The organism is Herbiconiux ginsengi (assembly GCF_900107435.1).
Classification (GTDB): domain Bacteria; phylum Actinomycetota; class Actinomycetes; order Actinomycetales; family Microbacteriaceae; genus Herbiconiux; species Herbiconiux ginsengi.
The window spans coordinates 346,030-402,106 of sequence record NZ_FNPZ01000004.1 but is presented as its reverse complement, the minus strand read 5'-3'; the positions used below and the strand labels follow the sequence as shown (position 1 = coordinate 402,106).

Annotated in this window: 55 protein-coding genes (1 of these 55 cut by a window edge); 28 read left to right on the top strand and 27 right to left on the bottom strand. The window is 68.4% G+C overall.

Features of this window, described 5'->3' with window-relative positions:
* From BLW00_RS18245 to BLW00_RS18235, 3 genes are all read left to right on the top strand, one after another.
* Positions 1 to 683, top strand: the end of a protein-coding gene (locus BLW00_RS18245; protein ID WP_139256790.1) for a hypothetical protein. Its footprint begins 1,141 nt before the window's first position; only the last 683 of its 1,824 coding nucleotides appear in the window; its start codon lies beyond the left edge, outside the window; its stop codon occupies positions 681 to 683.
* 130 nt (positions 684 to 813) lie between these two features.
* Positions 814 to 2,037, top strand: coding sequence for an LCP family protein (locus tag BLW00_RS18240; protein WP_092556850.1), 1,224 nt, complete (start codon positions 814 to 816; stop codon positions 2,035 to 2,037).
* Positions 2,038 to 2,101: 64 nt separating this feature from the next.
* Complete coding sequence (locus BLW00_RS18235) at positions 2,102 to 2,470, top strand: hypothetical protein (RefSeq protein WP_092556848.1); 369 nt, start codon at positions 2,102 to 2,104, stop codon at positions 2,468 to 2,470.
* 21 nt (positions 2,471 to 2,491) lie between these two features.
* Here the strand turns inward: BLW00_RS18235 and BLW00_RS18230 are convergent, their stop codons facing one another.
* Positions 2,492 to 2,863, bottom strand: a complete 372-nt coding sequence (locus tag BLW00_RS18230) for a fluoride efflux transporter FluC (RefSeq protein ID WP_092556846.1) — start codon at positions 2,861 to 2,863, stop codon at positions 2,492 to 2,494.
* A gap of 4 nt (positions 2,864 to 2,867) precedes the next feature.
* Complete coding sequence (locus BLW00_RS18225) at positions 2,868 to 3,371, bottom strand: fluoride efflux transporter FluC (protein WP_092556844.1); 504 nt, start codon at positions 3,369 to 3,371, stop codon at positions 2,868 to 2,870.
* A 226-nt stretch (positions 3,372 to 3,597) separates the two neighbouring features.
* Between BLW00_RS18225 and BLW00_RS18220 the strand changes: the two genes are divergently transcribed.
* The 8 genes from BLW00_RS18220 to BLW00_RS18185 all read left to right on the top strand — a co-directional run bounded on the left by BLW00_RS18220 (position 3,598) and on the right by BLW00_RS18185 (position 10,764).
* Positions 3,598 to 4,758 (top strand): helix-turn-helix domain-containing protein, encoded by a 1,161-nt coding sequence (locus tag BLW00_RS18220; protein ID WP_175494373.1) that lies wholly within the window; start codon positions 3,598 to 3,600, stop codon positions 4,756 to 4,758.
* Between the two features lie 184 nt (positions 4,759 to 4,942).
* Positions 4,943 to 5,779 carry an alpha/beta fold hydrolase gene (locus tag BLW00_RS18215; protein ID WP_092556840.1) on the top strand — a complete coding sequence of 279 codons (837 nt, stop codon included), beginning with the start codon at positions 4,943 to 4,945 and terminating at the stop codon, positions 5,777 to 5,779.
* A gap of 167 nt (positions 5,780 to 5,946) precedes the next feature.
* Positions 5,947 to 7,080, top strand: coding sequence for an FAD binding domain-containing protein (locus tag BLW00_RS18210; RefSeq protein WP_217634419.1), 1,134 nt, complete (start codon positions 5,947 to 5,949; stop codon positions 7,078 to 7,080).
* A 70-nt stretch (positions 7,081 to 7,150) separates the two neighbouring features.
* A complete protein-coding gene (locus BLW00_RS18205; RefSeq protein ID WP_092556836.1) occupies positions 7,151 to 7,744 on the top strand; it encodes a TetR/AcrR family transcriptional regulator in 594 nt (197 codons plus the stop codon).
* A gap of 76 nt (positions 7,745 to 7,820) precedes the next feature.
* Complete coding sequence (locus tag BLW00_RS18200) at positions 7,821 to 8,684, top strand: helix-turn-helix transcriptional regulator (RefSeq protein ID WP_092556834.1); 864 nt, start codon at positions 7,821 to 7,823, stop codon at positions 8,682 to 8,684.
* 58 nt (positions 8,685 to 8,742) lie between these two features.
* Complete coding sequence (locus BLW00_RS18195) at positions 8,743 to 9,408, top strand: VOC family protein (protein ID WP_245741669.1); 666 nt, start codon at positions 8,743 to 8,745, stop codon at positions 9,406 to 9,408.
* A complete protein-coding gene (locus tag BLW00_RS18190; RefSeq protein WP_092556833.1) occupies positions 9,408 to 9,704 on the top strand; it encodes an MmcQ/YjbR family DNA-binding protein in 297 nt (98 codons plus the stop codon). Before BLW00_RS18195 ends, BLW00_RS18190 begins: the two co-directional genes overlap by 1 nt.
* 100 nt (positions 9,705 to 9,804) lie before the next feature.
* Positions 9,805 to 10,764, top strand: coding sequence for an exonuclease domain-containing protein (locus tag BLW00_RS18185; protein ID WP_175494371.1), 960 nt, complete (start codon positions 9,805 to 9,807; stop codon positions 10,762 to 10,764).
* A 250-nt stretch (positions 10,765 to 11,014) separates the two neighbouring features.
* On the opposite strand, the gene BLW00_RS18180 is transcribed toward BLW00_RS18185, so the two are convergent.
* Together BLW00_RS18180 and BLW00_RS18175 are read right to left on the bottom strand one after the other, a co-directional pair.
* A complete protein-coding gene (locus BLW00_RS18180) occupies positions 11,015 to 12,553 on the bottom strand; it encodes an MDR family MFS transporter (protein WP_245741668.1) in 1,539 nt (512 codons plus the stop codon).
* Between the two features lie 160 nt (positions 12,554 to 12,713).
* A complete protein-coding gene (locus BLW00_RS18175; protein ID WP_175494367.1) occupies positions 12,714 to 13,160 on the bottom strand; it encodes an SRPBCC domain-containing protein in 447 nt (148 codons plus the stop codon).
* A gap of 112 nt (positions 13,161 to 13,272) precedes the next feature.
* On the opposite strand from BLW00_RS18175, the gene BLW00_RS18170 reads away from it, so the two are divergent.
* A complete protein-coding gene (locus BLW00_RS18170; RefSeq protein WP_092556827.1) occupies positions 13,273 to 14,124 on the top strand; it encodes an alpha/beta hydrolase in 852 nt (283 codons plus the stop codon).
* A gap of 55 nt (positions 14,125 to 14,179) precedes the next feature.
* Here the strand turns inward: BLW00_RS18170 and BLW00_RS18165 are convergent, their stop codons facing one another.
* Positions 14,180 to 14,539 (bottom strand): winged helix-turn-helix transcriptional regulator, encoded by a 360-nt coding sequence (locus tag BLW00_RS18165; protein WP_092556825.1) that lies wholly within the window; start codon positions 14,537 to 14,539, stop codon positions 14,180 to 14,182.
* 67 nt (positions 14,540 to 14,606) lie between these two features.
* Between BLW00_RS18165 and BLW00_RS18160 the strand changes: the two genes are divergently transcribed.
* On the top strand, positions 14,607 to 15,857 hold the full coding sequence (locus tag BLW00_RS18160; protein WP_092556823.1) for an MFS transporter: 1,251 nt from the start codon (positions 14,607 to 14,609) through the stop codon (positions 15,855 to 15,857).
* Positions 15,858 to 15,949: 92 nt separating this feature from the next.
* Here the strand turns inward: BLW00_RS18160 and BLW00_RS18155 are convergent, their stop codons facing one another.
* From BLW00_RS18155 to BLW00_RS18145, 3 genes are all read right to left on the bottom strand, one after another.
* Complete coding sequence (locus tag BLW00_RS18155; protein WP_175494366.1) at positions 15,950 to 16,849, bottom strand: class I SAM-dependent methyltransferase; 900 nt, start codon at positions 16,847 to 16,849, stop codon at positions 15,950 to 15,952.
* A 47-nt stretch (positions 16,850 to 16,896) separates the two neighbouring features.
* Positions 16,897 to 17,559 carry a GntR family transcriptional regulator gene (locus BLW00_RS18150; protein ID WP_092556819.1) on the bottom strand — a complete coding sequence of 221 codons (663 nt, stop codon included), beginning with the start codon at positions 17,557 to 17,559 and terminating at the stop codon, positions 16,897 to 16,899.
* 208 nt (positions 17,560 to 17,767) lie between these two features.
* Complete coding sequence (locus BLW00_RS18145; RefSeq protein WP_092556817.1) at positions 17,768 to 18,508, bottom strand: alpha/beta fold hydrolase; 741 nt, start codon at positions 18,506 to 18,508, stop codon at positions 17,768 to 17,770.
* A gap of 206 nt (positions 18,509 to 18,714) precedes the next feature.
* Here BLW00_RS18145 and BLW00_RS18140 point away from each other — a divergent pair, with 206 nt between their 5' ends.
* The 6 genes from BLW00_RS18140 to BLW00_RS18115 all read left to right on the top strand — a co-directional run bounded on the left by BLW00_RS18140 (position 18,715) and on the right by BLW00_RS18115 (position 26,957).
* Positions 18,715 to 19,722 carry a LacI family DNA-binding transcriptional regulator gene (locus BLW00_RS18140; protein ID WP_175494364.1) on the top strand — a complete coding sequence of 336 codons (1,008 nt, stop codon included), beginning with the start codon at positions 18,715 to 18,717 and terminating at the stop codon, positions 19,720 to 19,722.
* Between the two features lie 169 nt (positions 19,723 to 19,891).
* Positions 19,892 to 21,190 carry an ABC transporter substrate-binding protein gene (locus tag BLW00_RS18135; protein ID WP_245741667.1) on the top strand — a complete coding sequence of 433 codons (1,299 nt, stop codon included), beginning with the start codon at positions 19,892 to 19,894 and terminating at the stop codon, positions 21,188 to 21,190.
* 32 nt (positions 21,191 to 21,222) lie between these two features.
* On the top strand, positions 21,223 to 22,215 hold the full coding sequence (locus BLW00_RS18130; RefSeq protein ID WP_092556813.1) for a carbohydrate ABC transporter permease: 993 nt from the start codon (positions 21,223 to 21,225) through the stop codon (positions 22,213 to 22,215).
* Positions 22,212 to 23,114 carry a carbohydrate ABC transporter permease gene (locus tag BLW00_RS18125; RefSeq protein WP_407650978.1) on the top strand — a complete coding sequence of 301 codons (903 nt, stop codon included), beginning with the start codon at positions 22,212 to 22,214 and terminating at the stop codon, positions 23,112 to 23,114. Before BLW00_RS18130 ends, BLW00_RS18125 begins: the two co-directional genes overlap by 4 nt.
* 34 nt (positions 23,115 to 23,148) lie before the next feature.
* Positions 23,149 to 25,452: an alpha-xylosidase gene (gene yicI / locus BLW00_RS18120; RefSeq protein ID WP_092556811.1), complete on the top strand. Its 2,304-nt coding sequence runs from the start codon at positions 23,149 to 23,151 to the stop codon at positions 25,450 to 25,452.
* Positions 25,453 to 25,472: 20 nt separating this feature from the next.
* A complete protein-coding gene (locus tag BLW00_RS18115) occupies positions 25,473 to 26,957 on the top strand; it encodes a GH1 family beta-glucosidase (protein ID WP_092556809.1) in 1,485 nt (494 codons plus the stop codon).
* Between the two features lie 14 nt (positions 26,958 to 26,971).
* Here BLW00_RS18115 and BLW00_RS18110 read toward each other — a convergent pair whose 3' ends face one another.
* Positions 26,972 to 27,436 carry a MarR family winged helix-turn-helix transcriptional regulator gene (locus BLW00_RS18110; protein WP_092556807.1) on the bottom strand — a complete coding sequence of 155 codons (465 nt, stop codon included), beginning with the start codon at positions 27,434 to 27,436 and terminating at the stop codon, positions 26,972 to 26,974.
* A gap of 137 nt (positions 27,437 to 27,573) precedes the next feature.
* Between BLW00_RS18110 and BLW00_RS18105 the strand changes: the two genes are divergently transcribed.
* From BLW00_RS18105 to BLW00_RS18095, 3 genes are all read left to right on the top strand, one after another.
* The gene (locus tag BLW00_RS18105) at positions 27,574 to 28,131 is read left to right on the top strand and encodes a YceI family protein (protein WP_175494363.1); all 558 of its coding nucleotides are present in this window, start codon (positions 27,574 to 27,576) and stop codon (positions 28,129 to 28,131) included.
* A gap of 21 nt (positions 28,132 to 28,152) precedes the next feature.
* On the top strand, positions 28,153 to 28,902 hold the full coding sequence (locus BLW00_RS18100; protein WP_092556805.1) for an SDR family NAD(P)-dependent oxidoreductase: 750 nt from the start codon (positions 28,153 to 28,155) through the stop codon (positions 28,900 to 28,902).
* A gap of 322 nt (positions 28,903 to 29,224) precedes the next feature.
* Positions 29,225 to 29,668, top strand: a complete 444-nt coding sequence (locus tag BLW00_RS18095; RefSeq protein WP_092556803.1) for a MarR family winged helix-turn-helix transcriptional regulator — start codon at positions 29,225 to 29,227, stop codon at positions 29,666 to 29,668.
* A gap of 78 nt (positions 29,669 to 29,746) precedes the next feature.
* On the opposite strand, the gene BLW00_RS18090 is transcribed toward BLW00_RS18095, so the two are convergent.
* From BLW00_RS18090 to BLW00_RS18055, 8 genes are all read right to left on the bottom strand, one after another.
* On the bottom strand, positions 29,747 to 30,523 hold the full coding sequence (locus BLW00_RS18090) for a fumarylacetoacetate hydrolase family protein (RefSeq protein WP_092556801.1): 777 nt from the start codon (positions 30,521 to 30,523) through the stop codon (positions 29,747 to 29,749).
* Between the two features lie 10 nt (positions 30,524 to 30,533).
* A complete protein-coding gene (locus BLW00_RS18085) occupies positions 30,534 to 31,646 on the bottom strand; it encodes a branched-chain amino acid aminotransferase (protein ID WP_092556799.1) in 1,113 nt (370 codons plus the stop codon).
* A 25-nt stretch (positions 31,647 to 31,671) separates the two neighbouring features.
* A complete protein-coding gene (locus BLW00_RS18080; RefSeq protein ID WP_092556797.1) occupies positions 31,672 to 32,745 on the bottom strand; it encodes a 3-isopropylmalate dehydrogenase in 1,074 nt (357 codons plus the stop codon).
* A gap of 9 nt (positions 32,746 to 32,754) precedes the next feature.
* Positions 32,755 to 34,086 carry an RNA polymerase sigma factor gene (locus tag BLW00_RS18075; protein WP_092556795.1) on the bottom strand — a complete coding sequence of 444 codons (1,332 nt, stop codon included), beginning with the start codon at positions 34,084 to 34,086 and terminating at the stop codon, positions 32,755 to 32,757.
* Positions 34,083 to 34,448 carry a YciI family protein gene (locus tag BLW00_RS18070; protein ID WP_092556793.1) on the bottom strand — a complete coding sequence of 122 codons (366 nt, stop codon included), beginning with the start codon at positions 34,446 to 34,448 and terminating at the stop codon, positions 34,083 to 34,085. The genes BLW00_RS18075 and BLW00_RS18070 overlap by 4 nt, the downstream gene beginning before the upstream one ends.
* Positions 34,449 to 34,734: 286 nt before the next feature.
* Entirely contained in the window at positions 34,735 to 36,327 is a 1,593-nt protein-coding gene (serA, locus tag BLW00_RS18065) for a phosphoglycerate dehydrogenase (protein ID WP_092556791.1), read from the bottom strand.
* A gap of 186 nt (positions 36,328 to 36,513) precedes the next feature.
* Positions 36,514 to 36,873 (bottom strand): hypothetical protein, encoded by a 360-nt coding sequence (locus BLW00_RS23580; protein ID WP_092556789.1) that lies wholly within the window; start codon positions 36,871 to 36,873, stop codon positions 36,514 to 36,516.
* 1 nt (position 36,874) lies between these two features.
* Positions 36,875 to 37,570: a hypothetical protein gene (locus BLW00_RS18055; RefSeq protein WP_092556786.1), complete on the bottom strand. Its 696-nt coding sequence runs from the start codon at positions 37,568 to 37,570 to the stop codon at positions 36,875 to 36,877.
* A gap of 185 nt (positions 37,571 to 37,755) precedes the next feature.
* Here BLW00_RS18055 and BLW00_RS23575 point away from each other — a divergent pair, with 185 nt between their 5' ends.
* The gene (locus tag BLW00_RS23575) at positions 37,756 to 37,911 is read left to right on the top strand and encodes a hypothetical protein (RefSeq protein ID WP_175494361.1); all 156 of its coding nucleotides are present in this window, start codon (positions 37,756 to 37,758) and stop codon (positions 37,909 to 37,911) included.
* Between the two features lie 89 nt (positions 37,912 to 38,000).
* On the opposite strand, the gene BLW00_RS18050 is transcribed toward BLW00_RS23575, so the two are convergent.
* Positions 38,001 to 38,906 (bottom strand): alpha/beta fold hydrolase, encoded by a 906-nt coding sequence (locus BLW00_RS18050; protein WP_092556784.1) that lies wholly within the window; start codon positions 38,904 to 38,906, stop codon positions 38,001 to 38,003.
* A 153-nt stretch (positions 38,907 to 39,059) separates the two neighbouring features.
* Here BLW00_RS18050 and BLW00_RS18045 point away from each other — a divergent pair, with 153 nt between their 5' ends.
* Positions 39,060 to 40,493 carry a DHA2 family efflux MFS transporter permease subunit gene (locus tag BLW00_RS18045; RefSeq protein ID WP_245741666.1) on the top strand — a complete coding sequence of 478 codons (1,434 nt, stop codon included), beginning with the start codon at positions 39,060 to 39,062 and terminating at the stop codon, positions 40,491 to 40,493.
* A gap of 54 nt (positions 40,494 to 40,547) precedes the next feature.
* Here the strand turns inward: BLW00_RS18045 and ilvC are convergent, their stop codons facing one another.
* From ilvC to BLW00_RS18015, 6 genes are all read right to left on the bottom strand, one after another.
* Positions 40,548 to 41,573 carry a ketol-acid reductoisomerase gene (ilvC, locus tag BLW00_RS18040; RefSeq protein ID WP_092556781.1) on the bottom strand — a complete coding sequence of 342 codons (1,026 nt, stop codon included), beginning with the start codon at positions 41,571 to 41,573 and terminating at the stop codon, positions 40,548 to 40,550.
* A 32-nt stretch (positions 41,574 to 41,605) separates the two neighbouring features.
* On the bottom strand, positions 41,606 to 42,115 hold the full coding sequence (gene ilvN, locus BLW00_RS18035) for an acetolactate synthase small subunit (protein ID WP_092556779.1): 510 nt from the start codon (positions 42,113 to 42,115) through the stop codon (positions 41,606 to 41,608).
* 3 nt (positions 42,116 to 42,118) lie between these two features.
* A complete protein-coding gene (locus tag BLW00_RS18030) occupies positions 42,119 to 43,924 on the bottom strand; it encodes an acetolactate synthase large subunit (RefSeq protein ID WP_092556777.1) in 1,806 nt (601 codons plus the stop codon).
* Positions 43,925 to 43,964: 40 nt separating this feature from the next.
* Positions 43,965 to 45,659 carry a dihydroxy-acid dehydratase gene (ilvD, locus tag BLW00_RS18025; RefSeq protein WP_092556775.1) on the bottom strand — a complete coding sequence of 565 codons (1,695 nt, stop codon included), beginning with the start codon at positions 45,657 to 45,659 and terminating at the stop codon, positions 43,965 to 43,967.
* A 66-nt stretch (positions 45,660 to 45,725) separates the two neighbouring features.
* A complete protein-coding gene (gene otsB / locus BLW00_RS18020; protein ID WP_092556773.1) occupies positions 45,726 to 46,616 on the bottom strand; it encodes a trehalose-phosphatase in 891 nt (296 codons plus the stop codon).
* Positions 46,613 to 48,214 carry an alpha,alpha-trehalose-phosphate synthase (UDP-forming) gene (locus tag BLW00_RS18015; RefSeq protein WP_092556771.1) on the bottom strand — a complete coding sequence of 534 codons (1,602 nt, stop codon included), beginning with the start codon at positions 48,212 to 48,214 and terminating at the stop codon, positions 46,613 to 46,615. Before BLW00_RS18015 ends, otsB begins: the two co-directional genes overlap by 4 nt.
* 141 nt (positions 48,215 to 48,355) lie before the next feature.
* Here BLW00_RS18015 and BLW00_RS18010 point away from each other — a divergent pair, with 141 nt between their 5' ends.
* Entirely contained in the window at positions 48,356 to 48,550 is a 195-nt protein-coding gene (locus BLW00_RS18010; RefSeq protein ID WP_092556769.1) for a hypothetical protein, read from the top strand.
* Positions 48,551 to 48,931, top strand: a complete 381-nt coding sequence (locus tag BLW00_RS18005; protein WP_092556767.1) for a hypothetical protein — start codon at positions 48,551 to 48,553, stop codon at positions 48,929 to 48,931.
* Here the strand turns inward: BLW00_RS18005 and BLW00_RS18000 are convergent, their stop codons facing one another.
* Positions 48,932 to 50,101: a mechanosensitive ion channel family protein gene (locus BLW00_RS18000; RefSeq protein WP_092556765.1), complete on the bottom strand. Its 1,170-nt coding sequence runs from the start codon at positions 50,099 to 50,101 to the stop codon at positions 48,932 to 48,934.
* Between the two features lie 160 nt (positions 50,102 to 50,261).
* Here BLW00_RS18000 and BLW00_RS23570 point away from each other — a divergent pair, with 160 nt between their 5' ends.
* Positions 50,262 to 50,807: a hypothetical protein gene (locus BLW00_RS23570; protein WP_092556763.1), complete on the top strand. Its 546-nt coding sequence runs from the start codon at positions 50,262 to 50,264 to the stop codon at positions 50,805 to 50,807.
* Between the two features lie 51 nt (positions 50,808 to 50,858).
* On the opposite strand, the gene BLW00_RS17990 is transcribed toward BLW00_RS23570, so the two are convergent.
* Positions 50,859 to 52,235, bottom strand: coding sequence for a glucose-6-phosphate dehydrogenase (locus tag BLW00_RS17990; RefSeq protein WP_175494359.1), 1,377 nt, complete (start codon positions 52,233 to 52,235; stop codon positions 50,859 to 50,861).
* Positions 52,236 to 52,520: 285 nt separating this feature from the next.
* Complete coding sequence (locus tag BLW00_RS17985) at positions 52,521 to 55,211, bottom strand: helix-turn-helix transcriptional regulator (RefSeq protein ID WP_092556759.1); 2,691 nt, start codon at positions 55,209 to 55,211, stop codon at positions 52,521 to 52,523.
* A gap of 243 nt (positions 55,212 to 55,454) precedes the next feature.
* Here BLW00_RS17985 and BLW00_RS17980 point away from each other — a divergent pair, with 243 nt between their 5' ends.
* Complete coding sequence (locus tag BLW00_RS17980) at positions 55,455 to 56,015, top strand: TetR/AcrR family transcriptional regulator (protein ID WP_092556757.1); 561 nt, start codon at positions 55,455 to 55,457, stop codon at positions 56,013 to 56,015.
* Positions 56,016 to 56,077: the final 62 nt, after the last annotated feature.

Here is a 56,077-nt window from a genome sequence, read left to right as displayed (position 1 = left end):
CCATCGCGCGCGCGGAACAGGTGGCTGCGCCCTACGACCACCTGTCCGACGTGCCGGTCATCCCGACCCTCGAGATCATCGCCACGGTCGCAGCCGGCGACGCCGGCGCCGACGGCGACTACTCGAACGAACGCGACGTCGCTACCCTCGAGCCCTACGTCATCGCCGCGGAGGCCGCCGGGATGTCGGTGGTGCTCGACCTGCAGCCCGGCCGCACCGACTTCCTCACCCAGGCGAAGCTCTACCGGTCGTTGCTCGAGCACCCCAACGTGGGTCTGGCGCTCGACCCGGAGTGGCGGCTCGGCGCCGACCAGGTTCCGCTCGAGCAGATCGGCAGCGTGCCTGCCGCCGAGGTGAACGCGGTCGCCGACTGGCTCGCCGACCTGGTGAACGCCCGCTCCCTGCCGCCGAAGATGCTGGTGCTGCACCAGTTCCGATCCTCGATGATCGGCGACCGCGCCTCGCTCGACCTGTCGCATCCGGAGCTCGAATTCCTCCTCCACGTCGACGGCCAGGGCGCGCAGCCCGACAAGCAGAACACCTGGAACGCCCTGCACGAAGGCGCCCCGGCCGGTGTCGCCTGGGGCTGGAAGAACTTCTACGACGAAGACGCGCCGATGCTCACGCCGGAGCAGACGATGGCGACGGTCGTGCCCGTGCCCGACTTCATCTCCTATCAGTAGGCCGACGATTCTGGGAAAGACCCGAACGGGCGTGCGCGATTCGCGGGATAGTCGCTAGCCTCGACGAGACCCGGATCGGCGCATCCGGGCCACTCGGGGGCTGCGAGTGGGAACGAGCGGAGGGGGCCGGATGAACCAGATGCGACACGGGCGGCAGAAGACGCCGTCGGCGATCGGATCTGTGCTGCGGTTCCTCGGCGTGGCCCTGGCCGTCGTGGCGATCAGCTCGGTCGCCGTGGTCGCGTATGCAGTGACCAACATCACCACGACCATCAGCGACAACGCCGTCGACATCGGCGGCGCGACACCGCCCCCGCCGCCACCCTTCCTCGGCGCCTTCGACGGCGGCTTCAACATGCTGATCGTCGGCACCGACAACGACGCGAACCAGGGCGAGGACTACGGCGAGCGGGATGCGACGCTGAATGATGTCAACATCCTCCTGCACGTCTCGGCGAACCATCAGGACGCCGTTGTGGTGAGCTTCCCGCGCGACCTCGTGATCGCGCATCCGGAGTGCCACGACCCGAAGACCGACGAGTACTTCGACGCGATGAGCGCCCAGCCGCTGAACGAAGCCTTCAGCCGCGGCGGCCTCGGCTGCGTGGTCGACACGATCACCAACCTCACGACGGTGCCCATCCAGTACGCCGCCGCCACCTCGTTCAACGGCGTGATCGAGATGACGAACGCGGTCGGCGGAGTCGAGGTGTGCCTCGTCGATCCGATCTCCGACCCCGACTCCGGGCTCGACCTCCCCGCGGGCCTCAGCACGGTGGAAGGGCAGACGGCTCTCGCCTTCTTGCGCAACCGGCACGGCGTCGGCGACGGCAGCGACCTGTCGCGCATCGGCTCGCAGCAGCAGTACCTTTCTTCGCTGCTGCGCAAGATCCGCTCCGACAGCACCCTCTCCGACCCCACGAAGCTCTACGGGCTCGCCACCGCCGCGTCGCAGAACATCATCCCCTCCACGTCCCTCCAAGGCATCGACTCGATGGTGTCGCTGGCGCTCACGCTGAAAGACGTCGACCTCGGCAAGATCGTGTTCGTGCAGTATCCGGTGTCGGCCTACGTCGAAGACCCGAACAAGGTGCAGCCGGTCTACTCGCTCGCCGAGGAGCTCTTCTCGCGCGTGCTCGCCGACCAGCCGTTCACGCTGCCGGCCGACTCCACGGCGCCGGGCTCCACGATCGCGGGCGGCGACACCCCGCCCACCGAAGCCCCGCCCGCCACCGACGGGGCTCCCCCGGCGACGGATGCGCCCACCGACATCGCCGAGACCCCCGACGTCATCGAGGGCCTCAAGGGGCAGACCGCGGCCGAGCAGACCTGCTCCAGCGCCTTCTCGGGCTGACCCGTCGAGAGATCTCCCCTCGCAGACATTGCCGCGACCACCCGGATGGGTGGAAAGTGGACGCGTGACCGAGCACACGACTTCCGCCCACGAGGTGACGTCGCGCGCGGTGGAGATCCAGCGCATCATGCGCACCGGGACGATCTGGACCGCCGCGGGCTCGATCGCGCCGGCCCTCTGGCTCGGTCCGCTGCTCGCCTCGGGCTGGCGGCCGACCTCACTCCCCCTCCTCGGGGCGACGGCGTGGTGGGTCGGCGTGCTGGCGGCCGCGATCGGGCTGGCGCTGCTCGTCTGGGCGGGCTGCCCGGTCTTGGCCTTCGGGCTCGACGAGGCCTACGCGCAGAAGGTGCTGAGCATCCGGCTCGGCATCGTGCTGAACCTCAGCGGAATGGCGCTCGCCGGCCTCGCGGTGCTGCTCTCCCCCGGGGGCTGAGCAGCCGAGGGAGAGCGCGGATCACAACGAGTAGCCGAGACCGGCGGCGGCGATCGAGAGAAGACCTGTCACTCCCGCGTTCAGCGCCGCCTGCCCCCACAGTCGGCCGCGCACGAGGTCGGCGGTGTCGACGCTGGCGGTGCTGAAGGTGGTGAAACCGCCGAGGAATCCGGTGCCGACGATGGCCAGCCAGGTCGGAGCGAGCGAGGTCGCCGCGGCGCTCATGACCAGGCCGAGGAAAAACGATCCCGTCACGTTGAGGACTGCCGTTCCGATCGGGAACTTCCACCGTGACCAGTGCTGGACGGCGCCTCCGACGACCAATCGTGCGACGGCGCCCAAGCCGCCCGCGACGGCGATCGCGAACACGGTCAGACCGGTGACGGACGTCATCGGGTCACCGCGCTTCGGAGCCGGCGACGGCTCGCCGGTGTCGATCGATGTACTCCACGAGCTGCCGCCCGAGGAGCGCCGCGACGACGCCGAGCAGGATGCTTCCCGCTGCGTAGAGGGCCGCGTCGCCGACCGACCCCCGCGAGGCGGCCGCGGCGGTCGCGACAGCGAACGACCCGTAGGTCGTGAACCCGCCCATGAAGCCGGTGCCGACCAGCAATCGGATCCGGCGCTGGAACGCCGCGCTCCGTTTCCGCTCCTGCAGGGCCGTGTAGACCACAGCCAACGAGAAGGATCCGACGATGTTGATGATGAACGTCGTGGCGACGAGATGCTCGGCGGGCGTGGCGAGATCGAGGGACTCACGAGCCACGGTCCCCACCGCACCTCCGAGAAAGACCATCAGAACCGCCGACCACGACCGGTAGTCAGGCGTCGATCCGGGCCGGGCCGGCGCCATCGTGCCGACCGGAGCATTCGGGACTCGCCCCTCGGCCTTGGTCGACATGGTGGTGCATCCTTCGCTCGCTTTCGTCGTGAACAGACGCTAGTTCTGCCCCCGACCGGCCGACAGCGACGATTGACGACACCACGTCCGACGATGATCGAACACCCCGCTCACCGCCCTGTGGGGTGTTGGACGGATGTCGCAACCCCCTGCACCCTCAGGAGGTTGCGGAGGTGTGCCTGACAGGGACACGTTCGATCGGCACACCCGCTCTACCGTGGGAGATATGGACATCCAGGACATCGTCGATGAACTCGCCCTGTCTCTCGATCGATCGGTGCTCGTCAACGACCTGAATCACCGCCCCATCGCCGCCAGCGCCCAAGGTGACGTCATCGACGCCGTCCGAGCCGACAGCCTGCTGCAGCGGCGCACGACCCCCGAAGGTCGCGCGCTCGTCGAGCGCCTGCAGATCATGCACGCACGGCAGCCGGTCGCGGTCGACATGAGCGAACTCGATGCCTTGGACCGTCTGGCCATTCCGATCCGGGACCAAGCCGGACCACTGTGCATCCTGTGGTTGATCACCGGCTCCCTTCCGCCGTTGACCACCACCCACTACGCAGCGATCGACGCTGCGGTCTTCCTCCTCCGCGAGGCCGTCTCCCGACGGCTGCCGCCGGACGACAGCTCCGCACGGACGGCGGTCTTCAGCCGGCTCCTCTCGGCCGACGGGGCGGTGGCCCGCCGGGCGTTCAACGATGCCGTCACCAACCTGTGGGTGGAGCGCGGCGCCGGCACCCTCGTGCTCGCGGTCGCGCTGGACCCCACGTCCTCCCCCATCGAGCGGGTGGCGTTCGCCCGGCAACTGGATGCCCGGCGCACCCAGGGAATCTTCTACCTCGGCGAACGCGAGGCCACCGAGCTCTTCGCCGTGCGGGCCCTCGACGCGGCACCCGTGGTGGAGCAGATCCAGTCGGAAGCAGCGAGCCGTTCGCTCACCGTCCGGGCCATCGGCACCGCGCGGCACGACCGCCGCCACGACGATCTCCGCACCGCCGTCGACCAGTCGGTCGCCGCAGCCGAGACGCTGCAGCGTCTCCCCCGCTCCCAGCGCATCGCCGACATCAGCGAGTTGGGCAGCTGGCTGATGCTGTCATCCATCCCGGCGGACCGGTCGCAGATGGCGCTGTTCTCCCCGGCTGCGCACGCGCTGTGCGTCGAGGGCGACGAGCTGCAACGCACCACCGTCGAGGCCTATCTCGACGTGGGATCCCAGGTGAAAGAGGCCTGCGAGAAGCTCCACATCCATCGCACGACGCTCTACTACCGGCTCGAGAACATGCCGCCGATCGTGAGGGATTCCCTGAGCGACGGCTTCGCCCGAAGCACGCTGCATCTGTGTTTGAAGCTCATGCGGCTCTGGGAGACGAGAGGGCTGGTGTGATCGGCCGCCCGGCTTCACGACGCGTGCATCCCGACGTAGGAATGAGAGTCGGCGAATGTCGGAACCGCCGGGTGCGACCCGAATCTAGATTTGAATCACTCCTCACCTCATCGAGGAGCGCGAATACCGATCGTCGTCCGGGCGCAGATGAGGCTCGGATCGACACGAACCTGGAGGGTTGATCATGCCGTTTGTGACCACGGATGATGGCGCAGAGATCTATTACAAGGACTGGGGTAGCCCCGACGCCCAGCCGATCATGTTTCATCATGGTTGGCCGTTGTCGTCGGATGACTGGGATGCGCAGATGTTGTTCTTCCTGGGTCATGGTTACCGGGTGATCGCGAGTGACCGGCGGGGTCATGGGCGGTCGTCGCAGATCGGGACCGGTCATGACATGGACCACTACGCCAGCGACGCGTCCGCGGTGGTCGAGCACCTCGATCTGCGTAACGCCATCCATATCGGGCACTCGACCGGTGGCGGTCAGGTGGCCCGGTATGTGGCCCGGTACGGGGAGCCGCAGGGGCGGGTGGCGAAGGCGGTGCTGGTGTCGTCGGTGCCGCCGTTGATGGTGCAGACGGACGCGAACCCGGAGGGCACCCCGGTGTCGGTGTTCGACGGGTTCCGGAGTGCGTTGGCCGCGAACCGGGCGGAGTTCTTCCAGGCTGTCGCTGCGGGCCCGTTCTATGGCTTCAACCGTGAGGGAGTCACCGTGTCGGAGCCGGTGGTCGCGAATTGGTGGCGGCAGGGCATGATGGGCAGCGCGTTGGCGCATTACGAGGGCATCAAGGCGTTCTCCGAGACTGACCAGACCGAGGATCTGAAAGCGATCTCGGTTCCGGTTCTGGTGACCCAGGGTGATGACGACCAGGTCGTGCCCTACAAGGACGCGTCGCTGAAGCAGCACGAGCTGCTCAGTAACTCGACGCTGAAGATCTATGAGGGTTACCCGCACGGCATGCTGACCACCCATGCCGACGTCATCAACCCCGACCTCCTCGCCTTCATCCAGCAATAACCCCAGCAGCGAAGGCGGCAGGCGCATCCAGAATCCTCCCGGGTGCGCCTGCCGCGGGGTCGGCGGGGCCTCCGACGAGCGTCGCGCCTTGTTCCGACTTCCGTCGGACCGCCGAGTGTGGCGCGACGGCTAGCGTGTGGGCATGCAAAATGACAGGGGTCAGAGAAGTGCCTGACCGACTCGACGTCGCGGTGGTCGGCGGGTCCATCGGCGGGCTGTTCGTGGCCGGGCTGCTCGACCGGGCGGGGCACCGGGTCACGGTGTTCGAGCGCTCCGTTCACGGTCTGTCCCGCCGCGGAGCCGGTCTCGTCGCTCAGCGAGAGCTGTTCGAATTGCTCCATCTCGTGGGTCGGGATGACGCGGCAGGGGTGGGCGTCGTCGCCCACGAGCGGATCACGCTGGCGCGCGACGACCGAATCGTCCACCGCGATCCCTCACCCCAGACGCAACTGTCCTGGGACTACCTCTACGAAGTACTGCGCTCTCTTCTGCCTCCGGAAAGGTACCGGCTGTCGACTCCGATTCAGGCCGTCGTTTCGAACGAGCACGACGCCACCGTGCGATTCCCCGACGGACGCCACGAACGATTCGACCTCGTGATCGGCGCCGACGGCCTCAACTCGGTGACCCGCGTCGCCGTGAACCCCGAACAGCACACCAACTCCTACGCCGGCTACGTCACCTGGCGCGGGCTCATACCGGAAGGGCGGCTCTCGGGAGCTGCCGCCAGCACGCTGCTCGAGCGGTTCGCCTTCTTCAACGGCCCGGATGCACACATGCTCGGATACCTCGTGCCCGGCCCAGCGGGAGAGGTGCGGCCAGGCAGTCGACGCTACAACTGGGTCTGGTACCGGCCGATGACCGCCCGTCAACTCACCGCCCTGATGACACGATCGGGCCGCAGCCCGGCGAGCGCGTCGCTGGCTCCCGGACAGCTGCCCCGGGCGCTCCGCGACGATCTGGTCGCGGACGGCCTCGACGAGCTCCCGCCGTCGTTCGCTGCAGCCGTCGAGGCCGAACCGCGGCCGTTCCTGCAGGCCATCTACGACTACGTCCCCCGCCGGATGGTCAAGGGCCGAGTCGCGCTCCTCGGCGATGCCGCCGTGATGGTGCGCCCCCACACCGCGATGGGAGCCGCCAAAGCGGCAGGCGACGCGATGGCCCTGGCCGGCCTGCTGAGCGCTCTGCCGCTCTCCGAGGCGCTTGCCCGGTATGACGACGAGCGCCTTCCCGTCGGCCGGGCGATCTCGGAGTACGGCGTGCGCCTCGCAGGATCGCTGCCCTTTGCTCACGACCGGTGAGAGCGCTCGCACGCCCTCGGCCCCGTCGGCCGCAGCATCGCCGGGCTGCCGGGAGGAGTAACGTGAACTGATGCCGCGAACACGTGCGTATGACGAGGAAGCCCTACTCGATGCTGCGATCGAGTTGTTCTGGGTGCACGGATATCGCGCTGCATCGCTCACCGAGCTCACTGCGGAGACGGGCGTCACGAACGGCAGCCTCTACCAGGCCTACGGCAGCAAGTGGGTCTTGTTCCTCGCCGCCTACCGACGCTACTGCGCGCGACGGGTCGCGTTGGTCGCCGGCGTCTTCGACGCAGAACGCACCGGTGTCGAGGAGACGGTCGCCGCCTACTTCGACGCCATCGTCGATGACTGCCTCTCCCACACCGACCATCGGGGCTGCCTGATGCTCAACACCATCTCCGAGCTCGGCGCCGACGACGACATCGCGCAGATCAGCGGAGCGACCATCGACGCGATGGAAGCGGCCGTCGCGCGCGCCCTCGGGGATGTGGTCCCGGCCACGACCTCGAAGCACGACATCGACGTCTCCGCCGCACACGCCGTCGCCCTCTCCCAGGCTCTGATCCAGCTCTCGCGGATCGGGCGGGATCCCCGAGAGCTGCGACTGATCGGGCGGCAAGCCGCCGCATCGACGCAACGCACACTGCTCGACGCCTGAACGGAGACCGCCCGCCGGTTCTAGAGACATGGCTCTAGAATGTTCGGTGGGGTAATCCGAACAGAGGAGACGTGCGATGTCAGCGGAGCTGCTTGCGCTGGGAAAGTTCCTGCGTGCGCGCCGGAATGTGTGCCAGCCCGAAGACGCGGGCCTCTTTCGGGAACCCGGTCGACGTGTTCCCGGCCTTCGACGCGATGAAGTCGCACGCCTCGCGGGAATCAGCGAGCAGTACTACCTGCGTCTGGAGCAGGGTCGCAACATCCGGCCGTCCGACCAGGTGCTGAATGCTCTCGCGCGGGCACTCGGCTTCGACGCCGACACCCGTCAGTACATGTTCCGCGTGGCGAGCGGAGACCTCCCCAATCCGGCACCTCCGGCCACCGAATCGGCCGACCGCATCGCGCGCGTCCTGAGCCAATGGACACACACGCCCGCGTACGTCTCCGACAGTAACCGCGACATCGTCGCATCCAATCCGATGGCGACGAACTTCGGCCATGGCGGGCTCGCGGCCGGATCGAATGTCGTCGTCGATCTCTTCAACGATCGAATGAAGAAGACCCTGCTCGAATGGGAGCCGATGGTCCGATCCACCGTCGCCGGACTTCGCCGCGATGCCAACCCGTTCGCCCCGCGTCTGAAGGAACTCGTCGAGGAGCTGTCCGCCGACGCCGACTTCGTGCGCATCTGGAACCGCTACGACGTATCGGGGCGGGAAGACGCCCACATTCACATGGTCATCGAGAACGTCGGCACGATCGAGATCGAGGTGCAGAACTTCGCCATGCGAAGCATGCCCGGGTATCTCCTCACCGTTCTGGCCGCACCGCCGCAGAGTGTGACAGCGGTGATCTTCGCCAGCCTGGCCGCCTCTCTCACCGCACCGACGGGCGAGAACCCGACCCAGGGCGAGCGGGTGATCTCAGAGGGAGCCGCTTGAGGCGATCGCTTTCACCAGATCGATATCCCCGGGGAGGGAGAGCGTCTACCCTCGACGTATGGAGCAGTCGATGAACGACCGCATCTCGCCGCGCGAGTTCCACGCCTCCGAGGGCGTCTCCGATTGGCGGGTCGTCTTCGACGGCGCCCGGGCGCACTTCTCGTCGGGCTCGTTCGAGAAGGGCGCCGCCCTCGTCTTCGCCATCGCCGAACTGGCTGATGCGGCGGGTCACCATCCCGACGTCGAGCTGCGATACTCCTCCGTCACGGTGCGGCTGATCAGTCACGACGTCGGCGACATCAGCCGGCGCGATCTCGCACTGGCCCAGCGCATCTCCGAGGCGGCCGACGAGCTCGGCATCGCCGCCGATCCCTCGCGCGTGCAGGTGGTGCAGATCGCGGTCGACGCTCTCGACATCCCGCGTGTGCTGCCGTTCTGGGAGGCCGTGCTCGGCTACCGGCAGGACGGCGACGAGGATGTCGTCGACCCCCTCGGGCACGGCCCGAACGTCTGGTTCCAGCAGATGGACGCACCCCGCCCGCAGCGCAACCGCATCCACATCGACGTCTCGGTGCCGCGCGACGAGGCCGAGCGGCGCGTCGCCGCAGCGGTCGCGGCCGGCGGGCGCATCGTGAACGACGCCTTCGCCCCCGGGTACTGGACCCTGGCCGACCCCGAGAGCAACGAGGTCGACGTGGCCCCGTGGCGCGACGACAGCGACTGATGGATCTCGTCGACGGCGCCGCACTGGCACTCGATCTTCCCGGGGTGATCGAGGCGCCGCACTTCGACCGTCGGGCCTTCAGGGTCACGCGCATCTTCGCCACTCTCCCGCCCGACGGGCTCACGATGAACGCGGCCCTGGCTCCCGAGGAGCAGGCGATGTTCTGCCGCAACAGCGCGGCCTTCGCGCCCGTGAACGGCGGCTGGGGCCGACAGGGGTGGACCGTGATCGACCTCGCCGCCGCCTCACGCGACGAGGTCGCCGCGGCGCTCGAACTGGCGCACGCACGGGCCTGAGTCCGAGGCCTCCCGATCGTGTGCGGGCGCGTCCTCCGCCCGATGTCGGATGCTCTGGCTAGCCTCGAAGAGCAGCACACCACGACCCGAGAAGAGCACCATGCCCGGCTTCGCCACGATCGACTTCGAGACCACCGGGTTGTTCCCGGGCGGAAGCGATCGGGCCATCGAGGTGGCGGTCGTGCACTCCGACCCGGATGGCACGATCACGGGCCGATGGGACACCCTGATCAACCCGGGGCGCGACCTCGGGCGGCAGGACATCCATCGCATCACGGCCTTCGAGGCCCGCCAGGCGCCCTCCTTCGGCCAGATCGCTGCCGAACTGCTCGAGCTGCTCTCCGGTCGGGTCATCGTGGCCCACAACGCGAGCTTCGACACCCGCTTCCTGCTCGCCGAACTGGAACGGATGGGATATTCGCATCGAGACGACCTCGTCTCGCTCTGCACCATGCGGCTCGCGAAGGAGTATCTGCCGGCCGGCGCGCGCCGTTCGCTCGCGGAGTGCTGTGCAACGTTCGGCATCGAACTCGACGGCGCGCACCGCGCGTCCGTCGACGCCGAGGCCACGGCGCTGCTCCTGGCGGCCTACCTCGATCACACCGAGGACCGCTCGGGGTGGGACGAGTATCTCGCCCGTGGTCTCGAGCACGCCTTCGCTCGCATCCCGTCGCCCGGCGCGGAGTGGTTCCCTCGGGAGCGTGCCTGGGAGTCGGAGGGCTACGCGCAGCCCTCCGGCCGCCGAGCGGATGCGGCTCGACGCCGCGTGCCGGCATTCGTCGATCATCTCGCAGCCCTCGACCGCGGCCGACCGCCCCGGGGCTTCGCGCTCGGCGCCGGCGACCACATCGCTCTCACCGGGTCGATGTCGCGGCCGCGCGAGGAGTGGAACGCCATCCTCTCCGGCAGCAGACTGGTGCCGCGCAGCTACGTCACGAAGCAGGTGAAGGTGGTCGCGGCCGCCGACCCCGATTCCCTCTCCACCAAGGCGAGGCGGGCTCGGGCCTACGGCATCCCCGTGGTGAGCGAGAGCGCCCTCAGCTCGCTCCTCGGTCTCTGAGACCGCTCGTCTCGGAGACCGCACCTGGCGTGCGGAATCGGCTCAGGCGAGTAGGGTCGGCCGCATGTCGACAGATCCGCCACCCATGCTTCCGCCCGAGCCGCCCACTCCCCCTCCCGGTGCACCATCCGACCCGCCCCCAGCACCGCCGGAGCCCCCGCAGTTCTAGAGCCGATCGCCCGGACGACGAACGTCGCGTGCACCCCGGCTCTCTGGCGGGGTGCGCGCGACGTGTCGTGGTCGGAAAGGGTCAGTGCCCGATCGGCACACCCTCAGCCGCTCCGCCTGACTCCTCCTCGAGCAGGCGCTGCTGCTCGGGAGTGAGCTCACGCGGGCGCCGCACGAAGAACGCCGCCACCACGCCGAGCAGCGAGATGATCGCACCGCAGAGGAACGCGGCCTGGATGCCCGCCGCGGTCGACGAGATCACCGATTCGCCCGCGCTCTGGTGGGTGAGGGCGACGCCCGACATCACCGCGATGAACAAGGCGGTTCCCGAGGCTCCGGCCAGCTGCTGAACCGTGCCCACGATGGCCGAGCCGTGAGAATACAGCTGCGGCTTGAGCGCACCGAGCCCCGCGGTGAACAGCGGCGTGAACATGAGCGCGAGGCCGATGCTCAGCGTCACGTGCGCCACGAGCACCCACCACATCGAGGTGTTCTCGTTCACCATGGTGAGGCCCCACAGCACGCCGGAGACGATGATCGATCCGGGCACCAGCAGCACGGTGGGCCCGAACCTGTCGTAGAGCCGCCCGACGAACGGCGCCAGCACACCCATCACGAGGCCCCCGGGCAGGAGCAGGAGCCCCGTGGTCAGCGCATCCAGCTGCAGCACGTTCTGCATGAAGAACGGCAGCACGATGATCGTGCCGAACAGCGCCATCATCGACACCGCCATCAGCAGGATGGCCACGGTGAACGTGCGCGCCTTGAAGGTGCGCAGGTCGAGCAGGGCACGATCGGTGCGCTGCAGCGCGAGCTGCCGCAGCACGAAGGCCGCGAGCGCCACCAGACCCACGATCAGCGGCATCCAGCTGCCGAGGAAGGTGGCCGAGGCCCCTCCGATGTTGCTGAGCCCGTAGACCAGCCCGCCGAAGCCGAAGGCCGACAGGATGATCGAGAACACGTCGATCGGCACCACACGCGGTTCGGTCACGTTCTTCACCCGCACGGCGCCGAGGATCAGCGCTCCGACCGCGATCGGGAGCACGAGGATGAACATCCACCGCCAGCTGAGCGTGCTGAGGATGATGCCCGAGATCGTGGGGCCGATGGCCGGGGCCACCGAGATGACGATCGAGATGTTGCCCATGGTGCGACCGCGCGTCGCCGGCGGCACCAGGGTCATCACCGTGGTCATGAGCAGCGGCATCATGATGGCGGTGCCCGAGGCCTGCACGACGCGCGCCGCGAGCAGCACCTCGAAGCCGGGCGCGAGCGCGGCGATCAAGGTGCCGGCACTGAACAACGACATCGCGGCGATGAAGATCGGCCGGGTGTTGAAGCGCTGCAGCAGGAACCCGGTGATGGGGATGACCACGGCCATGGTGAGCATGAACGCGGTCGAGAGCCACTGGGCGGCGACCTCGGTGATGCCGAGGTCGACCACGAGATGCGGGATGGCCACGCCCATGATGGTCTCGTTGAGGATGACGACGAAGGTCGCCACCAGCAGAAGGTTGATGACGAGCCGGTTGCGGCGCGCGATGTGGTCGCCGGAGTCGGCCGCGGCCGAACTCGGCTGAACGGGTGCAGCCTCGGTGGCGTGCAAGGGGCTATCGGTCACGGGGTGTCCTGTCGGAAGAAGACGGGCAAGAGGATCGGCGAAGCCGGTATCACAGGAGAACGCGATTCGTACTCTGCCGTATTCCACCGACATCGGGTTTTCTCCGATGTGAACAGTGTACACATTGCGACGTCGGGCACCAGAGGCCCGAGCGGCGGATTCAGGACTCGAGCAGCTTCTTGAGGCTCTCGAGCAGGTAGCTCCACCCCGGACTGATCTCCCGGTCGAGCACGCTTCCCGGCACCACACCCGAATGCGTGAGAGTCACCTGCGTGCGCGGCGGGTCGGAGAGGTCGTCGAACGCCTCGAGCAGCCACTCCACCCGCGTTCCCTCGTGCTCGCGCACCTCCTCCGACCACACGGGATGGAAGCTCGTGGCCAGGCGGTGCGGAGGTTCGCTCACGAGCACCTCGCCCAGGGTCTCGGGCAGTCCGCGTTCGTCGAGATAGCCGATCGGGGCGCCCACCTCCCAGGTCGACTCGACCGTGTTGGCGAACCACCATTCCGTCGTGTACTCCGGCGAAGTCAGGGCCACCCAGACCACGGCGGGCTCGGCGTCGATGACGATCGTGAACTCGCGAGTGACGGTCTCTGCTCCGGATGACATGCCCCCATTCTCCACAGGCCCCCGCCAGCGGTCCACACCCGCTCGAAACCTCTTGCGCCGCCCCGTGCCCCGCCAGTAGCGTGCGAACACCGCCGACCGGAAGGAATCACCCGTGAGCACCCTCACCGCCGCAGAAACCGAGGAGATCGAGCGCGCCAACGCCTCGGGTCTCCAGCCCGTCGTCTTCATCCACGGACTCTGGCTGCTCTCCAGCAGCTGGGAGAAGTGGCGCACCCTGTTCGAGGAGAACGGCTTCTCCACCGTCGCGCCGGGCTGGCCCGACGATCCCGCGAGCGTCGAGGAGGCACGGCGAGATCCGGATGTCTTCGCCCACAAGATGGTCAAGCAGGTCACCGAGCACTACCTCGAAGCCATCGACGCGCTCACCCTCACTCCCGCGGTCGTCGGCCACTCCTTCGGCGGCCTGATCGCCCAGAAGATCGCCGGCGAAGGAGCGAGCGAGGCCACGGTGGCGATCGATCCGGCACCGTTCCAGGGCGTGCTCCCCCTACCCGTGTCGTCGCTGAAGTCGTCGGCTCCGGTGCTGGGCAATCCGCTCAACTTCGGCAAGGCGGTCTCGCTCACCCTCGAGCAGTTCACCTTCGGCTGGGCCAACAACCTCGACGCCGACGAGGCGAAGGAGCTGTGGGAGACTTATCACGTGGCCGCTTCGGGCGTTCCGCTGTTCCAGGCGGCCACCGCGAACTTCAACCCCTTCACCGAGACGAAGGTCGACACGAAGAATCCCGAGCGCGGCCCGCTGCTGATCATCTCCGGCGAGAACGACAACACCGTGCCCACCGCGATGACCGCGGCCGCCTTCCGCATCCAGCAGAAGAACCCCGGCACCACGGTGTTCATCGAGATCCCCGGGCGCGGTCACTCGCTCACCATCGACCACGGCTGGCGCACGGTCGCCGACGAGGCGCTCGCGTTCTTGACGACCCAGACGGCCAACGACTAGATCGGCACACCGGCCGACCCGACCCGACGTCGGGAGGCAGAACACGTCACGCACATCACGTGTCGGCGGAGTTGTCGGCGACACCCCACTGCGCGAGGGGGTGCAGTGCCGCCATGAGCCTGATGCCACGCGTGGTGAGGGTGTAGCGGGAGTACGCAGGGGTCGTCGGCACGATCGTGCGCTCGACGAGCCCCTGCGCCTCCAACTCCTTGAGTCTCTGCGAGAGCAACCGATCCGACAGCCCGTCGACCGCGCGGATGATCTCACTGAAGCGCCGCGCGCCCCGGGTGATGCTGAGCAAGATGGCACCCGTCCACCGACGGCCGACGAGTTCGATCGCGCTCTGGAAGCCCCGGCACTCTTCCTCGTTCAGAATCGGCGGCAGAGGGCGGGTACCGGTGGCATGAGAGGTCATGGTTACCAATTGTAAGCAGCTAACCCGACGTTTCCCCTCCCTGACAGGAGAGATCGAGCATTGTGCTATGGACAACCCCACAACCCCGCACGAACCCTCCACCGGCTCCACCCCGACCTTGACGCCGTCGACGGCATCGAACGAGGCACCGGGCGGCGACTCGCCCGCCGCCACCTCCTGGCTGGGAGTGGCCTCGCTCTCCGTGGGCGTCTTCGCCCTGGTCATGGCCGAGTTCCTCCCCGCGAGCCTGCTTTCGCGAATAGCAGCAGACCTCGGCGTCACGGAGGGCGTCGCCGGCCAATCGGTCAGCGTCACGGCCATCGTGGCCGCCGTCGCCGGTATCACCATCCCGGTGTTGCTGCCCCGTCTCGACCGCCGACACCTCATGCTGGGCCTGTCGGTGCTGTCGGTCCTTTCCTCCCTCCTGGTCGCGATCGCACCGAACTACCCGGTACTCCTGGCGGCGCGAGTGCTGCTCGGCATCGCAGCCGGCGGCTTCTGGGCGATCGGGATCTCCCTCACAGCCCGCCTCGTCCCGACGGCGCAGCTCGGGCGCGGCCTCACCGTCGTGAACGTCGGCGTCTCCCTGGCCACCGTGGCCGCGATTCCGCTCGGCACCTGGCTGGGCGAGCTCTGGGGTTGGCGCGTCGTCTTCGCGCTCGCCGCCGCCGTGGGTGTGATCGCGGTGATCATGCAGGCGATCGTGCTGCCCTCGGTGCGGTCGACGACCGCGACCGGCTTCGGTCCCCTCCTCGCGACGCTGCGCTCGCGGGCCATCCTGGTCGGCCTCCTGGCGATGGCCCTCGTGGTGGGCGGCCACTTCGCCGGCTTCACCTACATCCGTCCGGCCGCGGCCGACATCGGCGGTCTCGACCCGTCGCAGCTCGCGGTGCTGCTCGCGGTCTACGGCGTGGCGGCGTTCATCGGCAACGTGGTGGCGGGCCCCCTCACCGACAAGCGGCTGCGGCTGGCAGTGCTGCTCTTCCCGGCGGCGATCGGCGTGGCGATGATCGTCTTCGCTCTGGCCGGCACCACGACGGCCGGCGTCATCGTGGCGGTCGCGGTCTGGGGCATCGGCTTCGGGGCGGTGCCGACAGCGACGATCACCTGGATGGCGCGGGCCGAGCCCACTCGACTGGAGAGTGTGGGCGGATTGCAGGCGGCCGCGTTCCAGATTGCGATCGCGCTCGGCGCGGTCATCGGAGGCCTCTTGGTCGACGGCATCGGAGTGCAGACCGCCCTGCTCGTCGGAGGAGCCGCAGCGGTCGTCGGCGCCGCGCTCCTGGCGTCGATCAAGCCCCGCCCCGCGGTGCGCTGAGCCGGCGAAGGCTCTCTCCCCTCTCGAAGCTGCGGTCTCCACCTCCGCCACCCGCCGCCGCACGGGCCAGCGTTCCGCAGCGCCACGGTGGATCAGTGGGGCGCGACGGCGGCGAGGAGCACGGGGGCACCGGGTACCGTGTCGAAGCGTAGGATCCTTCGGAAGCCGCGTCGGGACAGGCGGTCCGCGACGGCACTCGTGGTCAGGGTGCCGCCGCCGGTGAGCGATGCGATCCACGCGTCGGCCGCCCGCAGACCCCCGCCGGCGACATCGGGACGAGTGCCGAGCACCAGGAGCCCGCCCGACGTGAGCGCTTCGGTGGCGCGGTCCAACGCCCGGTCGACGATGGCATCGGGCAGGAACGGCATGGGCATCCAGACGACGTCGTAACAGGCCTTCTCGCCGAGCTCGGTCACGTCTTGCTGACGGAACGAGATCCGGGCGGCGACCTGGGAGTGCAGTTCGTCGACGAGCGTGCGCGCGATGTCGAGCGGCCGCTCCGCGATGTCGATCCCCGTGACCTCGATGCCGGGCCGGGCTTCTGCCAACGCGGTCGCGATCGCGCCGATGCCCGTGCCGACATCGAGGATCCGCGCCGACGAATCCGCGGCCAAGACCCCGTACGCGGGGGCGACGTCCTTCAGCATGAACCGCGCCATCAGGGCCGAGGAGCGTCCTTGCGCGATCATGACCTCGTCGCCCACGTCCGACCAGGCTCTCGTCGTCCCCGCCGCGGCGGCAGCCGCTTGACTCAAGCTGCTGACGAGGTTGCTGCTCCGCGACGAGCGATCTTCCCAGAGCGCTCGCAGCGCGAGCTCCGCGTCGGGCAGAGTCCGGAGCACCGCCGCACGAGGACCGTCGATCTCGAGCGCCTCAGCGGGGGTACGCGCTCGCTCGTCGGAGAGCGCGGAGGCGAGGGCTGCGACGACCAGAGACGATGTCGTCAAGTCGCTCAGGAGCCCCGTGACCTCGATCGTTCCGGCGTCAGTCATCCGATCGTCCAATCCCTGTGTCATCCGGCACGCGGGCCGTGAGGCGACTATCCGTCCGCGTGATCCACGTGCTGGTGGAGAGTCATCCAGTTGTCGCGGCTGAGTGCGGCTGCCCCATCGACATCTCCGGCCCTCAGACGCTCGACGATCGCACGATGCTGCTCGACGGATTCGCGTCCGGCCGACGACGCGAAGCGCTGCCGTTCGGCTCGACGGATGAGCGGGGTGGCTTGTTCCAGCACGTCGGCGATCATCGTGTTGCCGCTCAGGCCGGTCAGCACAGCGTGGAAGGCGTCGTCGGAACGCAACGCCAGATCGATGTCGCCGGCCACGAGGGCGCTGGCGAAGTCGAGGTTCGCCGCTTCCATGGCCCCCAGCGCGTCGGGCGTGACCGCAGGGCCGGCGAGACGCGTCGCCAGCTCGTGCATGGAGGCGGCGATCTGCTGGGCGTCACCCACGATCTTCGGGTTGGCCGGGGCCACGATCGTCGCTCGACCGGGCTTTGCGGAGACCAATCCGGCCCGCGCCAGCCGCAGCAGAGCTTCGCGGATCGGGGTCCGGCTCACCCCTAGCCACGATTCGAGTTCTTGGTCTCGAAGCCGCTCTCCGGGCAGGAACGTGCCGTCGATGATCGCGTCGCGCAGCGAGAGATAGACGTCGTCGCGCAGGAGGGACCGGGAGTTGACGTTACTCGTCTGCGGCGTCGGCATAGTTGCAGCATATCATTCGTGCAGTATATTGCATGCCAAGTTCCCTTCGGGCGCACAAAAGGTTCTCGTACGCGCATCTCGGCGGCCAGCCCGCCCGGGTGACTGACAGTCATCGCCCGCCCCTTGCGACGGACGCCTCGTGAAGGAGGTCGGCGCCGCGTGCATCCTGCGGCGAACAACGCCTGTCATCGATTCGGCCGGCCCGCGGTCATCGACCGGTTCCGCGAACCGCCTCGAGGATGAGGTCGGCGACGTCGGCGGCCGCCGACACCGTCACGGCGTGCGAGGCGTCGATCTCCACGGCGCTCGAGTGCGCACGGTCGGCCATGAACCGCTGGGATTCGGCGGGGACGGCGAGATCCTGACGGGTGACCAGCGTCCACGACGGAATGTTCTTCCAGCCGGCCTTGGTGGCCTTGTCGTCGAGGGCCGCCGCCGCGATCGGGCGCTGGGTGGCCGCCATCAGAGCTGCGGTGTCCTCGGGCACGTCGGCCGCGAAGACGGCCCGGAACCGATCCTGCTCGATGTAGAGATCGTCGCCACTGTTGGCGCCGGCCGAGTAAGGGATCGGCCGGAGAGCCGGACCGAGCTCGCCACCGGGGAACTTGCCCGCGAGCTCTCCCGTGCTCTCGCCCGGTTCCAGGATGAAGCTGGCGATGAACACGAGTCCGCGCACGTTGTCGGCACCCTCGGTGGCCTCACTGGCCACCGACCCGCCGTACGAGTGTCCGGCCACGATGACCGGGCCGTCGATGCGGTCGATGATGCTGCGCAGGTACTCCGCATCCTGCGCCAGCCCGCGAAGGGGATTCGCGATCGCGAGAACCGCCAGATCCTGGCTCTGCAGGCGGCTGACGACGCCGTTCCAGCTCGAGGACTCGGCGAAGGCTCCATGCACGAGCACCACGGTGGGCTTGGCGGCTTCGGGCGCGAATGCGTTTGCGGTCATGATTTCTCCCTTGTTTGCTGAAGCATGTAGTACGCAATATATTGCGTACTACATGAAAAGACAAGTAGTCCGGCACATGGCATCGCGCCCCGCAGGTCGAATTCGCGATGAGGGTTGACCTGCCCGCGGATATCTGTCTATCGTGTGTCGAAGCGTTTCCGCGAAGCGCTTCGACGATTACCACGACCCGGCCGAAGGAGGAGGAGATGGCGACCATTCACGACGTCGCCCGTGCGGCCGGAGTGTCGATCTCCACAGTCTCCTACGCTCTCAGCGGCAAGCGGGCCATCGGCGCCGCGACCAGGGATCGCATCGATGCCGCCGTCGCGCAACTCGGTTACCGGCCCAACGCGGGCGCCCGGATGCTCGCCGGCAGCCGCACGAACCTGCTCGCCCTGAGTGCTCCGCTGCATGCGGACACCTACGCACCGGCACACATGACCTTCGTGCTGGCCATCGCGGAGGCGGCGCGCGAGTTCGACTACGACACCGTTCTGCTGGTGCAGGACGAGGCGGTCAACGGCCTGCGCCGCATGGTCTCCTCCAAGCTCGTCGACGGGATCGTGCTGCTCGACGTCGACCGCGACGACAGCCGGGTGCCGCTCGTGCGCGAGCTCGACATCCCCGTCACGCTGGTGGGCATCCCGGCCGACACCACGGGGCTCACCTGCGTCGACCTCGACTTCGAAGCGGCCGCACGACTCTCCGTCGAGCGGCTCGCCGCCCAGGGCCACCGGCAGATCGGCCTGATCGGTCACCCCGAGGAGCTCTACGCGCGCGGCTCGAACTTCCCCATCCGCTTCCGCGACGCTTTCGCCGCCGCCGCCGCGGAGTTCGGGGTCGGCACACATTTCGTGATGCCCGAACAGGAGCCCGTGAGTGTGCGCGTCGCTCTCGAGGAGTTGCGCCGCGAGCTCCCCGGACTGTCAGCCATCGTGCTGAACTGCAACGAACCGGTGCACACCATGGCGCTCGAGCTGCTGAGACAAGACGGCGCGAGCATCCCCCAGGACATGTCGGTGCTGTCGGCCTGCTCCAGCTTTCCGACCGACCAGCTCGACCCCCCGCTCGACGTCATCCCCCTGCCCGCCCTCATCACCGGGCGACGGGGGGTCGAGTTGACCATGAACCAGCTCGGCGGATATTCCGAACCCGTCGTCGAGCTCGTTCCGCCCGCATACATCGCAAAAGGCTCGACCGCCTCGGTCACCTGAGCCCGCCGCCGATGTCCGGCCGCGGCCGGCCCCAGCCCATCCGACCGCCGAGCGAGGAAGCGCAATATCGAAGCGCTTCGACGAACGGCCCGAGACCGCACCACCCGCACCACCACGACAAACACACACCAGAAGCACGAGCATCCTGCTCACTACAAGGAGGTAGACAGTGAAACGACGCACCCGCATACTCACCGGCATCACGGCACTCGTCGCCGCGACCGGCGTGCTGGCCGGCTGCTCCGGCAGTTCGAACGACTCGGCCGACGACAAGACCCTCACCCTCTGGCACTACGAGGGTGCCGACAGCGCCATGGGCAAAGCCTGGGACGAGGCGATCAAGGTCTTCGAAGAGGAGACGGGCGCCACGGTGAAGTTCGAGGAGAAGGGTTTCGAGCAGATCCGCTCCACGGCCAGCCAGGTGCTGAACTCCAACGAAGCCCCTGACATCCTCGAATACGCCAAGGGCAACGGCACCGCCGGGCTGCTCGCCAGCCAGGGGCTGCTCACCGACATCACGGATGCGGTGGAGCAGTACGGGTGGGACGACAAGCTCGCCCCGGCGCTGCAGACCACCGCTCGTTACGACGACGAAGGCGTGATGGGATCGGGTCCCTGGTACGGGGTGCCCAACTACGGCGAGTTCGTCACCGTGTATTACAACAAGGACGCCTTCGCCGCCCAGGGCATCGAACCGCCCACGACCTACGCCGAGTTCGAGGCCGACCTGCAGAAGTTCAAGGACGCCGGCACCACGCCGCTGGCCGAGGCCGCGCAGGAGTATCCGCTCGGGCAGCTCTGGTACCAGCTCGCGCTCAGCCAGGCCGACCGCGACTGGGTCGACGACTACCAGCTCTACACGAATCCCGTCGACTGGCAGGGCGAAGCGCTCACCTACGCCACCGACACCGTGAAGGACTACGTCGACAAGGGCTACATCTCGCAAGACGCGTCTGGCCTCAAGGCCGAAGACGCCGGCTTGCAGTTCATCAACGGTCAGGCGCCGATGTTCGTGTCGGGCAGCTGGTGGTACGGCCGCTTCACCACCGACATCACCGACTTCGACTGGGGCATCTTCGAGTTCCCCGAGTCGGAGCTGAACCTCGGCTCGGCGGGCAACATGTGGGTGGTTCCGGCCAGCGCCAAGAACCCCGATCTGGCCTACAAGTTCATCGACATCACGATGCGTCCCGAGATCCAGGCCATCCTCGGCAACAACGGCGGCCTGCCGGTGGCGGCCGACATCGCCGACATCACCGATGAGAAGAGCAAGGAGCTCATCGACCAGTTCAACACCATCAACGAGCGTGACGGCCTGGCCTTCTACCCCGACTGGCCCACGCCCACGTTCTACGACGAGCTGAACGGCGAGCTGCAGAACCTCATCAACGGCACGGAGGACACCTCCACCGTGCTCACCACGCTCGGCGACGACTACGACTCGTACGTCGACGACTTCCGCAAGTAGTCAGAGAACACCGAGAAGACCGAAAGTCACTCATGGCAACCTCCGTGCCCTTCGTCCGCCCGGCGAAGCGCCCCGCCAAGGCCGCCCTGACTCCGGATGAGCCCCTCATCCCGAGCCGGGGCGGCCGCGGCCGCGGCGCGTACTGGCTCTACCTCCTGCCCGGCTTCGTGCTGCTGACGGTGATCGTGCTCATTCCACTGGGGTGGAACGTGTACCTCAGCTTCACCGAATGGCGCGGCATCAAGCCGCCCGAGTTCATCGGCCTCGACAACTGGATCGAACTGTTCGGCGACGCGGCCTTCTGGGCCTCGTTCCGCAACTCCATCGCGATGATCATCGCGATGGTGATCGTGCCCACCCTGCTGGGGCTGCTGTTGGCGGCCCTGCTGTTCGACCTGATCGGCCGCAAGTTCGGCGGCCGTCTGGCCAGCTTCCTGCGAGCCACCTACTACCTCCCGCAGATCCTGCCCGTGGCCGTGGCCGGTATCGTGATCGGCTGGATCCTCCGGCCGGGCGACGACGGGGCGCTCAACCAGATCCTCGAGTCCATCGGCCTCGGCGCGCTCGCCCACAACTGGCTGGGCAGCCCCGACACCGCGCTCGCCAGCATCATGATGGTGATGGTCTGGGTGCAGATCGGCTACCCCATCGTCATCTTCATGGCGGCTCTGCAACGCGTCGACCCCGAACTCTACGAAGCCGCCGAGCTCGATGGCGCCAACTGGCTGCAGCGGTTCCGCTCCATCACGGTCAGCATCATCCGCCCCGAGATCTACGTGGTGGCCCTCACCTGCACCATCGCCGCGCTGAAGGTCTTCGGACCGATCTACGTGCTCACCGGGGGCGGCCCCGGCACGTCCACCCTGGTGCCCGCGTACTACGCATACAGCGAGTTCTTCCAATCCCAGCAGGTGGGCTACGGCGCCACCATCGCCACGGCGCTCACCGTCATCATCGCGATCGTCGCCATCGCATTCATCCGTGCGCAACTGCGCGGAGAAGAGAAGGAGAGGGCCGGCCTGTGACCGCCACGACTGCTCCCGCCCGCCCGTCCACCCCGGCGAAGATCGCTCCCACCAGGCGCCACCGGAACGGCAAACGCCCGCGCACCATCACCGACTGGGTGCTGCTCGTCGCCGCCGTCGTGGTCGCCGTTCTGATCGCGTTCCCGTTCATCCTCATCCTGATCAACTCGTTCAAGTCGCCCCAGGACTACGCGGCCACCGGCCCGCTGCAGCTCCCCACGCAGCTCTACTTCGACGGCATCGTGCGCTTCTGGGAGCGCGTCGACTTTCCCCAGAAGTTGTGGAACAGCATCTTCATCTCCGGTGTCGTCTCGGTGCTCGCGGTGCTCGTCTCCGTGCTGAACGCCTTCGCGATCGGCATCGGCCGCGTGCGCGCCCGCACCTCGATCATCGTGCTGTTCCTGCTCGCGAACCTGCTGCCCCAAGAGGCGCTGCTCTACCCGCTGTACTACATGTTCAAGCAGGTGGGCCTCTACGACAACGTGTGGAGCGTCATCATCATCTTCACCGTCATCCAGAGCGCCTTCGGCACCTACCTGCTGTCGAGCGTGTTCGGAACCTTCCCCAAGGAGGTCCTCGAGGCAGCCGCTCTCGACGGCGCCGGGCGATGGAAGACCCTGTGGCGCGTGATCGTGCCCATCTCGCGGCCCACGCTGTCGGTGCTGCTGATCTTCTTCTTCATCTGGACCTGGAACGAGTTCCTCATTCCGCTGACGTTCCTGGTGTCGAACGACAACCAGACCGTGCCCGTGGCCATCAGCGTGCTTCAGGGCGATCGTCTGATGGATGTCACGACCACCAGCGCCTCGGCACTTCTCGGCCTCATCCCGACTCTGGTGTTCTTCCTCATCTTCCAGCGCACCCTCACCCGCGGCATCACGGCCGGCGCGGTGAAGTGACGCCTGCTGACCCCGACCGATACGAAGGAATTCAATGAAGTTCACCGACGGCTTCTGGCACGTCCGACCCGGAGTCTCCGCTGTCTACGCCCAGGAGGCCTACGACATCGAAGCACGCGGCGGCAGCCTCGTCGTATCCGCCCCCACGAAGCGCATCGAGTCGCGGGGCGATGTGCTCAACCGGCCGTTGCTGACGGTGACGCTCTCGTCGCCGCTCGAGGGCGTGGTGCGGGTGCGGATCGAGCACTTCCAGGGAGCGCGGCCCTCCCCCGGCTTCGAGCTGGTCGGCGCCGAACCGGGAGTCGGCGCGGCGCAGGTCGACGGCGATGCCGGCACCCTCACCACCGGCTCGCTCACCGCTCGTATCGCGACCGGGGCGCCCTGGTCGCTGAGCTTCCACTCCACGAACGACGACGGTCAGACCCGCGCGCTCACGGCGAGCGGCCACAAGTCCGTCGGCTACATCACCCTCGCGCCCGGGGCCCCGGTGGCAGCGGAACCGGCCGGCATCGCGGGCGTCACCGCTACAGGGCTCGCATCATCCGCCCATTACGTGCACGAGCAGCTCGACCTGGGTGTCGGCGAGACCATCTACGGGCTCGGAGAGCGCTTCGGCCCGGTGGTGAAGAACGGGCAGACCGTCGACTCCTGGAATGCCGACGGCGGCACGTCGAGCGAGCAATCGTACAAGAACGTGCCGTTCTACCTCTCCTCGGAGGGCTACGGCGTGCTCGTGAATCATCCCGAGCACGTGTCGTTCGAGGTGGGCTCAGAGGCCGTCGAGCGGGTGCAGTTCTCGACCGCCGGCGAGTCGTTGGAGTACTTCGTGATCGACGGGCCCACCCCGAAGGACGTGCTGTCGCGATACACCGCGCTGACCGGCCGGCCCGCGCGCGTGCCCGCCTGGTCGTACGGTCTGTGGCTCTCGACCTCGTTCACCACCGACTACGACGAGGCCACCGTCACGAGCTTCATCGACGGCATGAAGGAGCGCGAGCTGCCCCTGTCGGTGTTCCACTTCGACTGCTTCTGGATGCGCGAGTTCAACTGGACCGACTTCGACTGGGACGCCCGCACCTTCCCCGACCCGGAGGGGATGCTCGCCCGCCTGCACGAGCGCTCGCTGCGCGTGTCGGCATGGCTGAACCCCTACATCGCCCAGCGCTCGGCCCTCTTCGCCGAGGGCGCCGCCGCGGGCTACCTCGTGAAGCGCCCCGACGGCACGGTGTGGCAATGGGACTTCTGGCAGGCCGGGATGGGTCTGGTCGACTTCACCAACCCGGAGGCGCGCAGCTGGTTCCAGGAGAAGGTGCGCACCCTCGTGCGGCAGGGCGTCGACGCCATCAAGACCGACTTCGGCGAGCGCGTGCCGCTCGACGTGGTGTGGCACGACGGCTCGTCGCCCGAGACCATGCACAACCTCTACACCCAGCTCTACAACGAGGCCGTGTTCGAGGTGCTCGAGGAGGAGAACGGGGTGGGCTCCGCAGTGCTGTTCGCCCGCTCGGCAACGACGGGCGGGCAGCGGATGCCCGTGCACTGGGGCGGCGACAACTCCTCGTCGTTCGTGTCGATGGCCGAGACGCTTCGCGGCGGGCTCTCGCTCGCGCTGAGCGGATTCGGCTTCTGGAGCCACGACATCGGCGGATTCGAGGGCACACCCGATCCGGAGGTGTTCAAACGCTGGGTCGCGTTCGGGCTGCTGTCGTCGCACTCGCGACTGCACGGCTCCACGAGCTACCGGGTGCCGTGGGCCTTCGACGAGGAGGCCGTCGAGGTGACGCGCCGGTTCTCCACCCTGAAGTTGTCGCTGATGCCCTATCTCTACTCGGTGGGTCTCGAAGCGCACGCCTCCGGAGTGCCCTTCATGCGCCCGATGCTGCTGGAGTTCCCCGCCGATCCGGCCGTGCGGTACCTCGACCGGCAGTACATGATCGGATCGTCGATCCTGGTGGCGCCGGTGTTCTCGGCGTCGGGAGTGGTGGACTACTACCTGCCGGCCGGCACGTGGACGCAGCTGCTCACCGGAGAGACCGTCGTTCAATCCGCGGGCACCTGGCGACGCGAGACGCACGACGTCTTCAGCCTTCCGCTCTGGGTGCGTGGCGGATCGGTGCTGCCGATGACCTCGCGGGTCGATCGACCCGATCACGACTACTTCGAGTCGCTGTCGTTCGTGACCTATCCGGGCGACGGCGGGCCGTCGTCGGTGACGGTGACATCTCCCTCCGACGGGCGAGCCGTGGTCTTCGACGTCGCGCGGGCCGGCGACGGCTCCATCGAGGTCACGACGGATGCCTCGGACGTCGAGTTCTCGGTCACGGCGGCCGGCGCATGAGCGCGGAGGATGCTTCCGGGATGACGACGGGACGCGACGATTTCCGTGACACGGGTCTGAAGTTCCCGCCCGGTTTCGTGATCGGTTCCGCCACCGCGGCCTACCAGATCGAGGGAGCCGTCGACGAGGACGGACGAGGGCCGTCGATCTGGGACACCTTCAGCCACACGCCCGGGAGAGTCTGGAACGGCGACACCGGCGACGTGGCCGACGACCATTACCACCGCTGGGAGGCCGATCTCGACCTGATGCAGGAGCTGGGTCTCGAGTCCTACCGCTTCTCGATCGCCTGGCCGCGCATCCAGCCCACCGGCCGGGGACCGGCCCTGCCCGAGGGGATCGCGTTCTACTCGCGGCTCGTCGACGGCCTGATCGCGCGCGGGATCACGCCGATCGCCACGCTCTACCACTGGGATCTGCCGCAGGCGCTCGAGGACGAGGGCGGCTGGACAGTGCGTTCGACGGCGCTGGCCTTCGCCGAATACGCTCGGGTCGTGGGCGAGGCGCTCGGCGACCGCATCGCGGTCTGGACGACGCTGAACGAGCCGTGGTGCTCGGCCTATCTCGGCTACGGTTCTGGAGCGCACGCTCCCGGGATCGCATCGCCGGAGGCGGCGCTGCGCGCCGTGCACCACCTGAACCTGGCGCACGGGCTCGCGATCGCCGCACTGCGCGAGGTGGTGACCAACGACCCGCAGTACTCGATCACCCTGAACCTGCACGTTCTCCGCGCCGAAGCGGGGTCGGGCGAGTCCGGAGCCGACGCGGTGCGCCGGATCGACGCCATCGCGAACCGCGCGTTCACGGGTCCGCTGCTGCACGGCGCCTACCCGGCCGACCTGTTCGAGGACACCGCCTCCATCACCGACTGGTCGTTCGTTCTCGAAGGCGACCTCGCCGCGATCAACCAGCCGATCGACGTGCTGGGGGTGAACTACTACGCCACCACGCTCGTGCGGCACTGGGACGGGGTCTCCCCGCGATCGATGGCCGACGGGCACAAAGACGTCGGCGGCTCGCCGTGGCCGGGCGCCGACGACGTGGAATTCCTGCCGCAGGAAGGGCCCTACACGGCGATGGGGTGGAACATCGACCCGTCCGGACTGCTCGAGCTCCTGCTGGCCCTGCACGAGGAGTTCCCGTCGCAGCCTCTGATGATCACCGAGAACGGAGCGGCGTTCGAAGACGTCGTGTCGTTCGACGGGATCGACGGCGCACCGAGGGTGCACGATCCGTTGCGGGTGGACTATCTGCAGCGCCATTTCACGGCCGCGCATCGCGCACTCGCCCAGGGGGTCGATCTGCGCGGCTACCAGGTGTGGAGCCTCCTCGACAACTTCGAGTGGGGCTACGGCTACTCCAAGCGTTTCGGGATCATCCGCGTCGACTACGACACCCAGGAGCGGATCCTGAAGGACAGTGCGTTGTGGCTTCGCCGCCTCATTGCCGAGCGAGCCATCCCGTCCCCCGAGGAACAGGGAGACGAGGGGCGCCCGCTCGCCTGAACGGGAGCGGGCGTCTAGGAGCGCGGGGCCGACGACCGGAGGTGATCGGCGACGGGTCTCAGGATGCGCGCCAGCTCGCGCGCATCCTCGGGCGTGATGTGGTCGAACACCTGACGGCGCACCTCGACGACGTGCCCTGGTGCGGCGGCGACCAGGAGCTTCCATCCCGCGTCGGTGAGCGAGATGTAGCGGTTCCCGCCGATCCGCTCGCGCTCCACCAATCCGCGCTCACAGAGCCGCGACACCGTGTGCGACAACCGGGACAGGGAGCCGAACGTCACCACGCTGAGATCCAGCATGGTGAGAGTGCGGTTCTCCGCCGTCGACAGCATGGCCAGGATCGAGTAGTCGAAGCGGCCCACTCCGGAGTCCCGCTTCAACTGCTGGTCGATCACGGTCGGCAGGAATTCGACGACCGCCAGCATCTGAATCCAGGCGTCGGCTTCATCAGGCGCCAGCCACGGGGTGTCATCGACCATGGGCACCATCATCGGCCGAATTGCTTGACGACTCAAGCTGAGGACCTCTCGAGCTGGGCTACTTGACATTTCAAGTAGAAGGCAGGCAGGCTTCTACTTGAAATGTCAAGTAATGCGAACAGAAGGGCCACCCATTCATGACCATCACCGCCACCAGCATCCCCGGCTACGTCCCCGGCACCTGGAAGGTCGATCGCGATCACGCGCGGATCACCTTCAGCGTTCGCCACCTCGCCATCAGCAAGGTGCGAGGAACGTTCGACGAATTCGACGTCACCCTCGTCACAGCCGAGGACCCCGCCGACTCCACGATCGAGGCGACGATCGAGATCGCCAGCGTGAACACCGCGCAGCCCGCACGGGATGCACACCTCCGCACGAGCGACTTCTTCGCCGCCGAGGAGTTTCCGCAGATGCACTTCCGCTCCACCGGCCACCGGACCGACGGCGACCGACTGCTCATCGACGGCGACCTGACTCTGCGGGGCGTGACTCGCCCTGTGACCCTGACCACGGAGTTCGGGGGCATCGCCACCGACAGCCTCGGTCAGGTGAAGATCGGCGCCGAAGCGACCACCACGATCGACCGCACCGAGTTCGGGGTGAACTGGAACGCCGCCACCGAGGCGGGTGGGCTGACGCTCGGCACCACGATCGCGATCGCCATCGAGATCCAGTTGACGCTGCAGAAGTAGCGACCGAGGGAAGGAAGCGTCATGCGACGAGTTGAAGGACGAACCGCCGTGGTCACCGGCGGCGCCAAGGGCATGGGCGCAGCCACGGTCCGCCTCCTGGCAGCCGAGGGGGCGAATGTCGTCGCGGCAGACGTCGACATCACCAGCACACAGTCACTCGCCGACGAACTGGGCCCGCGCGTGCAGGCCGCCACCCTCGACGTCCGGTCACCCGAGTCCTGGGCCGAGGTGATCGAGCACACCGAGCGTCGGTTCGGCACGGTCGACATCCTGGTCAACAACGCCGGCATAGCCGATCCCGCGCCTCTTGACGAGTGGGACGTCACACGGTTGCAGCGCATGCTCGACGTCAACCTGATCGGCGTCTTCAACGGCATCCAGGCGGTGTCCCCGAGCATGCGGGCGGCCGGGCACGGCTCGATCGTCAACATCGGATCGGTCGGCGGCTTCCAGGGCGTGCCCCGGATGTCCGGCTACGTGACGGCCAAATGGGGCGTGCGCGGACTCACGAAGACCGTCGCGCTGGAACTCGGCCCGTACGGGATCCGGGTCAACGCAGTGCACCCCGGACAGATCAGAACACCCATGACGGCAGGAGTCGTCTTCGACACCAGCGGCATCGCGCTCGGCCGCGTCGGCGAGCCGGAGGACATCGCACAGGCCGTGCTGTACCTCGCCTCCGACGAATCGCGGTTCGTGACCGGCGCCGACCTCACGGTCGACGGCGGTCAGCTGGCCGGGCCCGCCGACTACGACGGCCTGCCCGACTGAGCTCCTCCTAGGGGCCGACACGCAGAGACACGGCAAACGGGCGGAGGTCCGAGCCCGCCGGCGACGCCATCGGCGCCGGCCGCTCGGACCTCCGCCCGTTCCCTTGCGCGCCCACGCACCACGGTAGACGTCTTGTTAGTTTATATACATTAACCAATTCCGACCGCATCGTGCCCTACCAATCAGGGCTCGTCATCGTGTTCGACGCGGCGGCCATCCTGTCGGTGATCGCGGCAATCGCCTGGTTCAGTCGGGGCAAGAAGTACGTACATGTGAAAGACTCGTCGCAACCCGCCCACTCGGTGACCGAAAGTCAAACTCGATGACGAATGAATCCAGCCTGGACCGTGCCGAAATCGCCGCCCGCCTCGCGCTCTCCGTGGGGCGCTTGAACCGGCGCATCCGGGCGACCAGCGACACCCTCACCCCGGGTCAGATCTCGGCCCTCTCGACCATCGTGCGGTGCGGCCCGATCCGCCCCGGCGACCTGGCCCGTGTGGAGCGCGTCGCCGCTCCCACCATCACCCGTCTGCTCGCCGACCTCGAGACCAAGAAGCTGGTCACCCGCACGGCCGACCCCGACGACGGGCGGTCGTTCTTCGTGGGGTCGACGGATGCCGGTGCCGAAGCCATCCTGCGCGCCCGCACCGAACGGGCGCAGCACGTGCTCGAGCTCTTCGAGGAGCTCACCGACGAGCAGATCGCTCAACTGGCCGGTGCCCTCGACGCCCTCGACACGGCCGCGGGCCTCACGCAGAACCCCTGATACCGCGTCGATCCGTCACTTGTTGTCGCTCTGGAACCTCCAAAGCGACACGAACTGACGGATCGGCGAACGCGTGGCTCAGAACACGGGGTTGCTGAGCACTCCGAGGCCCGAGATCTCGATCTCGACGGTGTCGCCCGCCTCCATGGGTCCGACGCCCGCCGGGGTGCCGGTGAGGATGACGTCGCCCGGCAGCAGGGTGAACGCAGCCGACGCGTAGGCCACGATCGTCGGCACGGAATGGATCATGTCGCTGAGCGGTGCGCTCTGCTTCAGCACCCCGTTCAGCCGCGTCTCGACGGTCGCCGAGGCGAGGTCGAACTCGGTCTCGATCACGGGGCCGAGCGGGCAGAAGGTGTCGAAGCCCTTGGCCCTCGCCCACTGGCCGTCGGAGGCCTGCAGGTCGCGCGCGGTGACGTCGTTGGCGACGGTGTAACCGAAGATCACGCTCGCCGCGTCGGCCGCGGGCACGTTCTTCGCCACGCTGCCGATCACGATCGCCAGTTCGCCCTCGAAATCCACGCGGTTCGACTGGGGCGGTCGCACGATCCGATCGCCCGGACCGATCACCGAGGTGTTGGGCTTCAAGAACAGCAGCGGCTCCTTCGGGGCCTCCCCGGTGTTCATCTCGGCCACGTGGTCCTGGTAGTTCTTGCCCACCGCCACCACCTTCGAGCGGGGAATGACCGGGGCCAGCAGCGTCGCATCCGCGAGCGGCACGCGTTCTCCCGTGGTGTCGAAACCGGCGAACATCGGGTCGCCGTTCAACACGACGAGCTCGGTACCTCCGCCCTCCGCCTCGTCGAGGATCCCGAAGTTGATGGCGCCCCCATGACTGAACCGTGCGATCTTCATGCGCGGCGCCTCAGGCGTCCAGCCTCGTGAGCCAGCCGTGGCGGTCGGGGAGGCGGCCGTACTGGATGTCGGTGAGCTCTTGGCGGAGCGACATGGTGAGCTCTCCCGCAGGTGCGTTCTCATCGCCGATGGTGAAGTCGGGCGACTTCAGGGCCGAGATGGGCGTGATCACCGCGGCGGTTCCGCAGGCGAAGACCTCGGTGATGTCACCCGATGCCACGCCGTCGCGCCACTCGTCGATCGTGACGTCGCGCTCCTCCACGGTGAGTCCGCGATCCCGTGCCAGCTGGATGATGCTGTCGCGGGTGATGCCCTCGAGGATGGTGCCCGACAGACGCGGGGTGACGATCTTGCCACCCTGGTGCACGAAGAACACGTTCATGCCGCCGAGCTCGTCGACGTGCTCGCCGGTCTCGCCGTCGAGGAAGAGCACCTGCGCGCAGCCGTGCTCGTAAGCCTCCTGCTGGGGCAGCAGCGAGGCGGCGTAGTTGCCACCGCACTTGGCCGCACCGGTGCCGCCGCGGCCGGCCCGCGAGTATTCGGTCGAGAGCCAGATCGAGACCGGAGCCACGCCACCCGAGAAGTAGGCGCCCGCGGGGCTCGCGATCACGTAGTAGCCGACCTTCTGCGAGGGCCGCACCCCGAGGAACGACTCGTTCGCGATCATGAACGGCCGGATGTAGAGGCTCGTCTCGGGGGCCGACGGCACCCACGATCCGTCGACCGCGATGAGCTGCTTGAGCGACTCCACGAAATCCTCGACCGCGAGCTCCGGCAGCGCGAGGCGGCGAGCGGAGCGCTGCAGGCGCTCGGCGTTCTTCTCGGGCCGGAAGGTCCAGATCGAGCCGTCGGCGTGGCGGTAGGCCTTGAGACCCTCGAAGATCTCCTGCGCGTAGTGCAGCACGGCGGCCGAGGGGTCGAGCAGCAGTGGGCCGTAGGGGATGACGCTGGCGTTGTGCCAGCCCTCCGTCACCGTCCAGTCGATCTGCACCATGTGGTCGGTGAAGTGCTTGCCGAATCCGGGGTCGGCCAGGATGACCTCGCGTTCCGCCTCTGCGCGCGCATCCTGCGAGGGCGTGAGCTCGAACTGGAGGGGGAAGGTGGAGGTCGGTGCGAGAGTCATGGTCCGTCTTTCGTCGGTTCTGTCGTCAGTGGGAGTTCTCGAGGGCCGGCGTGGTGATCGCCGAGACGATCGCGTCGCCGATCTGCGTCGTCGTGCGCGGCGATCCGTCGCGCGCCGCGATGTCGGCGACGACGGCCTCACGCACGCGGGCCGCCTGGTCGGCGAGGCCGAGGTGGTCGAGCAGCAGAGCGACCGAGAGGATCGCGGCCGTGGGATCGGCCTTCTGCTGCCCGGCGATGTCGGGAGCGGAGCCGTGCACCGGTTCGAACATCGAGGGATACGTGCCGTCGGGGTTGATGTTGCCCGAGGCCGCCAATCCGATCCCGCCGCTGATTGCGCCGGCCAGGTCGGTGAGGATGTCGCCGAAGAGGTTGTCCGTGACGATGACGTCGAATCTAGCAGGATCCGTGACGAAGAATATCGTCGCGGCGTCGACATGGAGGTAGTCGACGGCGATTTCGGGGTATTCGGATGCCACGCGGTTGACGGTGGACTGCCACAGGCTGCCGGAGAACACGAGAACGTTCGTCTTGTGCACGAGCGTGAGCTTCTTGCGGCGGCTCGCCGCCTTCTCGAAGGCGTACCGCACCACGCGCTCCACGCCGTAGGCGGTGTTGACCGACACCTCGTTGGCGATCTCGTGCGGCGTGCCGACGCGGATGGCGCCGCCGTTGCCGACGTAGGGCCCCTCTGTGCCCTCGCGCACCACGACGAAGTCGACGTCGCCGTGCGAGGCCAGGGGGCTCGGCACGCCGGGGTAGATCGTGGTGGGGCGGAGGTTCACGTAGTGGTCGAGTGCGAAGCGGAGCTTCAGCAGCAGGCCGCGCTCGATGTTGGCGTTCTTGAGTCGCGGGTCGCCGGGCACTCCCCCGACCGCGCCGAGGAGGATCGCGTCGTGGCCGCTGATCGCCGCCAGGTCGTCGTCGGTCAGCACATCGCCCGTCTCGAGGAACCGCGCGGCGCCGAGCGAGAAGTGCGTCTTCTCGAACGCGACATCGCTGCCCGCAGTGACGGCGTCGAGCACCTTCACGGCCTCGGTGACGACCTCGGGGCCGATCCCGTCGCCGGGAATGAGTGCGAGCTTGAGAGTGCGTGCCATGGATCAAGATTACTTGTCCCCGAAGGGTCCGATCCGCTTCCCCTGGACTTCTCGCACCCGCCTGGCCAGGAAAGAACGCACGGCGTCGTTCGACTCGCCCTCCAGCGCGCGGTCGTAGGCGTGGGCCGCCTCGATCGGCCTGGCGGCACGACGCAACAGATCGCCGCGCACGGCCCACACCTGGCGAGCGAAGGCCGCGCCTCCGGGCGTCGAGTCGGCTGTCATTTCGTCGAGATCCCCCAGGGAGACGCCGAGGTCGGCGCCGGGGAGGAAACTGCGGGCCACCAGGCGGTTCAGGCGTGCGGCGGGTGACGGCCAGGAGGCGACGAGGGCGTCATAGAGGGAGACGATCGAGACCCAGTCGGTGGCCTCCCAGGTGGGCGCCTGGGAGTGCAGGCCCGAGATGCCGGCCTGCAGCGCGAAGCGGCCACGGCCGGCGAGGGCGATCGTGGCCTGGCCGAGACCCTCCTGGATCATCGCGGTGTTCCAGAGGGAGCGATCGGCGTCTTCCAGGCTGACCACCTCCCCCGCGGCATCCGTTCGCCCGTGGGCCCGGGCCTCCGTGAGCAGCAGCAGAGCGAGGAGGCCTCGGGCTTCGAGGTGGCGTGGTCGCAACCGCACCATCGAGCGCGCGAGCGACAGTGCGCTCTCGGTGGTGACCGCACTGCTGATGGCGTCGCCCGCGAGGGCCGTGTGACCGGCGGTGTACAGGAGGTAGACGATGGCGAGCACGTCGTCGGTGCGGGCGGCGAGCTCCGTGGCATCCGGCTGCTCGAGGCGGATGCCCGACGACTGGATGCGTTTCTTCGCCCGCGTCAGCCGCGCCGCCATGGTGGCCTGCTTCACCAGGAAGAGCTCGGCGATCTCCTCGGTGGGCACCCCGCAGACGGCGCGCAGGGCGATGGCGAGGCGCGCCTCCTCGGCGAGCTCGGGGTGGCAGGCCATGAAGAGCAGTTGCAGCCGGTCGTCGTCGATCGACACGCCGAACGGATCGGCGCCCGCCTGTTCGGCCGCCGCGGCCTCGCGATCGGCGGCCTCCGCGGCGAGACGGCCGAAGTTGCGCACGAAGCCGGCCTCGCGGCGCATCCAGTCGACGGCGACGTGCTTCGCGGTGGTGGTGATCCACGAGGCAGGATTGCGCGGCATGGCGGATGTGGCGGCATCCGGCCCCGATGCGCCCGGTGCGGATGTGGCCGCCGTAGCCGTCAACACCACCAGCCGCGCGAATGCCTCCTGCACCGCGTCTTCGGCGAGCTGAAGGTCGCCCGTGAAGCGCAGCACGCTCCCGAGGATGCGAGGCCACTCCTCGCGGAAGGCGACCTCCAGTGCACCGGTGGTCACATCGCGTTCGTTTCCATCACCGGGAAGAGCTCGAGCCAGCCGCCGGTGGGTACGAGGGCGGCGAGCTCGCGGGCCTGTGCCTCGTTCTCGACCGCGATCTTGTAGTACCCGGAGATGATCTCCTTGGTCTCCGTGAAGGGGCCGTCGGTGTACACGGCGGGCGCCCCGTCACGGGCCGGGGTGATGCGCACGGCTCGGTCACTGGACTCGAGGGCGTCGCCGCCCAGGATCTGCGCACCGGCCGCGGCCACGGCCTGGGCGAACGCGCCGTGTTCCTGCATGGCGGCGGCCCACTGCTCCTCGGTCACCGCTGAGGAGTCCCACTCGGGTTCGCGGATGAGGACGATGTATTCCTTGGTCATGATGTCTTCTCCTTCGGTTCCGTCGGAAGGTGTCAACCGACATCCTTACGACGAACGCTAGCCGCCGGATTCGACAGCCGAGAAGAAAAACTTCGAGAACCCACCCGCCTCTGTCCGAGACGGCAAGCCGCGGGCCGCACTCGACGACCCAGGGTGAGCACGAGGCCGCGCCAGCGACCTCACGCGAACATGTCGCCCGGCGCCGCAGAAGCGGCGGCGCCGGCAACGAGCGATGCGCCACCCGCTGGGCGGCGCATCGCGGGAACCAGCGGCGCGGTACCCTCGCCTACTCTTCCGTGATGTCGATCTCGCGCATCAGGTCGGCCTCGATCGCACCTTGCAGCTTCTGGAGCAGACCATCGGGCACCGGGGAGTCGACGGTGAGCACGCTCAACGCCTGGCCGCCGGCCTCGTGGCGGGCGATCTGCATGCCGGCGATGTTGACGGATGCCTCGCCGAACTCCTTGCCGTAGACCGCCACGATGCCCGGACGATCGGTGTAGAGCATGACGATCAGGTGCTTCGCGAACGGCACCTCGACGTCGTAGCCGTTGATCTCGACGATCTTCTCGATCTGCTTCGTGCCCGTGAGGGTGCCGGAGACCGAGATCTGCGAGCCGTCGCTCAGGGCGCCGGAGAGCGTGATGACGTTGCGGTACTCCTCCGAGACGGGCTCGGTGATGAGGCGCACGGTCACGCCGCGCTGCTCGGCCAGGAGCGGCGCGTTCACGTAGGAGACGGTCTCGCTCACGACGTTGGTGAACACGCCCTTGAGGGCGGCGAGCTTCAGCACGCTGACGTCATAGTCGGCCAGTTCGCCCTTGACGACGACGTCGATCGACGTGAGCGGGCTCTCGGCGAGGCCGGAGAACACCTGCCCGAGCTTCTCGACCAGCGGGATGCCGGGGCGCACGTAAGGGTCGATGACCCCGCCGGCCACGTTGACCGCGTCCGGAACCAGCTCACCGGAAAGGGCCAGCCGCACCGATTTGGCGACCGAGACTCCTGCCTTCTCCTGCGCCTCGTCGGTCGAGGCGCCGAGGTGCGGGGTGACGATCACGTTCGGGAGCGCGAGCAGCGGCGACTCCTTCGGGGGCTCGGAGACGAACACGTCGAGGCCGGCGCCGGCGATCACGTTCGAGCTCAGGGCGCGGTAGAGCGCGTCTTCGTCGATCAGGCCGCCGCGGGCGACGTTCACGATGAACGCGGTGGGCTTCATCTTCGCCAGCTGCTCATCGGAGATCATCCCGGTGGTCTCCGGCGTCTTCGGCATGTGGATGGTGATGAAGTCGCTCTGCTCGAGCAGTTCGTCGAGGGTCACCAGGGTGACGCCGAGCTGCTGCGCGCGGGCGCTCGTGACGTAGGGGTCGTAGGCGATCACGTTCACGCCGAAGGCCTGCAGGCGCGCGGTGATGAGCGCGCCGATGCGGCCGAGGCCGATGATGCCGACCGTCTTCTCGTAGAGCTCGACGCCGGTGTAGGCGGAGCGCTTCCACTGTCCCTGCGCGAGTGCGGCGTGCGCGGCCGGGATGTGCCGGGCCAGGCTCAGGATGTGCCCGACCGTGAGTTCGGCGGCCGAGATGATGTTGGAGGTGGGCGCGTTCACCACCATGACACCGGCGGTGGTGGCCGCCTTGATGTCGACGTTGTCGAGCCCGACGCCCGCACGCGCGACCACCTGCAGCTTGGGCGCTGCGGCGATGGCCTCGGCGTCGACCTTCGTGGCGGAGCGCACGAGCACCGCGTTCGCGTCGGCGAGCGCCGCCAGCAGAGCGGGGCGATCGGTGCCGTCGACGTTGCGCACGTCGAAGTCGGGCCCGAGGGCGTCGACGGTGGCAGGGGACAGTTCTTCGGCGATCAGCACGACCGGCTTCGACACGGATCGGGTCCTTCGGTTGGTCTGGTGGGAGCCTCTCAACTGTAGTGCAGGCGGAATGAGGCCATGGACTCTGTGACGCTCGACGTCATCGTCGGCGTTCTGCGCATCCTGATCGCTGTCGTGTTCGTCGGCAGGGGCCTGAACCACTTCGTGCCGCGCACGATGGCGGCGATGATCCCGCCGGGGTCAGGCGGCCGAGGCGATGACCAGGATGTCGAGCGAGATCACCGAGACCACCGCGAAGCCCACGACGAACACCACGATGCGCCCGAAGTTCGAGAGCTGGCGGCCGATGACCAGCGCTGCGGCGTAGATCACGATCGGCACCACGGCGTAGGCGATCACCAGCGCCCAGATATTGCCCGGCACGGCCACACCGAAGCTCGAGAAGGTCGAGACCACGGCGATGAGGTTCGCGATGCCGCCCCACAGGTGGTAGGCGAACAGGAACGCGAAGACGAGGGCCACGGCCCAGCCGGCGCGGCCGAAGGTGCGGAAGCCGCGCTTCGCAGGCTTGACCGGCGCGGTCACGATAGCGTCGCTCATCTCACACCCCCATCAGGAACGGCCAGGGCACGAGTACGAGCACGCCGATGACGAGCCAGAGGAACCGGAACCGGATGTCCTTCGCCTGCGTGAGCAGCAAGGTGCCCACGAACCAGAGCGGCGTGGCCGCGATGGCGAGCGCCAGCGTGATGCGGTAGCTCACCACCGAGAAGTCGACCGTGAGCGGTGTCTGGTAGCGCGAGAAGCTCACGATCCAGCCGATCGTGTAGAGCAGGTACACGCCGCCGAGGATGCCCATGCCGATCAGGGCGGGCGAGCTCAGCTGCTTCGACGCGGCCTCGGCCTCGGCGAGCTCCTTGTCGACGGCGCGGTCTTCGGCCTCCTCCGCCTCGTCGAGCACGGTGCGGCGGGCGGGCGCCGTGGCAGGCGCAGCAGATGCGGCCGCGGGCGCTGCAGCGGACGTCGAAGCGGCCACGATCGCATCCGGCACGGTAGCGGCGCGAGCGGTCGCGGCAGAACCATCCGAGGCGGAGGCGGGCGCGGCGGAGGCGGCGGAACCGCCGGCTGGCGGCGTGGCGCGCTCGGTCGGCGCGGATACGGCGGCCGCGGATGCCTCGGGCAGCTCGGTGATCTCGTCGTCCGGCGCGTCGCCGGCGATCGGCGACACCACGGGCGCAAGGGTCGGGTCGTCGTCGCCCGCCCAGGCGAGCGCGTCGTCATCCCGGCGATCACTCATGCCATCACCCTATCGCGCACCCTCCCGAGCCTCACCTCACGGGTAGGGCGTTCGAAACCGCACTCCTGCGCACGACCGGGGTGTGGAGGGGGTCGGTTGGCACGAGGTTTGCGATTTCGAACGAACAGCCCGCTGTACGCGACAGGCGACGGCAGTCAGGCGGGGGTGACGGATGCGACGGCGCCTTGGTGGCTCGCCTCCACCGCCCGTCCGGCACGGGAGCCATGGGTGGGGCCGGGGGCGTCAGCCGTTCGAACAGCGTCCTCCTGGAGCTGGATCAGGCCGTGGGCACGCCTCTCGCCGCGGCGGGCGTGCTCCAGAACGCCGTTCGCGCCGACTGAGCGCCCCGCCGCCACCCCTCGAGTCGCCAAGACACGCCGCAAACCCCACAGGGGTTGCGGCGTGTCTTGGCGACTCAACGCCCAGCCGCTTACGTGAGCGCGGCCACGTCGCGCACCGCTGCGGCGAAGGCGTCCGGCGCCTCCTGCGGCAGGTTGTGGCCGGCGTGCGGCACCTGGCGGTGCTCGCGAGGACCGCTGAAGTGCGGGGCGCTCGCCGACCCGTCGGTCGCGGGAAAGTTGCCGTCGGCCATGCCGTCGAGCGTGATCGTGGGTACGGAGATCGCCGGCAACGCGGCCAGCGCCTGCTCGGCGGCTTCGTACTCGGGAGCGCCGGGCGCGGCGCCCAGTCGGTGACGGTAGGAGTGGATGACGACGTCGACATAGTCGGGGTTCTCGAACGATCGCGCGGTGCGGTCGAGCGTGGCGTCGTCGAACGGCCACTCCGGTGAGTTGCGCCGCCAGATCACCTCGGCGAGCTCGCGGCGGTTCGCCGTGAGTCCCGCGTATCCGCGATCGGTCAGGAAATAGAAGAAATACCAGAACCCGGCCTCGAGCGCCGGCGGAAGCGGTTTCATCGCAGCACGGATGTCGTGGATGAGGTATCCGTTCACCGACACCAACCCGGTCACCCGATCGGGCTGGAGTGCCGCGGCGACGCAGGCGGCCCGGCCACCCCAGTCGTAGCCCGCCAGCACGGCTCGCGGGATGTCGAGCGCGTCCATCACCTCGACCACGTCGGCGCCCAGCGCGGCCTGCTGGCCCGAGCGAGGCGTCTCGGGGTCGAGGAACCGGGTCGGGCCGTGACCGCGCAGATACGGAACGATGACGCGCCGGCCCTCAGCGGCCAGCCTCGGCGCGACCTCGCGGTAGCTCTCCACGTCGTAGGGAAAGCCGTGCAGCAGGATGACCGGGGCGCCGTCGTCGGGCCCCGTCTCGAGATAGGAGACGTCGAGGGTGCGCGTCTGCACGGTGCGGAGGGTAGCGGTCGACGTCATGGTCTCGCCTGTCTGCCTGGGGGAACGATACAAGCCACGACCGGCCACCGCACCGGCTTGTGACCACCGCGAGGGCGCCTCCGTCGTCACAGCCGGCCGGCCGGGCCGGTCAGAGCTGCAGAGACGACTCCGAAGAACGACGGAAGGATGCCCATGCCCACCCCAGAGATCCGCAGCGCCGGTCGAATGAGCCGCCATCAGCGCCTCGTGCTCGCCATCGCCATCCTCGCGTCGTTCGTGGCGTTCCTCGACGGTTCGGTGGTGAACGTCGCCCTGCCTGCCATGACGGGCGAACTCGGCGGCGGACTCGGCGTGCAGCAGTGGGTGGTGGATGCCTACCTCATCACGCTCGGGTCGCTCATCCTGCTCGCCGGCTCGCTGTCCGACGCGTTCGGGCGCTTCCGCATCCTGCGCATCGGGCTCATCGGCTTCGGCGTCGCCTCGCTGCTGTGCGCGGTGGCGCCCACGGCGGAGTCTCTCATCGTCGCGCGCCTGCTGCAGGGCGGGGCCGCGGCACTTCTCGTTCCGAGCTCTCTGGCGATCATCATCTCGACCTTCAGCGGCCCGGCGCAGGGCCGGGCCATCGGCACCTGGACGGCGTGGACCGGAGCGGCCGGCATCACCGGACCGCTGCTCGGCGGCATCCTCGTCGACACGGCGTCGTGGCGGCTGATCTTCGCGATCAACGTCGTCCCGATCATCGTCACCGTCTGGCTGATGTCCCGGGCCGGCGGCGATGAGCGGCCCGCCCGGGATCATCGACCGAAGGTCGACGTGGTGGGCGCCACGCTCGGCGCGGTCGGCCTCGGCGGCCCGGTGTTCGCCCTGATCGAGCAGGGTCGCTACGGCTGGTCGAGTCCGGCGTTGCTGGCGCCCCTGGTCGTCGGGCTGCTCTCCCTCGCCGCCTTCGTGTGGTGGGAGCACCGGCACGAGAATCCGATGCTTCCGCTGGGCCTGTTCCGGGTGCGCAACTTCGGCTTCGGCAACATCGCCACCCTGTTCATCTACGGCGCCCTCTCGGTGGGGTTCTTCTCGATCGCCGTGTTCGTGCAGCAGATCGCGGGGTTCAGCGCGACGGCGGCGGGCCTCGCGACGCTGCCGTCGACGCTCGTGATGCTCGCCCTCTCGCCGCTGTTCGGCCGCCTGGCGGGCCGCTTCGGGCCGCGGTCGTTCATGAGCATCGGTCCGGTGATCGCGGGCCTCGGGTTCCTGCTGACGGCCACCGCCGACGCCGAAGTGGACTACTGGCTCCAGCTGTTCCCGGGCATCCTGCTGATCGGGCTCGGGCTCGCCGTGACGGTCGCGCCGCTCACGAGCGGCATTCTCGGTTCGATCGACCCGGCGCGGGCCGGCATCGGGTCGGCGGTCAACAACGCCGTGTCGCGCGTGGCCGGCCTGGTGAGCATTGCACTGGTGGGCGTGGTCGCGGGCGGTTCGCTCGGCGAGCAGGGCTTCGGGCGCGTGGTGGGGCTGGCCGCGGTGCTGATGCTGGCGGGCGGCATCGTGTCGTTCGTCGGCATCCGAAACCCGCGCACACCGTCATCCGCCGCGGTGCCTCATGTCGCCGCGCACACTGTTCGCAGCTGAAACGCCGAAGGGCCCCGGAACGCGAGTTCCGAGGCCCTTCGTGATGCGGAGAGGTCAGCGCGCGGCGGACCCGTCGGTGTAGTCGGCGTCCTGCTGCTTCCACGCGAAGAGAGCGCGGAGCTCCTTGCCGGTGGCCTCGATGGGGTGCGCGGCACCCTTCTCGCGGAGGGCGAGGAACTCGGGGGCTCCGGCGTCCTGGTCGTCGATGAAGCGCTTCGCGAACGCGCCCGACTGGATGTCGGCGAGCACGGCCTGCATGTTCTCCTTCACGTGCGGGTCGATGACGCGCGGGCCGGAGACGTAGTCGCCGTACTCGGCCGTGTCGGAGACCGACCAGCGCTGCTTGGCGATTCCGCCCTCCCACATCAGGTCGACGATCAGCTTCAGCTCGTGCAGCACCTCGAAGTAGGCGATCTGCGGCTGGTAGCCCGCCTCGGTGAGGGTCTCGAAGCCGTACTGCACCAGCTGCGAGACGCCACCGCAGAGCACGGCCTGCTCGCCGAACAGGTCGGTCTCGGTCTCTTCGGTGAAGGTGGTCTTGATGCCGCCGGCGCGGAGGCCGCCGATGCCCTTGGCGTAGCTCCAGGCGAGGTCCCACGCCGAACCGGTCGCATCCTTCTCGACGGCGACGATGACGGGAACACCGCGGCCCGCCTCGTACTCGCGGCGCACGGTGTGACCCGGGCCCTTGGGGGCGACCATGATCACGTCGACGCCCTCGGGCGCCTGGATGTAGCCGAAGCGGATGTTGAAGCCGTGGCCGAACACGAGGGTCTTGCCCTCGGTGAGGTTGGGCTGGATGTCCTGCGCGTAGATGCCGCGCTGGTGCTGGTCGGGCGCGAGGATGACGATCACATCGGCCCAGGCGGTGGCCTCGGCGACGGAGAGGACGGTGAAGCCCGCTTCCTCGGCCTTGGCGGTCGACTTCGACCCCTCCTTGAGCGCGACGACGACCTCGACGCCGGAGTCGCGAAGGTTCAGCGCGTGGGCGTGGCCCTGCGAGCCGTAGCCGATGACGGCCACCTTCTTGGACTGGATCAGGGACAGGTCGGCGTCCTGGTCATAGAAGATCTCGGTCACGTGTGTTTTCTCCTTGTTAGTGGGGCTTGTGGTCAGTTCTTGAAGACGCGCTCGGTGATGCTCTTTCCGCCACGGCCGATCGCGAGCAGGCCCGACTGGGCGAGCTCCTTGATGCCGTAGGGCTCGAGCACCCGGAGGAACGCCTGGGTCTTGCCGGAGTCGCCGGTGACCTCGATCACGAAAGCGTCGCTCGAGACGTCGACGACGCGGGCCCGGAAGAGGTTCACGGCCTCGAGCACCTGCGAGCGTGTGGTGTTGTCGACGCGCACCTTGATGAGCAGGTGCTCCCGCTGCACGGCCTGCGAGGGGTCGAGCTCCACGATCTTGATGACGTTGATCAGCTTGTTCAGCTGCTTCGTCACCTGCTCGAGCGGGAGGTCTTCGACGTCGACCACCACCGTGATGCGTGAGAGTCCGTCGATCTCCGAGTGGCCCACCGCGAGCGACTCGATGTTGAAGCCACGACGGGCGAACAGACCGGCGACGCGGGTCAGCAGACCCGGCTTGTCCTCGACGAGGAGGCTCAGAACGTGAGTGCTCATGGTCTACTCCTCTTCCCACTCGGGGGCGTGCTCTTTGGCGTACTGCACGAAACTGTTGCTGACCCCCTGCGGCACCATGGGCCAGACCATGGCATCGGCCGAGACGATGAAGTCGATCACGACGGGGCGGTCGTTCGTCTCCAGCGCCAGCTTGATGGCCGCGTCGACCTCCTCGACCTTGGTGACCCGGATGCCCAGAGCGCCATACGCGTCAGCCATCTTCACGAAGTCGGGAACCATTTGCGTCTCGTGCCCGGTGTTGAGGTCGGTGAACGAGTGGCGGCCGTCGTAGAACAGCGTCTGCCACTGGCGCACCATGCCGAGCGAGGAGTTGTTGATGATCGCGACCTTGATCGGGATCTTGTTGATCGTGCAGGTGGCGAGCTCCTGATTGGTCATCTGGAAGCATCCGTCGCCGTCGATCGCCCAGACCGTGCGCTCGGGCTCGGCCACCTTGGCCCCCATGGCGGCCGGAACCGCATACCCCATGGTGCCGGCGCCGCCGGAGTTCAGCCAGGAGTGCGGGCGTTCGTACTTGATGAACTGGGCGGCCCACATCTGGTGCTGCCCGACGCCCGCGGCGTACGTGGCCTCGGGGCCGGTGAGCTCACCGATCCGCTTGATGACGTACTGCGGGGCGAGCAGACCGTCGGTGGGCTCGGAGTAGCCGAGCGGGAACTCCTTCTGCAGCCCGTGCAGGTAGTTCCACCACTCGTCGAGGTCGAGCTTCTCGGATCCGGCCGCGTCGGCATAGGCCTTGATCAGGTCGGCGATGACCTCTTTCGCGTCGCCCACGATCGGCACGTCGGCCACGCGGATCTTGGAGATCTCGGCGGGATCGACATCGACGTGCACCACCTTGGCGTGGGGCGCGAACTCGCTCGCCTTGCCGGTGACGCGGTCGTCGAAGCGGGCGCCGAGCGAGATGAGCAGGTCGCTCTCCTGCAGGGCGAGCACCGCGGGCACCGTGCCGTGCATGCCGGGCATGCCGAGGTGCTGCGGGTGTGAATCGGGGAAGGCGCCGCGTGCCATCAGCGTGGTGACGACGGGCACGCCGGTGGCTTCGGCGAGCCGGGCCAGCTCGGCCGTGGCCTCGGCGCGGATGACGCCGCCACCCACGTAGAAGACCGGCTTCTTCGACTCGAGAAGCAGCTGGGCAGCGGCCTGGATCTGCTTGCCGTGCGCCTTCGTGATGGGCCGGTAGCCGGGCAGGTCGATCTTCGGCGGCCAGACGAAAGGCGCCAGGTTCTGCTGGGCGTCTTTCGTGATGTCGACGAGCACGGGGCCAGGGCGCCCGGTCGACGCGATCTGGTAGGCCGCCGCGATCGTGGCCGGCACCTCTTCGGCGGTCTTGACCAGGAAGGAGTGCTTCGTGATCGGCATCGTGATGCCGACGATGTCGGCCTCTTGGAAGGCATCCGTACCCATCAGGTGCGAGAACACCTGACCCGTGATGGCCAGCAGCGGCACCGAGTCCATGTAGGCGTCGGCGATGGCGGTGACGAGGTTGGTGGCGCCCGGGCCGCTGGTGGCGATCGCCACGCCGACCTTGCCGGTGGCGGCCGCGTAGCCCTCGGCGGCGTGGCCGGCGCCCTGCTCGTGGCGCACGAGGATGTGGCGGATGTCGTCTTGCGTCATCAACTCGTCGTAGAACGGGATGATGGCGCCGCCCGGCAGACCGAAGACGTCGGTGACGCCGAGGTTCTTGAGCGAGCGGAGTACGGCACCGGAGCCGGTGAGCATTTCGGGCTCGGAGCTGGGTGGAGCCGGAGTCTTCTTGGTCGGCACGGGGAAAGCATCCGTGGTCATGTAGTGTCCTAAATTCGAGCGCGGGTGAGGGATGCGCGAACTACCCGGTGATCGCGCCCTCCGCGGCGGAGTGCACGAGCTTGGAGTACTTCGCGAGAACGCCACGGGTATAGCGCGGAGGAAGTGGAGCCCAGCCATCTCGGCGAGCTGCTAGCTCAGCGGGTTCGACAAGTAGGTCGAGCGAGCGAGCTGCGATATCGACCCGTATTAGATCACCATCGCGCACGAAGGCGATGGGACCTGCGTCCACCGCTTCGGGTGCTATGTGGCCGATACACAGTCCGGTTGTGCCGCCTGAGAATCTGCCGTCGGTCAATAGTAGTACATCCTTTCCGAGGCCTGCGCCCTTGATGGCCGCCGTGATGGCGAGCATCTCGCGCATTCCCGGACCACCCTTCGGACCCTCGTAGCGGATGACCACGACGTCGCCGGCGTTGATGCGGCCCTCGGTGAGCGCATCCATCGCCGCCCGCTCGCGCTCGAAGACGCGCGCCGGGCCCTCGAAGACGTCGGCGTCGAAGCCGGCCGACTTCACCACGGCGCCCTCGGGGGCCATGGTTCCGGTGAGCACGGTGAGCCCGCCCGACTTGTGGATCGGGTTCGACAGCGGCCGCAGCACCTCGCCGTCGAGCGGCGCGATGTCCATCTCGGCGAGGTTCTCCTCGATGGTCTTGCCGGTGACCGTCATCGCGTCGCCGTGCAGGAGTCCCTCGTCGAGCAGCGCCTTCATGACGGCCGGCACACCGCCGTGGCGATCGACGTCGTTCATCACGAAGCGACCGAAGGGCTTGAGGTCGCCGATGTGCGGCACCTTGTCGCCGATCTTGTTGAAGTCGGCCAGCGTGAGCTCGACCTCGGCCTCGGCCGCGATGGCGAGCAGGTGCAGCACGAGGTTGGTCGACCCGCCGAAGGCCATGCCCACGGCGATCGCGTTCTCGAGCGACTTCTTGGTGATGATGTCGCGGGCCGTGAGGCCGAGGCGCAGCATGTTCACCACGGCCTCACCCGAGCGGTGCGCGAAGTAGTCGCGACGACGATCGGCTGCGGCCGGCGACGCCGAGCCGGGGAGGCTCATGCCCATCGCTTCGGCCGCGCTGGCCATGGTGTTCGCGGTGTACATGCCGCCGCAGGAACCTTCACCCGGCGCGAAGGCGCACTCGATGCGGTGCGCGTCTTCCATCGACATCCGGCCGGCCCGCACGGCGCCGACGGCCTCGAAGGAGTCGATGATGGTGATGTCTTTCTCCGTGCCGTCGGAGAGCTTGACCCAGCCGGGGGCGATCGATCCGGCGTAGAGGAACACCGACGCGAGGTCGAGGCGCGCCGCTGCCATCAGCATGCCGGGGAGCGACTTGTCGCAGCCGGCCAGCAGCACCGACCCGTCGAGGCGCTCGGCCATCATGACGGTCTCGACCGAGTCGGCGATGACCTCGCGCGACACCAGAGAGAAGTGCATGCCCTCGTGGCCCATCGAGATGCCGTCGGACACCGAGATGGTGCCGAACTGCAGGGGGTAGCCGCCACCGGCGTGCACGCCCTCCTTCGACGCCCGGGCGAGCCGCTCGAGCGAGAGGTTGCACGGCGTGATCTCGTTCCACGAGCTCGCGATGCCGATCTGGGGCTTCTCCCAGTCTCCGTCGCCCATTCCGACGCCGCGGAGCATTCCGCGCGAGGTGAGGGCTTCGATTCCGTCGGTGACGGTGCGGCTCCGTGGCTTGATGTCTATTTCCGGCATGTTACGAGTTTAGAACCGGCGGAGGGGTGCTCCGGCACGCGGGGCCGGGCTGTGGACGGCGCACGCTCAGAGCCGTGCTGTGGAGGAGTCGCCACCGCGGAAGTCGGCCAGCAGCGCGAGAACGGATGCGACCTCCCGCGGCCCTTCGACGCGGTGTTCGGCGATCGTGCGCCCCGACCCGCTCTTCAGCCCGAAGTCGTTCGGGCCGAGCACCGCGAAGGCGTCTTCGTCGGTGACGTCGTCGCCCGCGTAGAACACCGAAGTCGCCCGCACGTACTCCTTCAGATGCAGCAGCGCCTCGCCTTTGGTGGTGTTGCGCACCGAGAACTCCAGCACGTTCTTGCCCTCGCGCACCGTGAGCCCCTCCACCTCGGAATGCGCCTCGTCGAGCGCCACCATGTGCGCCAGGCGGCTGTCGGCCTCGGTCGCGAGCCGGGTGTGCAGGGCGAATCCGGCCGGCTTCGACTCGATCCAGACGTTCTCGATCGAGTCGGCGACGCCCTCGAGCACCTCGCTCAGCGCATCCACTTGTTCGAGCTCGACGGTGTCGAGGGTGAGCTGGGTCGGGCCGTCGAGACGGATCTCCACCCCGTGCGACCCCACGAGGAGCACCTCGTCGGGCAGGTCACTCACCTGCTCGAGGCTCTCCATCGCCCGCCCGGAGACCAGGGCGACCCGGGTGGCGGGCAGCGCGATCAGGCGCAACAGGGCCTCCCGCGCCTCGGGCAGGGCACGGGCGCGGCTCGGTTCGTCGACCTCGGGGGCGAGTGTTCCGTCGAAGTCGATGGCCACCAGCAGCCGCTCGGCCGAGGCCAGCCGGTGCAGGCCGTCGAGCAGTTCGCGCTCGACCGGCCCGCTGGTGGACTCGAGCAGATCGGCGTCGGCACGCGCATCAGGAGCGGCGTGCTCGCGCTCGTGCCGGATCGGTCCGGTCGGATTCGGCGACGTGATGCTCATCGAGCCTCCTCCGTCGCGCGCTCTTCGGCGCGAGCTTCGGCACGGGCCGCCCGATCGTCACGCGAGCGCCCCTGGCCCGGTCGCGCGTTGGCCTTCGGCAGCGCCAGGTCGTGCGAAGGCGTGGCGAGGGCGGCCAGGAACGACGACGACCAGCGCGCCACGTCGTTCTCCTGCACCCGCTTGCGCATGGCTCGCATCCGCCGCGCCCGCTCGCTCCTCGGCATCTGCTTGGCCTGCAGGATGGCCTCTTTCAGCCCTTCGATGTCGTGCGGATTCACGCGCAGGGCCGTTCTCAGTTCGTCGGAGGCGCCGGCGAACTCGCTCAGCACCAGCACGCCGTCGTTGTCGAAACGGGTGGCGACGTACTCCTTCGCCACGAGGTTCATGCCGTCGCGGAGCGCCGTGACGAGCATGACGTCGGCCGCGAGGTACAGCGCCACCATCTCCTCGCGCGGGTAGCCGTGGTGCAGGTAGCTGATCGCCGTGTGACTGATGGTGGAGTAGTCGCCGTTGATGCGCCCGACGGTCAGCTCGATCTCGTCGCGCAGCTTCTGGTAGGTGCGCACGCGCTCGCGGCTGGGGCTCGCCACCTGCACGAGGGTGACCTCCTCGACGTCGAGGTCGCCGTCGGCCAGCAATTCGCCGAAGGCCTTGAGCCGGTGTCCGATGCCCTTGGTGTAGTCGAGGCGGTCGACGCCGAGCATGACCACGTCGGGATTGCCGAGACCATTCCGGATCTCGATCGCACGGGCCTGGATGTCGGGCCGGTGAGCCAGCTCCTCGTAGCTGGCGGCGTCGATCGAGATCGGGAAGGCCTTGGCCACCACCGTGCGCACCAGCTTGTCGTCGCGAACCGTCGAGATGCGGTGCTTCGCGCTCGCGACCTCCGACTCGGCCTCGACCGGCACGTCGATGACCGTGCCCTTCGACTGGTAGCCCAGCAGCCGCCGCACCGCGCGCGAGAAATTGCCCGCGTCGGCGGTGCGCTGGAAGCCGATGACATCGGCGCCGAGCAGACCCTCGATGATCTGCGTGCGCCACGGCAGCTGGGAGTAGATGCCGTATGCCGGAAAAGGAATGTGATTGAAGAAGCCGATGGTGAGATCGGGGCGCTGTTCACGGAGCATCCGCGGAACCAGCTGGAGCTGGTAGTCCTGCACCCAGACGGTGCCGCCCTCGGCCGAGACCTCGGCGGCCCGATCGGCGAAGCGCTGGTTCACGACCACGTAGCTCTCCCACCACTCCCGGTGATATGCCGGAGGAGCGATGACGTCGTGATAGAGCGGCCAGAGCGTGTCGTTCGAGAAGCCCTCGTAGTACAGCTCGATCTCGGCGCCCGAGAGGGCCACCGGGATGAGGTGGATGCCGTCGTTCTCGAAGGGATCGGCTTCGTCGTCGGCCGTGCCCGTCCAGCCGATCCAGGCTCCGTCGGCATCGCGCATCACCGGTTCCAGCGCCGTGACCAGGCCACCGGGCGAGGTGCGGAAGGTCGAATTCCCGTCCGCATCGACCACGCGGTCGACCGGGAGCCGGTTCGAGACGACGACGAAGGGGAACTCGCCGAACTGCGATGTGGATGGGCTGTCTGAGGAGGGCATGAGTCCGTTCGGCTGAGTCGGGCCGCGGATCGGATGGGAACGAATACAGCCCGGAATTCCAGGGTCGAGTCTATCAGGGCAGGTGCCGAAGCGGCGGCGAGCGGTAGCGTAGAGGCAACGAGCGAAGAGGACGGGGACAGTGTGCGCAAGTACATCCTGAACGGCAGCATCATCAGCGCGGCGATCGGCGCCTTCTCCGCCATCCAGGCCACGCGCAAGGGTCCGCGCGACTGGCGCCTCATCCTGATGTGGGTCAGTTGGGGCATCACGGTGGCGCTCGCGATCGGCAGCGTGCTGCAGCAAGACGAAGACGCCCGCGAGCTCGAGGAGTCCTAGGTGTTCCATCCCGGAGGCGGTCTGCTGCCGATCCTGTTCGGCATCCTCTCGAGCGTGATCTCCGTCGTCGCGGCCGCGATCGTCTTCATCGTGGTGCTCGGGGTGCTCTTCCTGCTCGTGCGGTTCCTCTGGTTCGGCACCCGGGCAGCGCAGGTCTACCTCGTGAAGAACGGGGAATCCGGGAGCTTCACCTGGCCGATCCGCCCGGTGGGCGATCCGGCGTCGGCACGGGCGGAGACGGATGAGGCGCCGCCGCAACCCCCGGCAGAACCGGGCACCGAGCCGCCCACGGCCACCGCTGCCACCCCTCCCCTGCCCGAGAACGCCGCCCCGGTGCCGCCGCGGGCTCCGCGCAAGCCGAAGGCGCCGCCGGTCTCCTGATCACCGGGCGTCGTCGTCGCCGCGCGTCTCGATCGGGCCGGTGAACATGCTCGCCCGCCCTTCCGCATCGCGGTCGCCGTGGAACAGGCCCGAGGCATCCGGTTCGCCGGCCCGCGGCGGATGCGACACGTCCTTCTCCTCCTCCACCACGCGCACCCGGGTGCGCGGGATCGACTGCGGACTCGAACGGTAGAGCCACGCGATCATCTCCTCCCGCACGAAGCAACGCAGGTCGAACAGCGTCGGTGCATCGACCGCGGTGACGAGGATGCGCACCCGCACGAATCCGCCGACGGCGTCGGTCACCTGCAGCACCGAGACCCGCTCGTCCCAGAGCTCGGTGCGGGCGAGGATGCGCGCCAGCTCGGCCCGCATCTCCCCCGGCGTCACCCGCCAGTCGAGGTCGAACTCCACCGAACCGAGCAGCTCCGAGGTGCGCCTGGTCCAGTTCTGGAACGGCTGCGAGGTGAAGTAGGTGCTCGGCAGCACCATCCGCCGGTCGTCCCAGATGTGCACCACGACGTAGGTGAGCGTGATCTCCTCGATCCGCCCCCATTCGTTCTCGACGATCACCACGTCGTCGACCCGGATGGCATCGCTGAACGCGATCTGCATGCCGGCGAACACGTTCGCGAGAGTCGACTGGGCGGCGAGGCCGGCGATGATCGACACGATCCCGGCCGAGGCGAGCACGCTCGCCCCCACCGCCTGGGCACCCGGGAAGGTGAGCAGGATGGCGCCGATCGCGAGCACGATCACAGCGGCCATCGCGAGCCGCCGCAGGATCAGCACCTGCGTGCGCGCCCGTCGCGCGATGCGATTGTCGGGCCGGTCGATGCGGTAGCGCTCGAGCGCAACGTCTTCCGCGAACAGCGCGAGGCCGCACAGAAGCCAGGCGCCGGCAGCGATGGACAGGATCAGGAAGGCCTGGTCGACGGCCGGCAACCAGTCGGTGGCCGGAAGGGTCATCGCCACGCCGGTCCAGAGCAGCAGCACCACCAGAACGATGCGGAACGGGATGCGCGCCCGGCGCACGAGAGCACCGGGCCACTGCTTGCGACGGCCCGCGAGTCGCACCACGAGAGCGACGAGCGCGGTCACCGCGATGGCGACCAGGAGGGCGAGCACGGCGGCTATCGCGAACGTGATCCAGGTTCTTTCGACGGACATGGGTGCCTTCCCGCGCCGCGGTCGCGACGGATGGATTCGCGGTTGGGTGAATTTACACCCTAATCAGCCCATTGGATGCCGCAACCCGGCGTGTCGATTGGCTCCGGTCAACCTCCAGCACGCACACTGTTCACACGACGGGGTTGCGGAGGGAGTTGCGATGATCGGCTGGAGACGGCGTGCGAAAGAGGCACGGGAGAGCACGATCAGCCAGGAGCGCCAGTACGAACTCGTCAGCCAGACCCTGATGGAGAACTTCGGACCGCTCGGATCGTTCGCGATCACCCGCCGGAGCGCCTCCGACACCGACGACATCTTCCACACCGCGCTGGCCAAGTCGGTCGCCCACGACATCGTCGCCAACCTCGCCGAGCACGGCATCACCATGAAGTCGAACGGGCACGGAACCATCGCACCGCTCGCGCCTGTCGAAACCGTTCCCGTGCCCCGTCAGCTGGCCCGCGCCGTCGCTTCGGCCACCGCCCGGGTCGCTCCGGTCGCCGCTCTCGCCCCGGCCGCGCCGGCCGCGCCGGCCGTCCCTGCCTATCCGACGGTGGCCGCCGGCGTCGCCATCGGCGCCGCGCCGATGATCGACGGGCCCGACCCGCGCGACGACGACGCTCTCCGCGCCCTCGTCGCCCATCATGCCGAGGTCACCGACGTGGTCACCCAGCGTCAGGCCGAGGCCCGCTCCATCGCGATCTGAGGTCGCCTGAGGGGGCGGCCTGCTCGGCCGGCACCACCCTCGACCGGGTGGTCAGCCCACCGGCTTCCAGTCGTCGGGCCCCTCGGTGCCCGCCGCGTATTCCTCGAGCGGCACCTCGTCGGCGCGCCAGGCGGCGATCACGGGGGCCAGGATGCGCCAGCCTTCCACGGCGGAGTCGCCGCGCACGCTGAGTGTCGGATCGCCGTCGAGGATGCCCGCGAGCACTTCGCGGTAGGCCAGCAGCTGGCCGTCGCCAAAGGTGGCGTCGAGGCTCACGCGCTCGAGTTCATACGGATCGCCGGGTCCGTTGATGTCGAGTTCGAGTGACATCGCATCAGGCGCCAGGTAGATGCGCAGCACCGTGGGCTGGTTGGCGCCGGTGAGACCGACCGGAAGCTGCTGCGCGGGTTTGAAGGTCACCACGATCTCACGGCGGCGCTGGCCGATGGCCTTGCCGGAGCGCAGCGTGATGGGCACGCCCTTCCAGCGCCAGGTGGAGATCTCGAGCGCGACCTCGGCGAGCGTCTCGGTCTCCCGAGCCGGATCGACGCCGTTCTCGGCGGCGTAGCTCGGCATCTCGCGCCCGTCGATACTTCCGGCGGTGTAGCGGGCACGACGGCTCGACGCCTTCGGATCGTCGCCCCAGAGGCGGGTGGCGCGGAGCACCAGCTCCTTGGCGTCACGCAAGTCGTCTTGCCCGAGGGTCGACGGCGGCTCCATGGCGAGCACGGCCATCACCTGCAGCAGGTGGCTCTGGATCATGTCGATCAGCGCACCGGCCTTGTCGTAGTACCCGGCGCGACCCTCCAGGCCCAGCTGCTCGTCGTAGACGACGGCGATCTCGGCGATGTGCTCCGAGTTCCAGACGGGCTCGAAGATGCGGTTCGCGAACCGCAGGCCGAGGATGTTGAACACCGTCGAGCGGCCGAGGAAGTGGTCGACCCGGTGGATCTGGTTCTCCGGCACGAGCTTCGCGAGTTCGGCGTTCAGCGCTTGGGCCGTCGGTACGTCCATGCCGAAGGGCTTCTCGAGGGCGAGCGTCAGCCCCGGCGGGAACTCCACCTTCTGCAGCGTCGTGACGACCTGCGCCGCGACGGCCGGCGGCAGGGCGAAGTAGATGGCGGGGTTGCCGCCGGCCATGCCGAGCACCTTCGTGAGGTCGGCGACATCCGTCACGTCGGCCTTGACATAGCGGGTCTGCGCAAGGAGGGCGTCGACGCAGGCTCCGTCGGCCGACGCCTCGCCGAAGGAGTTCGTGACGAGCTTGCGCCACTCCTCATCCGTCCAGTCGGCACTGCCGACGCCGATCAGGTCGAGCCGGCGGTTCGGCTGATCGGACAGCAACTGTCCGAGTCCGGGAAGAAGGAGCCGTGCGGTGAGATCTCCGCTGGCGCCGAAGATGAGGAGCGTGTCGACCCGTTGCGTCATACCAGTCACAGTAGCCCAGCGCAGCGAATCGGATCGGACCCAGCGCAGCGAATCGGATTAGACCCAGCGCAGCGAATTGGATTGGACCGAGCGCAGCGAATTGGATTGGAACAGAGGCGGCCACCCGAAGGCCGCCCCTGTTCCGAGACCATCACGCGGGCGCTGCCGGCGAGGAGCTGACGAGTGAACCTCGGGCGAGGGAACTGCGCCGCACATTGCAGATGATCTGGCTTACGCCATGAGCAATTGTCCGTCACCCCAGACCGACCCTCCCGTGAGTATTTTCTACTTGTTTCCGGATGCCGCTGCATCCACGCCGTAGCCCTCGTAGGAGCCGTCGAGTCGGAGTTCGCTCAGTTCGGCCGAGAGTTCACGGCGCCCGGTGATGCCGAGCTTGCGGTAGATGCGGGCGAGGTGGTTGTCGACCGTGCGCACCGAGATGCCGAACTCGGAGGCCAGTTCCGCACTCGTGCGATGAGCGGCCGCGCCGCAGGCCAGCTGCCACTCGCGGTCGGTCAGTGGAGTGACCCGTGGCTGCGCGGAGCGACGGTTCGACATCGCGACCCCGGCCCGCACGGTCCACGAATCAGCGAGTCGATGGGCGAGAGACGCGCGCACCAGATCGCCGTTCGAGTTGTCGGCCGCCCAGCGCGCGGCGTCGATCGCCGGGCCGAGCAGCCCTGCTTCGGCGAGTTCCTTGGCGATCGGCAGCACGTCGTAGCGCGCGATCACGGCGCGGGCATGCGACTCGGCAAGCGGGAAGGCGTGCCGCGCGGCGAGCAGATGCGGCAGCATCACCGTGGCGCCGACAACCGGCTCGATGCGGACGGCCTCGTAGGCCACGAGGGCCGCGAGGTAGAGGTGACCGCCGTCGACCGCCTTGTGCAGTGCCGGGCCCATGCTCCGGATGGCGAAACCCGGGCGCCCCGACGCCGCAGAGACCCAGGCGCGAGCGAGTGCGGCGTACACCTCGGCCTTCGGATCGACGATCTCCGCCGCAGCCAGCTGGTCGAGCCAGCTCCGCGCGATGGCGAACCGCCCGGTTCGCGCGGCCACCGCCGCCGAGAGCGCGTCGGCCGTGGGGAGGAGGCCTGCGATGTCGCACCAGACCAGGTCGCGGCGCCCCTCGGTGATCAGCTTCCAGGCGCGTGCCGGCGAGCCACCGTGCAGCTCGATGATCGCGAGCACGACCTTCCAGATGCCACGGGCGCTCGGGTTGCTCCTCTCCGCCCGGGCGAGGTTGCGGCGGGCCGCCGTGCGCGCCTCCGTGAAACGGCTGGTGAACGAGAGCACGAGCACCTCGGAGAGTTCGAGCAGGTCGCGAGCGTTCGGCAGCACCTCCCGGAAACGGTCGCATTCGGCGAGCCCTCTGGCGACCGCCTCGCCCGCGAGCGTGAGGTTGCCGCCCATGGTCTGGAGCGTCGCGGTCATGATCAGGAGGTTGAGGTCTCCCGGCGTCTCGACGGGCCCGAGCAGGGCCAGTTGCTCGACACCGAGCGGGATCCCCTGCCCAGACATCAGCCTCCACTTCGCGAGGTCGGATTCGAGGAGGGCGCGGTCGCGCTCGTCGAGCCGATGCAGAACGGACTCCCCGCGCGATACGGCGACGTCCGGCCGGAGTTCCCGGAAGGCGAGGTGGTTCCCCTCGGCCTGGGCGAGCGCGGCGATGAACGTGCGATCCGCCACCTCACCTTCGCTGTTCACGGCTGCCCAGGCCGCGGCGAAGTGCTCCGACGCCTCCCGGGCCCGCCCGATCTGCGAGAGCGCCTGCGCGGCGACGTATTCACCGGCGGCGCGCAACGCCGCATCGGCTCCGGCGGCTCGGCTCGCGTGCTCCCCGAGCGTGATCGCCGTGGTGTACCGACGCTCGCTCAACTCCCGGTGCGCGAGATCGATGAGCGGTTGCGGGGCGAGCGCGTGCCCCACTTTCAACTGCAACAAGGCACGCCGCACCCGGTGCTCCGGATAGCCGTCGAGCATGTCGATACCCGCGGCCCGGAATCCGTCTTGCGCGTAGTCCGAGACGGTCGGGAGCAGCACCGACCGGTAGAGCGGATGCGCGAGCTCGACCCAGGCCCGCCCGTCTCGAACGCGAGCGACCACGAACCCTGCCGCCTCGGCGCGCTGAGCGCCGCGTTCCGAGACACCGGAGGTTCCCGCCTGCTCCACCGGGAGCTCGCCCACGACGGCCAGGAGGGTGACGACGTCGAGCACGGGAGGGGAGGCCACCAGCGGATTCGCCGGCAACGAGGCGATCAGCCCTTCGGACACCGCGGGCCAGCGCTCGTTCCAGGCACCGGAGTCGTCGGCGAGATCGCAGATGCCGACGGATGCTTCGATCAGCTCGGAGAGGGTGCGCGTGCTCCCAGAGGCGAGACGCACCATCTCGTCGGCCGCCGCGGCGCCGATGCTCGTGCCCAGTCGGTCCTTCACCATGGCGCAGGCGTCTGCGCGACCGAGCGACGGGAGTTCGATCTGGATGCTCGCGTGGCGGATGAGTCGCGCCGCCGGCAGGTTCTGGCCGTCGGCGGCCGGCTTCGTCGCACGAGCGACGACCATGGCGGCGACCCCCGCGCGTGCCACCTGCTCCAGCACGCCGAGAGTGGTGAGGTCGAGGTGCTCGGCGTCGTCGACGACCACCACCGCCTCCGGGCGGTTGACGGCGCGGTGGAACTCGACAATGGCGTTGCTCTCGCCGCCGGCCGGGAGCGCCGACAGGACGGGAGCGAGCGCTCCGAGCGACACCGCGCTGAGGTCGGGATCCCCGCGCACGACGTGAACCGTGCGCTCGGCATCGATCGCCGCGACGAGTGCGTCGACGAAGGCGGTGCGCCCCACGCCCGGCGCGCCACCGACGACCACGAACGGCCGCGGCCCGCTGCGCTCGAGTGCGAGTCGGGCCTGGTTGAACAGGCGATCCCGGCCACGGAGCAGGTGGCCGCCGGGAATCTGGGGAACGTTCTTACGCTGTGACATGATCGGTGCTTTCTCTTCACGCCGTGAGGACAGGTCGCGGCATCTCGGGGCGAGAGCGGAGCCGTCCGGTCGAGACGGCATGAGTAGGTTTTACTCACTAATCGGGGTGAAATTTGCGATCGTGATCGGGAATACGTAGTCCGACGACGCTCAATACGTAGCCGGGCGGGTCCGGCGCCATCGGCGAGCCCCGGTCAAGCCGCCCATTTGCCTCGAGACGGGAGTGAGTGTACAGTCACTCACATGACCCCTCGACCTTCCGTCCTCTCCACGGCCGACGCCCGACGCACGACTGTCATCTCGGCCGCGCTCAGCGAATTCGCACTCACGGGCTATCTCGGAACCACCGTCGCGTCGATCGCCCAGCGCGCCGACATCTCGCCGGCCTATGTCTTCAAGCTGTTCCCGGGCAAGGAGCCCCTCTTCGTCGCCGCCCTCGAGGAGTGCTTCGAGCAGATCGTCGAAGCCCTGGAAGGAGGTGCCGCTTCCGCCGACGAGCAGACCCCCGCCGGCGTGCTCGACGCGATGGGCGCCGCATACGCCCACTTGATCGCCGACCGCCGCCTGCTCATGCTGCAGGTGCACGCCCAGTCGGCGGCCGAGGTGCCGGAGATCGGCGCCGCACTCCGCCGGGGTCTGGCGAAGATCACGCTCTTCGCGAAGACCCGCTCCGGCGCGAGCGATGACGACGTGCAACGGTTCATCGCCTTCGGGCAGCTCTGCCACCTGATCGTGACCACCGGAATCGAAGACGACGGATCGGCCTGGGCGGCCATCCTGAACCGGGGCATCCGGCACCCCTGACCCCACCGCCCTCGCCGCGCAGAACCCATCCGCTCGGCGAGTTCTTCTGCCCAGATCAGTGA

Excerpts from the sequence above, each read along its gene's own strand:
- BLW00_RS18190 (WP_092556833.1), top strand. The coding sequence starts at position 9,408 with ATGGATCTCGTCGACGGCGCCGCACTGGCACTCGATCTTCCCGGGGTG.
- BLW00_RS18225 (WP_092556844.1), bottom strand. The coding sequence starts at position 3,371 with ATGTCGACCAAGGCCGAGGGGCGAGTCCCGAATGCTCCGGTCGGCACG.
- BLW00_RS18130 (WP_092556813.1), top strand. The coding sequence starts at position 21,223 with ATGGCAACCTCCGTGCCCTTCGTCCGCCCGGCGAAGCGCCCCGCCAAG.
- BLW00_RS23580 (WP_092556789.1), bottom strand. The coding sequence starts at position 36,873 with ATGAGCGACGCTATCGTGACCGCGCCGGTCAAGCCTGCGAAGCGCGGC.
- BLW00_RS18165 (WP_092556825.1), bottom strand. The coding sequence starts at position 14,539 with ATGACCTCTCATGCCACCGGTACCCGCCCTCTGCCGCCGATTCTGAAC.
- BLW00_RS18145 (WP_092556817.1), bottom strand. The coding sequence starts at position 18,508 with ATGACCGCAAACGCATTCGCGCCCGAAGCCGCCAAGCCCACCGTGGTG.
- BLW00_RS18085 (WP_092556799.1), bottom strand. The coding sequence starts at position 31,646 with ATGACTCTCGCACCGACCTCCACCTTCCCCCTCCAGTTCGAGCTCACG.
- BLW00_RS18160 (WP_092556823.1), top strand. The coding sequence starts at position 14,607 with ATGGACAACCCCACAACCCCGCACGAACCCTCCACCGGCTCCACCCCG.
- BLW00_RS18115 (WP_092556809.1), top strand. The coding sequence starts at position 25,473 with ATGACGACGGGACGCGACGATTTCCGTGACACGGGTCTGAAGTTCCCG.
- BLW00_RS18200 (WP_092556834.1), top strand. The coding sequence starts at position 7,821 with ATGTCAGCGGAGCTGCTTGCGCTGGGAAAGTTCCTGCGTGCGCGCCGG.
- BLW00_RS18095 (WP_092556803.1), top strand. The coding sequence starts at position 29,225 with ATGACGAATGAATCCAGCCTGGACCGTGCCGAAATCGCCGCCCGCCTC.
- yicI (WP_092556811.1), top strand. The coding sequence starts at position 23,149 with ATGAAGTTCACCGACGGCTTCTGGCACGTCCGACCCGGAGTCTCCGCT.
- BLW00_RS17990 (WP_175494359.1), bottom strand. The coding sequence starts at position 52,235 with ATGACGCAACGGGTCGACACGCTCCTCATCTTCGGCGCCAGCGGAGAT.
- BLW00_RS18055 (WP_092556786.1), bottom strand. The coding sequence starts at position 37,570 with ATGAGTGATCGCCGGGATGACGACGCGCTCGCCTGGGCGGGCGACGAC.
- BLW00_RS18045 (WP_245741666.1), top strand. The coding sequence starts at position 39,060 with ATGCCCACCCCAGAGATCCGCAGCGCCGGTCGAATGAGCCGCCATCAG.
- BLW00_RS18150 (WP_092556819.1), bottom strand. The coding sequence starts at position 17,559 with ATGCCGACGCCGCAGACGAGTAACGTCAACTCCCGGTCCCTCCTGCGC.
- BLW00_RS18110 (WP_092556807.1), bottom strand. The coding sequence starts at position 27,436 with ATGGTCGATGACACCCCGTGGCTGGCGCCTGATGAAGCCGACGCCTGG.
- BLW00_RS17985 (WP_092556759.1), bottom strand. The coding sequence starts at position 55,211 with ATGTCACAGCGTAAGAACGTTCCCCAGATTCCCGGCGGCCACCTGCTC.
- BLW00_RS18240 (WP_092556850.1), top strand. The coding sequence starts at position 814 with ATGAACCAGATGCGACACGGGCGGCAGAAGACGCCGTCGGCGATCGGA.
- BLW00_RS18090 (WP_092556801.1), bottom strand. The coding sequence starts at position 30,523 with ATGAAGATCGCACGGTTCAGTCATGGGGGCGCCATCAACTTCGGGATC.
- BLW00_RS18030 (WP_092556777.1), bottom strand. The coding sequence starts at position 43,924 with ATGACCACGGATGCTTTCCCCGTGCCGACCAAGAAGACTCCGGCTCCA.
- ilvN (WP_092556779.1), bottom strand. The coding sequence starts at position 42,115 with ATGAGCACTCACGTTCTGAGCCTCCTCGTCGAGGACAAGCCGGGTCTG.
- BLW00_RS18195 (WP_245741669.1), top strand. The coding sequence starts at position 8,743 with ATGGAGCAGTCGATGAACGACCGCATCTCGCCGCGCGAGTTCCACGCC.
- BLW00_RS18230 (WP_092556846.1), bottom strand. The coding sequence starts at position 2,863 with ATGACGTCCGTCACCGGTCTGACCGTGTTCGCGATCGCCGTCGCGGGC.
- BLW00_RS18070 (WP_092556793.1), bottom strand. The coding sequence starts at position 34,448 with ATGACCAAGGAATACATCGTCCTCATCCGCGAACCCGAGTGGGACTCC.
- BLW00_RS18015 (WP_092556771.1), bottom strand. The coding sequence starts at position 48,214 with ATGCCCTCCTCAGACAGCCCATCCACATCGCAGTTCGGCGAGTTCCCC.
- otsB (WP_092556773.1), bottom strand. The coding sequence starts at position 46,616 with ATGAGCATCACGTCGCCGAATCCGACCGGACCGATCCGGCACGAGCGC.
- BLW00_RS18155 (WP_175494366.1), bottom strand. The coding sequence starts at position 16,849 with ATGACTGACGCCGGAACGATCGAGGTCACGGGGCTCCTGAGCGACTTG.
- BLW00_RS18100 (WP_092556805.1), top strand. The coding sequence starts at position 28,153 with ATGCGACGAGTTGAAGGACGAACCGCCGTGGTCACCGGCGGCGCCAAG.
- BLW00_RS18215 (WP_092556840.1), top strand. The coding sequence starts at position 4,943 with ATGCCGTTTGTGACCACGGATGATGGCGCAGAGATCTATTACAAGGAC.
- BLW00_RS17980 (WP_092556757.1), top strand. The coding sequence starts at position 55,455 with ATGACCCCTCGACCTTCCGTCCTCTCCACGGCCGACGCCCGACGCACG.
- BLW00_RS23570 (WP_092556763.1), top strand. The coding sequence starts at position 50,262 with ATGATCGGCTGGAGACGGCGTGCGAAAGAGGCACGGGAGAGCACGATC.
- BLW00_RS18080 (WP_092556797.1), bottom strand. The coding sequence starts at position 32,745 with ATGGCACGCACTCTCAAGCTCGCACTCATTCCCGGCGACGGGATCGGC.
- BLW00_RS18205 (WP_092556836.1), top strand. The coding sequence starts at position 7,151 with ATGCCGCGAACACGTGCGTATGACGAGGAAGCCCTACTCGATGCTGCG.
- BLW00_RS18220 (WP_175494373.1), top strand. The coding sequence starts at position 3,598 with ATGGACATCCAGGACATCGTCGATGAACTCGCCCTGTCTCTCGATCGA.
- BLW00_RS18185 (WP_175494371.1), top strand. The coding sequence starts at position 9,805 with ATGCCCGGCTTCGCCACGATCGACTTCGAGACCACCGGGTTGTTCCCG.
- BLW00_RS18140 (WP_175494364.1), top strand. The coding sequence starts at position 18,715 with ATGGCGACCATTCACGACGTCGCCCGTGCGGCCGGAGTGTCGATCTCC.
- BLW00_RS18000 (WP_092556765.1), bottom strand. The coding sequence starts at position 50,101 with ATGTCCGTCGAAAGAACCTGGATCACGTTCGCGATAGCCGCCGTGCTC.
- BLW00_RS18175 (WP_175494367.1), bottom strand. The coding sequence starts at position 13,160 with ATGTCATCCGGAGCAGAGACCGTCACTCGCGAGTTCACGATCGTCATC.
- ilvD (WP_092556775.1), bottom strand. The coding sequence starts at position 45,659 with ATGCCGGAAATAGACATCAAGCCACGGAGCCGCACCGTCACCGACGGA.
- BLW00_RS18050 (WP_092556784.1), bottom strand. The coding sequence starts at position 38,906 with ATGACGTCGACCGCTACCCTCCGCACCGTGCAGACGCGCACCCTCGAC.
- BLW00_RS18105 (WP_175494363.1), top strand. The coding sequence starts at position 27,574 with ATGACCATCACCGCCACCAGCATCCCCGGCTACGTCCCCGGCACCTGG.